51 protein-coding genes, 1 tRNA gene and 1 riboswitch (2 of these 53 cut by a window edge) are annotated in these 56,231 nt (G+C 66.5%); of the genes, 28 read left to right on the top strand and 24 right to left on the bottom strand.

The window, feature by feature from the left end:
• The 4 genes from BMY06_RS29660 to ribB form a co-directional block, all read left to right on the top strand.
• A protein-coding gene (locus BMY06_RS29660) for a VOC family protein (protein WP_074986762.1) crosses the window boundary here: on the top strand, positions 1-325 show its 3' portion. 71 nt of this gene lie to the left of the window's left edge; only the last 325 of its 396 coding nucleotides appear in the window; the start codon falls outside the window, past its left edge; its stop codon occupies positions 323-325.
• A gap of 82 nt (positions 326-407) precedes the next feature.
• The gene (locus tag BMY06_RS29655) at positions 408-1,598 is read left to right on the top strand and encodes an MFS transporter (RefSeq protein WP_065059333.1); all 1,191 of its coding nucleotides are present in this window, start codon (positions 408-410) and stop codon (positions 1,596-1,598) included.
• 176 nt (positions 1,599-1,774) lie between these two features.
• Positions 1,775-2,599: a helix-turn-helix domain-containing protein gene (locus BMY06_RS29650; protein ID WP_080180646.1), complete on the top strand. Its 825-nt coding sequence runs from the start codon at positions 1,775-1,777 to the stop codon at positions 2,597-2,599.
• A gap of 104 nt (positions 2,600-2,703) precedes the next feature.
• Positions 2,704-2,889: riboswitch (FMN riboswitch) on the top strand.
• A 174-nt stretch (positions 2,890-3,063) separates the two neighbouring features.
• Complete coding sequence (ribB, locus tag BMY06_RS29645; RefSeq protein WP_065059332.1) at positions 3,064-3,780, top strand: 3,4-dihydroxy-2-butanone-4-phosphate synthase; 717 nt, start codon at positions 3,064-3,066, stop codon at positions 3,778-3,780.
• 132 nt (positions 3,781-3,912) lie between these two features.
• Here the strand turns inward: ribB and BMY06_RS29640 are convergent, their stop codons facing one another.
• The gene (locus BMY06_RS29640; RefSeq protein ID WP_074986761.1) at positions 3,913-4,599 is read right to left on the bottom strand and encodes an HAD family hydrolase; all 687 of its coding nucleotides are present in this window, start codon (positions 4,597-4,599) and stop codon (positions 3,913-3,915) included.
• A 303-nt stretch (positions 4,600-4,902) separates the two neighbouring features.
• Here BMY06_RS29640 and BMY06_RS29635 point away from each other — a divergent pair, with 303 nt between their 5' ends.
• Complete coding sequence (locus BMY06_RS29635) at positions 4,903-5,280, top strand: hypothetical protein (RefSeq protein WP_065059330.1); 378 nt, start codon at positions 4,903-4,905, stop codon at positions 5,278-5,280.
• A 375-nt stretch (positions 5,281-5,655) separates the two neighbouring features.
• Here BMY06_RS29635 and BMY06_RS29630 read toward each other — a convergent pair whose 3' ends face one another.
• Entirely contained in the window at positions 5,656-5,853 is a 198-nt protein-coding gene (locus BMY06_RS29630) for a hypothetical protein (RefSeq protein WP_065059386.1), read from the bottom strand.
• Positions 5,854-6,764: 911 nt separating this feature from the next.
• Here BMY06_RS29630 and BMY06_RS29625 point away from each other — a divergent pair.
• Positions 6,765-7,598, top strand: a complete 834-nt coding sequence (locus tag BMY06_RS29625) for a ferritin-like domain-containing protein (protein WP_065059329.1) — start codon at positions 6,765-6,767, stop codon at positions 7,596-7,598.
• 107 nt (positions 7,599-7,705) lie between these two features.
• Here the strand turns inward: BMY06_RS29625 and BMY06_RS29620 are convergent, their stop codons facing one another.
• The 4 genes from BMY06_RS29620 to BMY06_RS29605 all read right to left on the bottom strand — a co-directional run bounded on the left by BMY06_RS29620 (position 7,706) and on the right by BMY06_RS29605 (position 12,434).
• Positions 7,706-9,301: a DEAD/DEAH box helicase gene (locus BMY06_RS29620; RefSeq protein ID WP_065059328.1), complete on the bottom strand. Its 1,596-nt coding sequence runs from the start codon at positions 9,299-9,301 to the stop codon at positions 7,706-7,708.
• 226 nt (positions 9,302-9,527) lie between these two features.
• A complete protein-coding gene (gene trhA, locus BMY06_RS29615) occupies positions 9,528-10,148 on the bottom strand; it encodes a PAQR family membrane homeostasis protein TrhA (RefSeq protein WP_074986760.1) in 621 nt (206 codons plus the stop codon).
• Positions 10,149-10,363: 215 nt separating this feature from the next.
• Positions 10,364-11,659, bottom strand: a complete 1,296-nt coding sequence (locus BMY06_RS29610; RefSeq protein ID WP_074986759.1) for a c-type cytochrome — start codon at positions 11,657-11,659, stop codon at positions 10,364-10,366.
• 19 nt (positions 11,660-11,678) lie between these two features.
• Positions 11,679-12,434 carry a c-type cytochrome gene (locus BMY06_RS29605; protein WP_065059326.1) on the bottom strand — a complete coding sequence of 252 codons (756 nt, stop codon included), beginning with the start codon at positions 12,432-12,434 and terminating at the stop codon, positions 11,679-11,681.
• 643 nt (positions 12,435-13,077) lie between these two features.
• Here BMY06_RS29605 and BMY06_RS29600 point away from each other — a divergent pair.
• Positions 13,078-14,004: a CopD family protein gene (locus BMY06_RS29600; protein WP_065059325.1), complete on the top strand. Its 927-nt coding sequence runs from the start codon at positions 13,078-13,080 to the stop codon at positions 14,002-14,004.
• 43 nt (positions 14,005-14,047) lie between these two features.
• Here BMY06_RS29600 and BMY06_RS29595 read toward each other — a convergent pair whose 3' ends face one another.
• Together BMY06_RS29595 and dgoD are read right to left on the bottom strand one after the other, a co-directional pair.
• Positions 14,048-14,347 carry a hypothetical protein gene (locus BMY06_RS29595; RefSeq protein ID WP_065059324.1) on the bottom strand — a complete coding sequence of 100 codons (300 nt, stop codon included), beginning with the start codon at positions 14,345-14,347 and terminating at the stop codon, positions 14,048-14,050.
• Positions 14,348-14,745: 398 nt separating this feature from the next.
• Positions 14,746-15,894, bottom strand: a complete 1,149-nt coding sequence (gene dgoD, locus BMY06_RS29590) for a galactonate dehydratase (RefSeq protein WP_065059323.1) — start codon at positions 15,892-15,894, stop codon at positions 14,746-14,748.
• Between the two features lie 138 nt (positions 15,895-16,032).
• Here dgoD and BMY06_RS29585 point away from each other — a divergent pair, with 138 nt between their 5' ends.
• Together BMY06_RS29585 and BMY06_RS29580 are read left to right on the top strand one after the other, a co-directional pair.
• Complete coding sequence (locus BMY06_RS29585) at positions 16,033-16,740, top strand: FadR/GntR family transcriptional regulator (RefSeq protein WP_074986758.1); 708 nt, start codon at positions 16,033-16,035, stop codon at positions 16,738-16,740.
• 137 nt (positions 16,741-16,877) lie between these two features.
• On the top strand, positions 16,878-17,888 hold the full coding sequence (locus BMY06_RS29580; protein WP_074986757.1) for a sensor domain-containing diguanylate cyclase: 1,011 nt from the start codon (positions 16,878-16,880) through the stop codon (positions 17,886-17,888).
• Positions 17,889-18,006: 118 nt separating this feature from the next.
• On the opposite strand, the gene BMY06_RS29575 is transcribed toward BMY06_RS29580, so the two are convergent.
• The 4 genes from BMY06_RS29575 to BMY06_RS29560 form a co-directional block, all read right to left on the bottom strand.
• A tRNA-Met gene (locus tag BMY06_RS29575) sits at positions 18,007-18,083 on the bottom strand.
• Positions 18,084-18,187: 104 nt separating this feature from the next.
• Entirely contained in the window at positions 18,188-19,846 is a 1,659-nt protein-coding gene (locus BMY06_RS29570; protein ID WP_065059320.1) for an MFS transporter, read from the bottom strand.
• A gap of 310 nt (positions 19,847-20,156) precedes the next feature.
• A complete protein-coding gene (locus tag BMY06_RS29565) occupies positions 20,157-21,809 on the bottom strand; it encodes a sensor histidine kinase (RefSeq protein WP_074986756.1) in 1,653 nt (550 codons plus the stop codon).
• Positions 21,810-21,821: 12 nt separating this feature from the next.
• Positions 21,822-22,583, bottom strand: a complete 762-nt coding sequence (locus BMY06_RS29560) for a response regulator transcription factor (RefSeq protein ID WP_074986755.1) — start codon at positions 22,581-22,583, stop codon at positions 21,822-21,824.
• Between the two features lie 237 nt (positions 22,584-22,820).
• Between BMY06_RS29560 and recA the strand changes: the two genes are divergently transcribed.
• From recA to BMY06_RS29520, 8 genes are all read left to right on the top strand, one after another.
• Entirely contained in the window at positions 22,821-23,897 is a 1,077-nt protein-coding gene (gene recA / locus BMY06_RS29555; RefSeq protein ID WP_065059317.1) for a recombinase RecA, read from the top strand.
• Between the two features lie 364 nt (positions 23,898-24,261).
• Positions 24,262-25,071 (top strand): recombination regulator RecX, encoded by an 810-nt coding sequence (gene recX, locus BMY06_RS39035; protein WP_074986798.1) that lies wholly within the window; start codon positions 24,262-24,264, stop codon positions 25,069-25,071.
• Between the two features lie 130 nt (positions 25,072-25,201).
• On the top strand, positions 25,202-25,894 hold the full coding sequence (locus tag BMY06_RS29545; RefSeq protein WP_065059316.1) for a DUF2889 domain-containing protein: 693 nt from the start codon (positions 25,202-25,204) through the stop codon (positions 25,892-25,894).
• Positions 25,895-25,945: 51 nt separating this feature from the next.
• Positions 25,946-27,112, top strand: coding sequence for an ADP-forming succinate--CoA ligase subunit beta (gene sucC, locus BMY06_RS29540; RefSeq protein ID WP_065059315.1), 1,167 nt, complete (start codon positions 25,946-25,948; stop codon positions 27,110-27,112).
• 94 nt (positions 27,113-27,206) lie between these two features.
• Positions 27,207-28,088, top strand: a complete 882-nt coding sequence (sucD, locus tag BMY06_RS29535) for a succinate--CoA ligase subunit alpha (protein WP_065059314.1) — start codon at positions 27,207-27,209, stop codon at positions 28,086-28,088.
• A gap of 179 nt (positions 28,089-28,267) precedes the next feature.
• Entirely contained in the window at positions 28,268-28,978 is a 711-nt protein-coding gene (locus tag BMY06_RS29530) for a TerC family protein (RefSeq protein ID WP_065059313.1), read from the top strand.
• A 341-nt stretch (positions 28,979-29,319) separates the two neighbouring features.
• Positions 29,320-29,886, top strand: a complete 567-nt coding sequence (locus tag BMY06_RS29525) for a pilin (protein ID WP_074986797.1) — start codon at positions 29,320-29,322, stop codon at positions 29,884-29,886.
• 216 nt (positions 29,887-30,102) lie between these two features.
• Complete coding sequence (locus BMY06_RS29520; protein ID WP_074986754.1) at positions 30,103-31,905, top strand: PglL family O-oligosaccharyltransferase; 1,803 nt, start codon at positions 30,103-30,105, stop codon at positions 31,903-31,905.
• A 64-nt stretch (positions 31,906-31,969) separates the two neighbouring features.
• On the opposite strand, the gene moaC is transcribed toward BMY06_RS29520, so the two are convergent.
• Positions 31,970-32,458: a cyclic pyranopterin monophosphate synthase MoaC gene (gene moaC, locus BMY06_RS29515; protein ID WP_074986753.1), complete on the bottom strand. Its 489-nt coding sequence runs from the start codon at positions 32,456-32,458 to the stop codon at positions 31,970-31,972.
• A gap of 311 nt (positions 32,459-32,769) precedes the next feature.
• Between moaC and BMY06_RS29510 the strand changes: the two genes are divergently transcribed.
• Complete coding sequence (locus BMY06_RS29510; protein ID WP_080180648.1) at positions 32,770-34,650, top strand: M48 family metalloprotease; 1,881 nt, start codon at positions 32,770-32,772, stop codon at positions 34,648-34,650.
• 10 nt (positions 34,651-34,660) lie between these two features.
• Here the strand turns inward: BMY06_RS29510 and BMY06_RS29505 are convergent, their stop codons facing one another.
• The 6 genes from BMY06_RS29505 to BMY06_RS39030 form a co-directional block, all read right to left on the bottom strand.
• Positions 34,661-35,293 carry a DUF2946 family protein gene (locus BMY06_RS29505; protein ID WP_074986752.1) on the bottom strand — a complete coding sequence of 211 codons (633 nt, stop codon included), beginning with the start codon at positions 35,291-35,293 and terminating at the stop codon, positions 34,661-34,663.
• Positions 35,286-36,359 (bottom strand): hydrolase, encoded by a 1,074-nt coding sequence (locus BMY06_RS29500; protein ID WP_074986751.1) that lies wholly within the window; start codon positions 36,357-36,359, stop codon positions 35,286-35,288. The genes BMY06_RS29505 and BMY06_RS29500 overlap by 8 nt, the downstream gene beginning before the upstream one ends.
• A 202-nt stretch (positions 36,360-36,561) precedes the next feature.
• Complete coding sequence (locus tag BMY06_RS29495) at positions 36,562-37,008, bottom strand: nuclear transport factor 2 family protein (protein ID WP_065059308.1); 447 nt, start codon at positions 37,006-37,008, stop codon at positions 36,562-36,564.
• A gap of 161 nt (positions 37,009-37,169) precedes the next feature.
• Positions 37,170-38,195, bottom strand: a complete 1,026-nt coding sequence (waaF, locus tag BMY06_RS29490; protein ID WP_074986750.1) for a lipopolysaccharide heptosyltransferase II — start codon at positions 38,193-38,195, stop codon at positions 37,170-37,172.
• A 333-nt stretch (positions 38,196-38,528) separates the two neighbouring features.
• Positions 38,529-38,723, bottom strand: a complete 195-nt coding sequence (locus BMY06_RS29480; RefSeq protein ID WP_065059306.1) for a zinc-finger domain-containing protein — start codon at positions 38,721-38,723, stop codon at positions 38,529-38,531.
• Between the two features lie 72 nt (positions 38,724-38,795).
• Positions 38,796-39,125, bottom strand: coding sequence for a hypothetical protein (locus tag BMY06_RS39030; RefSeq protein ID WP_143064443.1), 330 nt, complete (start codon positions 39,123-39,125; stop codon positions 38,796-38,798).
• 362 nt (positions 39,126-39,487) lie between these two features.
• Between BMY06_RS39030 and BMY06_RS29475 the strand changes: the two genes are divergently transcribed.
• Entirely contained in the window at positions 39,488-40,687 is a 1,200-nt protein-coding gene (locus tag BMY06_RS29475) for a phosphoglycerate kinase (protein WP_065059305.1), read from the top strand.
• Here BMY06_RS29475 and BMY06_RS29470 read toward each other — a convergent pair.
• A complete protein-coding gene (locus BMY06_RS29470; protein ID WP_080180649.1) occupies positions 40,684-41,127 on the bottom strand; it encodes a hypothetical protein in 444 nt (147 codons plus the stop codon). The two genes, BMY06_RS29475 and BMY06_RS29470, sit on opposite strands and share 4 nt — an antisense overlap.
• Between BMY06_RS29470 and pyk the strand changes: the two genes are divergently transcribed.
• The 7 genes from pyk (at position 41,126) to BMY06_RS29435 (ending at position 49,618) form a co-directional block, all read left to right on the top strand.
• Positions 41,126-42,562 carry a pyruvate kinase gene (gene pyk / locus BMY06_RS29465; RefSeq protein WP_065059303.1) on the top strand — a complete coding sequence of 479 codons (1,437 nt, stop codon included), beginning with the start codon at positions 41,126-41,128 and terminating at the stop codon, positions 42,560-42,562. The two genes, BMY06_RS29470 and pyk, sit on opposite strands and share 2 nt — an antisense overlap.
• A 456-nt stretch (positions 42,563-43,018) precedes the next feature.
• Positions 43,019-44,083 carry a class II fructose-bisphosphate aldolase gene (gene fba / locus BMY06_RS29460; protein WP_028217828.1) on the top strand — a complete coding sequence of 355 codons (1,065 nt, stop codon included), beginning with the start codon at positions 43,019-43,021 and terminating at the stop codon, positions 44,081-44,083.
• Between the two features lie 198 nt (positions 44,084-44,281).
• Positions 44,282-45,172 (top strand): phosphoribosylaminoimidazolesuccinocarboxamide synthase, encoded by an 891-nt coding sequence (locus BMY06_RS29455; RefSeq protein WP_065059302.1) that lies wholly within the window; start codon positions 44,282-44,284, stop codon positions 45,170-45,172.
• Positions 45,173-45,246: 74 nt separating this feature from the next.
• Positions 45,247-45,765 (top strand): 5-(carboxyamino)imidazole ribonucleotide mutase, encoded by a 519-nt coding sequence (gene purE, locus BMY06_RS29450; RefSeq protein ID WP_065059301.1) that lies wholly within the window; start codon positions 45,247-45,249, stop codon positions 45,763-45,765.
• Between the two features lie 195 nt (positions 45,766-45,960).
• Positions 45,961-47,178 carry a 5-(carboxyamino)imidazole ribonucleotide synthase gene (locus BMY06_RS29445; RefSeq protein ID WP_065059300.1) on the top strand — a complete coding sequence of 406 codons (1,218 nt, stop codon included), beginning with the start codon at positions 45,961-45,963 and terminating at the stop codon, positions 47,176-47,178.
• Between the two features lie 14 nt (positions 47,179-47,192).
• Positions 47,193-48,242, top strand: a complete 1,050-nt coding sequence (locus tag BMY06_RS29440) for an L-threonylcarbamoyladenylate synthase (protein WP_074986747.1) — start codon at positions 47,193-47,195, stop codon at positions 48,240-48,242.
• A 146-nt stretch (positions 48,243-48,388) separates the two neighbouring features.
• Positions 48,389-49,618 (top strand): Fic family protein, encoded by a 1,230-nt coding sequence (locus BMY06_RS29435; RefSeq protein ID WP_074986746.1) that lies wholly within the window; start codon positions 48,389-48,391, stop codon positions 49,616-49,618.
• 125 nt (positions 49,619-49,743) lie between these two features.
• On the opposite strand, the gene BMY06_RS29430 is transcribed toward BMY06_RS29435, so the two are convergent.
• From BMY06_RS29430 to BMY06_RS39025, 4 genes are all read right to left on the bottom strand, one after another.
• Complete coding sequence (locus BMY06_RS29430; RefSeq protein ID WP_065059298.1) at positions 49,744-50,997, bottom strand: SGNH/GDSL hydrolase family protein; 1,254 nt, start codon at positions 50,995-50,997, stop codon at positions 49,744-49,746.
• Positions 50,998-51,115: 118 nt separating this feature from the next.
• Positions 51,116-52,042, bottom strand: a complete 927-nt coding sequence (locus BMY06_RS29425) for a sterol desaturase family protein (RefSeq protein WP_065059297.1) — start codon at positions 52,040-52,042, stop codon at positions 51,116-51,118.
• Between the two features lie 486 nt (positions 52,043-52,528).
• Positions 52,529-54,355, bottom strand: coding sequence for a D-alanyl-D-alanine carboxypeptidase/D-alanyl-D-alanine endopeptidase (gene dacB / locus BMY06_RS29420; RefSeq protein ID WP_080180650.1), 1,827 nt, complete (start codon positions 54,353-54,355; stop codon positions 52,529-52,531).
• A gap of 101 nt (positions 54,356-54,456) precedes the next feature.
• Positions 54,457-54,759: a hypothetical protein gene (locus BMY06_RS39025; protein ID WP_124263254.1), complete on the bottom strand. Its 303-nt coding sequence runs from the start codon at positions 54,757-54,759 to the stop codon at positions 54,457-54,459.
• 88 nt (positions 54,760-54,847) lie between these two features.
• Here BMY06_RS39025 and BMY06_RS29415 point away from each other — a divergent pair, with 88 nt between their 5' ends.
• Both BMY06_RS29415 and BMY06_RS29410 read left to right on the top strand, forming a co-directional pair.
• Positions 54,848-55,510 (top strand): response regulator, encoded by a 663-nt coding sequence (locus tag BMY06_RS29415; RefSeq protein WP_065059295.1) that lies wholly within the window; start codon positions 54,848-54,850, stop codon positions 55,508-55,510.
• Between the two features lie 16 nt (positions 55,511-55,526).
• A protein-coding gene (locus BMY06_RS29410) for an ATP-binding protein (RefSeq protein WP_065059294.1) crosses the window boundary here: on the top strand, positions 55,527-56,231 show its 5' portion. 597 nt of this gene lie beyond the right edge of the window; only the first 705 of its 1,302 coding nucleotides appear in the window; its start codon is at positions 55,527-55,529; its stop codon lies off the right edge, out of view.

Below are 56,231 nucleotides of genomic sequence, written 5' to 3'. Positions count from 1 at the left end.
GGGGCTGGTGGACGGCCCGCGTCCGCCGTTTTCCGTCGGCGGCCACTGGCTCTATGCGCAAGGCCGCGCGGTGATCCATCTCGTCGAGGCGACCGTGCCTGCGACGCGCGCGTTGGCGGCTACGCGCACGGCGCCGCGTCTCGATCATTTCGCGCTGCGCGTCGCGCCCGGCGACGAATGGCGCGCGCTGCTCGCGCGGCTGCGCTCGCATGGCGTGCCGTACCAACTCGCCGACGTGCCGCTGAGCGGCGAGCGTCAGGCGTTCGTCGCGCTCGCGCCGGGCGTGGTGGTCGAGTTCGTGACGTCGGCGGACGACGCGGCCTGATCGACGACCTTCGCACTCCGACCTCTGCCCTGAAACGCGCACCAACACAACGCAACACCCTGGCTGTCCTCTGGAGATTTCGATGCCTATTCCCTTGCTCGCGCTGGCGATCAGCGCTTTTGCCATCGGCACCACCGAGTTCCTCATCATGGGCCTGTTGCCCGACGTCGCGCGCGATCTCGGCGTGACGATTCCCGCCGCGGGCCTGCTCGTCACCGGCTACGCGCTCGGCGTCGCGGTGGGCGCGCCGCTGCTCGCCGTGCTCACCAGCCGCATGCCGCGCAAGCTCGCGCTGCAATTGCTGATGGGCGTGTTCATCGTCGGCAACGTGATGTGCGCGGTCGCCGGCAACTACTCGCTGCTGATGGTCGCGCGCGTCGTGGCCTCGTTCGCGCACGGCTCGTTCTTCGGCATCGGCGCCGTGGTCGCGGCCTCGCTCGTGCCGCAGGAAAAGCGCGCCAGCGCCATCGCGATGATGTTCACGGGCCTCACGCTCGCGACCGTGCTCGGCGTGCCGTTCGGCACCGCGATCGGCCAGCAGTTCGGCTGGCGCGTGGCGTTCTGGATCGTCAGCGGCTTCGGCGTGATTTCGCTGCTCGGCGTGACCGCGCTGGTGCCGAATCTGCACGATCACGCGCCCGCCGGACTCGGCCACGAAGTGCGCGTGCTGCGCGATCCGCAGGTGTGGATCGCGCTCGGCATGACGGTGCTGGGCTTCGGCGGCGTGTTCGTCGTGTTCACCTACATCGCGCCGATTCTGGAGCAGGTGAGCGGTTTCTCGCCGCGCGGCGTGACGCTGATGCTCGTGCTGTTCGGCGTGGGGCTCACGCTCGGCAACATGCTCGGCGGCAAGCTCGCGGACCGTGCGCTGATGCCGTCGCTGATGGGCATCCTGATCGCGCTCGCCGTGGTCATGGCGATCTTCACGAAGACGAGCCACGCGGCGATTCCGGCGGCGATCACGGTATTCGTCTGGGGCATCGCGGCGTTCGCGACCGTGCCGCCGCTGCAAATGCGCGTGGTGGCGAAGGCCGCCGCCGCGCCGAATCTGGCCTCGACGCTGAATATCGGCGCGTTCAACGTGGGCAACGCAATGGGCGCGTGGCTCGGCGGCCTCGTCATCACGCGTGGTCTCGCGCTCGATGCGCTGCCGTGGGTGGCCGCCGCCGTCTCGATCGCGGCGCTCGCGCTGACCTGGCTGGCGGCGCGGCTCGACGCGCGCGAAACCGGCGGCGCGGCGGCGCGCGTGGCGGTGAGTCAGGACGCCTGCTGAACCCGCGTGGCGCACAGTCCGGGCATATCGCATACGCGCACAAGCATTCCCGAAAACGCGCTCTGCAATGCTGATATCAGTGTGAAGATAACTTCGTTGGGCGCGGCGGGACGCGATGCTAGTCTTGCCTCCATTCAAGCAATTGCGCCGGTTCGCGGCGCGTCTGGGAGGCTGCCATGCATTCACCGCTCGCGCTCGTGAGCCACGCGCAGGCCGATCGTCCGGCCGCACATCGCGGTACGACGCATCGCCGCGACGACGATCTCGCCGTCGACATCGACACTGTTTCGGATCACGAAGCGATTGTTCGCGGCGTCGACGAACGCTCTGCATTCGCCGTTGCGCCGCTTGCACAAGCGACAGCACAAACCGAGGCGCACGACAGCGCCGCCAACGCGTTCGATGCACTCGAACATCTCGTCGGCGTGAACCTCGCGCGGCTGCGCGCCGAGCGTCAACTCTCGCTCGATGCGCTGGCGCGTGCCTCGGGCGTGTCGCGCGCGATGCTCGCCCAGGTGGAGTCGGCGCGCAGCGTGCCGTCGATCAAGGTGCTCTGCAAGGTCGCGGCGGCGCTTAAGGTATCGGTGTCGGCGTTCCTGCGCCGTCATGCGGTGAACGGCTTCGAGCATCTGCCCGCCGAACGCGCGCCGCGCCGCGTAAGCGCCGACGGCCGTTATTCGGCTCGCGCGCTCTATCCCGAGGACGAGCCCGCCGCCGCCGAGTTTCACGAACTGCGCATCGCGCCGCTGCACACCGAGCCGGGCACGCGCCGCGCGCCGGGCACGACCGTCAACCTCGTGGTCAGCGAAGGCACGCTCGAAGTGAGCGTGCACGATCGCCGCCAGTTGCTCGCGACCGGCGACGCCATCGTGTTCGACGCCGACCAGCCGCACAGCCTGCGCAATCCGGGCGACACCGAGGCGCGCGTGTTCCGCGTGACGCGCAACGCCGAGACGCCGCCGCGCTGGGACGTGCCGCAAGCCGCGCCGCAGACGCTCTGAGATCGGTGCGCGCCCGGTGCGCGCATTTGTCCAGTGGGTCTTTGCCGCGCTGCACGATCGGGCGCGACGCGGTATGCTTCTTCCGCCGGTTCAACCGGTAATCAGTGCGTCTTCAGGGCGGGGTGCAATTCCCCACCGGCGGTATGCCGGCCGGGCCGAAAGGCCAGCCGGTGAGCCCGCGAGCGCCTGTGCGTGAGTCGCTGCAAGCTGTTTTCGTCTCGTGCGCAGGGTCAGCAGATCTGGTGCGAAGCCAGAGCCGACGGTCATAGTCCGGATGAGAGAAGATGTGCAGATGGTCATGTTTGCCCATCCGCCGCGGCGTAGCGCCTGCGTGCGCGTGGCGTCGTCCGGCCTTGAGCCGGGTGCCGCGCGCGGCGCTCGCGAGATGCCGCGTGCCGGGGATTCCTGTCTGTTTGCAATGCCCTGAAACGTTTTTCGCCCAACTCTTGCGAGGAGCGTTTCACATGTCCTTTACCCGCAATCTCCCGGTCGAGCAGCCGCTCGACGCCATCGCCGATCTTCCCTTGCTCGACACCGAGCCGGTGCCCCCGCGCATCGCCGCCGCGCTGCAGGCCATGCGCGAAGGCCGTCCCGTCGTCCTTCAGGACGATCACGACCGCGAGGACGAAGCCGATCTCGTCTGCGCCGCCGAGAACCTGACTAACGAAACGATGGCGCTGTTCATCCGCGAATGCAGCGGCATCGTCTGCCTGTGCCTCTCCGACGAGAAAGTGCGCGCGCTCGAACTGCCGCCGATGGTCGCGCGCAACGAGAGCCGCAACCGCACGGCCTTCACCGTCTCGATTGAGGCGCGCGAGGGCGTGAGCACGGGCGTGTCGGCCGCCGACCGCGTGACGACGATCCGCGCGGCCATCGCGGCCGGCGCGAAGCCCGCCGACATCGTGAGCCCCGGCCACGTGTTCCCGCTGCGCGCGCAGCCGGGCGGCGTGCTCGCGCGCCGCGGCCATACCGAAGGCACCGTCGACCTGGCGGCGCTCGCCGGTCTGGAGCCCGCCGGCGTGCTGTGCGAACTGATGAATCCGGACGGCACGATGGCGCGCGGCCAGCAGGTCGACGACTTCGCGAAGCTGCACAATTTGCCGATGCTGACGATCGCCGAGCTGGCGGCATTCCGCGCCTCGCTCGCCGAGGTGCGCGAACGCAGCGCCGAACTGGTGTAAGGCGCGTTCGAAACGTGAAGGTGCCGCAGGCCGCCTTTCCCGCGCGGCCCGCAATGAAAAACGGCGCGTGAGCCTTGTGGTTCACGCGCCGTTTTTTTATCGACGAAGCGAGCGGCAGTGCGCCAGGTTGGCTTACGACTGCACGTCGCCGAACTCGCCGCGCACGCCCGCTGCCACGAGCGCGGGCAACTCGTCCATGTGTTCCATGATGCGCGTGATGCCCAGCTCGCGCAGCACGTCGGCATAGCCCGACGGGATATGGCTCGCGCCCACGAACGCGATGGTCTTCATGCCCGCCGCGCGCGCGGCGTTCAGGCCCGAGAGGCTGTCCTCGACCACGAGGCAGCGCGCCGGCTCCACGCCGAGCGTTTTGGCCGCATGCAGATAGACATCCGGATAAGGCTTGGGCCGCGCGACCATCTCGGCGCTGAAGATGCGCTCGCCGAAGATCGTGGCGAGCCCGGCGCGGCGCACCGAGGCGTGCACGCGCGTGAGGCGGCTGTTCGACACCACGGCGGCGGGCAGCGCGATCTGGCGCAGCGCGTCGCGCACGCCGTTGATCGGGCTCACCGAATCGGCGATCGCGACTTCGCAGTTGTGGTCGATCGTCTCGAGAAAATGCTCGGGCAGCGTGAGGTTGAAGCGCTCGGCGACGTCGGCGAGAAAGCGCGAGGTCTGCTGGCCGAAGGCGGAGGCCACGGCGGCGCGGAAATCCACGCCGGGGAAGGTGCGGCTGAGCGTATCGAAGAGCACGTGGTCGGCGATGACTTCGCTGTCGACGAGCACGCCGTCGCAGTCGCAGATGAGATGGTCGATCATGCGTAAGACGAAAAAGCAGCCATGAAGGCTGTATGGGCGGACGAAAACACAGGGCGGCGCACGGTCGCGCGGAAGACGGACGCCACGCGCGCAAACCGGCAAGGCAGGACGTTGAAAGCCTCATGATACGTGCTTTTGCGTGCGCGGCCGGGGTTTCGCGTGCCGCTTGCCGCTGCGATGCCGTCCCGACTGCGCCGGCTTTCACGCGTCGATGCGACGTTGGCCGTACGGCCAGGGTGTGAGGCGCGCCGCGCGATGCGACAATGCGCGCTGGAACACTCAGTCGAACACGGGGAGAACGCAATGCGTGGACTTGCGATGATCGGTGCGGCGATGCTCGTCGCGGGATGTGCCAATTCGTCGGGCCTCGTCGGCGCGTGGAGCAGTCCGCCGCCCTTCGCCACGCTTCAGCAGATGTGCGGCGGCCAGGCGCCCGACTACGGCGCGGACACCCAGGCCGTCTATTCGGCGGTCTACGACGCCTATGTCGCCAACCGTCACGGCAAGCTGCCGCAGGAGCGCTTCTGCAGCTTCCAGGCGGGGCTCGCGCAGCAGTACACGGCGCATGGCGCAAGCGGCGACATGCAGTCGCGCAATCAGTGGGTGGCGTATCTCAACGACCAGCGCGCACAGGCGCTGAACTGGCGCGCCTCGGCCGACCCGACTTTGCGCGGCGGTTGAGCGCGCGCGGTTCGTCCGTAGGCGGGGTGGGGCCTGGTGCAGCGTAGTGGCCAGGCGTAGGGACGAGGCCTAATGACGAGGCGAAGCGCCAAGGCGAAGCGCCCAGGCGAAGCGCGAAAAAAATGGTCACGCGGGCATGAAGCGCGCGGGTCCGCGTGACCATGCACTGCAGGCGCGAACGTCTACAGCCGTGCGCCTGCATCGGGGATGGGCTCGACACCACGTTCTGGCGGACGATCCCGGCGTCCGCGCAGGTCGAGAAAAGGTCGGTCGTGGTCGTGTGGCGCGTGTCTGAGAGCGTGGTTGCGCGCGCCGGCGTGTCAGGCCGTTGCCGCGCGCAAGCCGCGCGGCGTCCGGTTCACGAAAACTTCTGGTTCACGAAAACCGTTTGATGGCGCGTAACGCCGAGTCGCCGATTTCGGTGAGTCGCCACCGCTGGAGGCCGGAGGCCAGGCGTTCCAGCTGGACGAGCTGTCGTTCGAGCAGGGCGTCCAGTTCTTCGCGTTCCATATCGAGCTGGTTGGGGGCGTCCTTCACTAGCAGCAGAGTGGCGAATTCATGCGGACTCAGCATCGTTCTCTCCATGTTGCCGCATCAGAGGTCGACGTTCGCGGCCCCTCGTTGGGCAGCGCGGCGACAGTCATGCGGTGGGCGTGAGCGAAAGCCTGCGGCGGTGCGGTCGGTGATCGGCTGGACGGTTGGCGGTCCGTTCGCGTCTGCCTGGAAACAGTGTTCGCGAACGTCGGGAGACGTCGCCCAGGCAACTCAAACAGCATCCAGCCCGGACGCGGCGCCGGGGAACTGGAGTGTAGTCAACGCCTTTGCGTTGTACAAACCACATGCCGAAAATATTCCCTTTGACATTCGCTGTCTGCGGCGGCGGTCGAGCCGCGCCCGGGAATCCGCGAAATCACTTGAAGTTCATGGCGCGTCGCGCAATGCGTGGTGACTCACAGGGCAAGTCGGGGTCGATTTACCTCCGAGCCCGTTCACCGATTCACCGCGCATTGCTTGCGCATCTTTCTCATTCACGCACGACTTGCGCGCCGTCAATGTGACGACCTGGAGGATTTCTTCGGTTTGCGTCAGGTGCCGCGTGTAAGCCTTCACTTCGCGAAGCTTCCGATTATTTGTGGTCCTGTCGCGTACCGCTGTCAGGCCCGTGGCTTGCACCTTCGGGGCTATCGAGGCAGCGCAGTGCGTAGCGTGCGCCCGGCGTTTGGCTGGCGGCACGGAGTATTGCTGCGTAACAAAATCTGCGCTACGACAGGCTTACAAGTCGACTCTTCCCGGAACTGGCGCTTGCGGGACCGGTCTGTGCTCTCAGACTGCAGCTTCCAGAAACAACGGCTAATATGAATTAGATATGGCTGGTACCTTTCACCACGCGGCGAAAGCGCCAATCCAGGGCACCGGCGTGCAGTCGCGCCGGGACCGGGCGCGAAGCGCCGCGCGAGCAGATACCGCTTTCGGAGTACGACACAATGCGTAACGACAGTGAGCCTGGCCACGTGATGCCCTGGCGCATCGAAGACATCGATCTCACGCGGATCGACCGCAAGCTCGCGGCTGCCAACGAAGATCTGCTGCTGCTGCTGTGTGCGGCATCGTTCATCGAGAGCGGCTCGGACCTCTACACGAGCAATCTGAGCGTGTTTTTCAATGGCGACCCGGAAGTGTCCGCGTGGCTCAACAACGAATGGGAACACGAGGAGCTTCAGCACGGCCGCGCGCTGAAGACCTACATCAATTACGTCTGGCCCGAGTTCGACTGGGACACGGCGTTCAACAACTTCTTCGAGGAATACTCGAAGACCTGCTCGTTCGAGGAATTCGAAAAGACGCGTGCGCTCGAAATGGTCGCGCGCTGCGTCGTCGAAACGGGCACGGCCACCTTGTATCGCGCGATCGGCGAATGTTCGACCGAGCCCGTGCTCAAGGAAATCACCGACAACATCCGTTCGGACGAAGTGCGCCACTACAAGCACTTTTTCCGCTACTTCAAGAAGTACAACCAGGTCGAGGGGCATGGCCGCCTCGCGGTGCTCGGCGCGCTCATGCGTCGCGTGATGGAGATCAAGAACGAGGACTCGGAGATCGCGCTGCGTCACGTGTTCGCGATTCGCTATCCTGATCGCGTGAAGGATTCGGCGTACAACCGTGAACTCACGGCGCGCGTGAACAAGCTCGTGCGCCACAATCTGTCCGCCGACATGTGCGTGAAGATGCTGCTCAAGCCGCTCGACATTCCCGCGAAGATCCAGCCAAGCGTGCTGTATCCGCTCGCGAAGATCACCCAGCACGTGTTCTTCCGCTAAGCGCCGGCGGTCGAGCCGCACAAAAGAAAAGGCCCGCTGCAAAGCGGGCCTTTTTCATGGCGTAGCGCCGCGCCGCGCGGCGAGGCGCCGCGGGCTGGCGGACCGGCTTAGCGGTCGCCGCGCTGGCCGTCGCGACGCGAGCTGCCACCCGGACGGCCGCCGAGCAGGGCGCCTGGATTCGATTGCGGCTTGCGCTGCGTACGGCCGAGCGCGCTTTCATGCGACACGCCGCGCTGGCTTTCGCGACGCGTATGTTCGCCGCGCGCGCCTTGTGCGCCGTGATTCGTCGCCGCTTGCTGCTTCACCGGCTTGGCCGTGCGGATGCCGTTCTGCGCGGGCTTGGCCGGGCGTTGTTCGCCGCGGTTGCCGCCGTTGTTTCCACCAGCGTTCGCACGGCCTTCACCACGGCCTTCACCGCGATTACCGCCGTCACGCTGGCCGCCGCGCGGCGCACCGCCGTTCGACGCACCGCGTCCCTGACCTTGCTGGCTCTGACCTTGCCCCTGACGCTGGCCACGGCCTTGCTGCTGGCCACGGCGCTGGATCGGCTCGGGCTTGGCATTCGGATCCGGCTCGAAGCCCGGAATGACTTCCTGCGGCACCGCGCGCTTGATGAGCTTCTCGATGTCCTTGAGCAACTGGTGTTCGTCGACGCAGACGAGCGACACCGCTTCGCCCGTCGCGCCCGCGCGGCCCGTGCGGCCGATACGGTGCACGTAATCCTCGGGCACGTTCGGCAGATCGTAGTTGACCACGTGCGGCAGCTGATCGATGTCGATGCCGCGCGCCGCGATGTCGGTGGCCACGAGCACCTGCAGCGTGCCGTCCTTGAATTCGGAGAGCGCGCGCGTGCGGGCCGACTGGCTCTTGTTGCCGTGGATCGCGAGCGCGCTGATGCCGTCCTTCGTGAGCTGTTCCGCGAGGCGGTTCGCGCCGTGCTTGGTGCGCGTGAACACGAGCACCTGGAACCAGTTGTGCTGGCGGATCAGGTGCGTGAGCAGGTCGCGCTTGCGGTCGCGATCGACCGGATACACCTTCTGCGCGACCGTTTCCGCCGTGGTGTTGCGGCGCGCGACTTCGATCAGCGCGGGCGAGTCGAGCAGGCTGTCCGCGAGCGCCTTGATTTCGTCGGCGAAAGTGGCCGAAAAGAGCAGGTTCTGGCGCTTCGGCGGCAGCTTCGCGAGCACGCGCTTGATGTCGTGGATGAAGCCCATGTCGAGCATGCGGTCGGCTTCGTCGAGCACGAGAATCTCGAGCTGCGAGAGGTCGATGGTCTTCTGCTGCATGTGATCGAGCAGACGGCCAGGCGTCGCGACCACGATATCGACGCCACGCTTGAGCGCGTCGATCTGCGGATTGATGCCCACGCCGCCGAACATCACGGTCGACTTGAGCTTCAGATACTTGCCGTAGGCGCGCACGCTTTCTTCCACCTGCGCCGCGAGCTCGCGCGTGGGCGTGAGGATCAGCGCGCGCACGACGCGCTTGCCGCCCGCGGCGGCCGGCATGTCGGTCAGGCGTTGCAGGATCGGCAGCGTGAAGCCGGCGGTCTTGCCCGTGCCGGTCTGCGCACCTGCGAGCAGGTCGCCGCCGCCGAGCACGGCGGGGATCGCTTGCGACTGGATGGGCGTGGGCGTGGTGTAGCCCAGTTCGTTGACAGCGCGGACCAGCGGTTCGGACAAGCCGAGAGAATCGAAAGACATAAATACCTGTTGTATTGCAGTATCGCGAGCGGAGGGGCGCTGCCGGTGACGGCGCGCCGCGCAAGGCTGAGCGCGGGTGCTCGCGTGTATTCGGACGGCACGCCAGTGCGCGCGCCGCTTGTCGACGGTTCTTGCAGACCCGTCGGCTGGCATAAAGTTGCATCGCACGGCAGCGGACACTGCGGCCGCCACGCGACGATTTCGTGGAGATTCCCGGTGGGATGCGTCAGGCGACGTAGCCCGCGACGCTCACGAATTGACAGACGCTCCCGGCGAGCACGAACAGATGCCAGATTCCATGTCCGTGCCGGATGCGCTCGTCGTTGATGAAAAAATAGATGCCGACGCTGTAGATGATGCCGCCGGCCAGCAGCCAGGCGGTGCCCGCGGCGGGCAGCGCGCCGAGGAGCGGCTTGACCGCGACCAGCGCGAGCCAGCCCATCACCACGTACAGCACCATCGACAGCATGCGGGTGCGGCGCCCGAGCGTGAGCTCCTGCACGATGCCGAGCGCGGCGAGCCCCCAGCTTACGCCAAAGAGCGACCAGCCCCACGGCCCGCGCAGCGTGACAAGCGTGAACGGAGTATAGCTGCCCGCGATCAGCAGATAGATCGCGGCGTGGTCGCACTTTTGCAGCACGGCTTTCAGGCGCGGTCCGCGCACGCCGTGATACAGCGTGGAGATCGTGTAGAGCGCGCACAACATCGCGCCGTACACAGCGAAACTCACGACCTTGTATGCGTCGTGATCGAGCGCCCCGAGCGTTACGAGCGATACCAGCCCCGCAATCGACAACATCGCGCCCACCAGGTGAGTAATGCTGTTCAAACGCTCACCAGCGTGCATGACGACCACTCCTTGTTCTTCTTGCCCTGCGTGTTTGCTTCAAAACCAGCTTCAAAACCATCAGTTCGACAGCGAATTCGACAGCGTGCGGCTCGCGCCGCGCGGCCTCGTGCCGCAATCAACGCGCGGCGCGCGGCCAAATAGCGAAGGGCGCAGCCGGCGGCGTTTTGCCGGCTGCGCCCTTGTCAGGCAAACGCCACTATAACAAACGTGGCTCAGTCGAGCGGTGCGGAGCGCAGATCTGACACCTGTTGCGGCGAGACCGGCGTGCCCTTGTTCCCCCACGACATGCGGATGAAGGTCACGACCGCCGCCACTTCCTGGTTGGACAGCGCCTGGGCGAACGGCGGCATGCCGTACGGGCGCGGATTGCCCTGCGTGCTGGGCGGATAGCCGCCGTTGAGCACCATCCGGATCGGATTCACCGCCGATTTCATCTGGATCGACTGGTTGTTCGCGAGCGGCGGGAAGTTCGGCGGCATGCCGAGGCCGTTCTCCGCATGGCACTTCGCACACTGGTCATGGTAGATCTTCTGACCTTGCTGCAAGAGTTCGCCGCCGAACGCTTCGGAGGTTTCCATCTGCATGGTCTCGGGCGCTTCCTTGCGCTGCGGGATGGTCTTCAGATAGGTCGCCATCGCCTTGATGTCGTCGTCGGAGACGTATTGCAGGCTGTTGTGGATCACGTCCGCCATCGGCCCGAACACGGCGCCGCGCTCCGAGACGCCGGTTTTCAGCAGACTGGCGATGTCCTTGATCTCCCAGTCGCCGAGACCGCCTTCGCTCGACGTGAGCGAGGGCGCGTACCAGTTCTGCAGCGGAATCAGCCCGCCCGCGAACGCCGACGAATTGACCGGCGCGCCCATCATGTTGATCGACGTGTGGCACATGCCGCAGTGGCCGAGTCCTTCGACCAGATACGCGCCGCGATTCCATTCGACCGATTTGGTCGGATCGGGCTTGTACTCGCCCTCGCGGAAGAACAGCGTGCGCCAGCCGATCAGCAGGTTGCGGTTGTTGAACGGGAATTTCAGCTCATGCGGACGGCTCGGCACGTGTACCGGCGGCACCGAGCGCAGATAGGCGTAGATCGCGTCCGAATCCGCGCGCGTGACCTTGGTGTAGCTCGTGAACGGGAAGGCCGGGTAGAGCAGGCTGCCGTCTTTCGAGCGGCCCGTGTGCATGGCGCGGTAGAAGTCGTCGCTGCTCCACTTGCCGATGCCGTACTGGTCGTCGGGCGTGATGTTCGGTGTGTAGAGCGTGCCGAAGGGCGTGGCCATCGGCAGGCCGCCCGCGAAGGTCTTGCCGCCGCGCACGGTGTGACAGGCGACGCAGTCGCCAGCGCGGGACAGATACTCGCCCTTCTTGATGAGCTCGGACTGGTCGGCGGGCGTGGCCGCCTGCGCCGAGGCGCTGTGCAGATAGGTGTTGCCGGTCCACAGCACGGGCACCAGCGCCGCGACGGCGGCGAGCATGACTGCGGACAGAGCGAACAGGGACTTGCGGTTCATAGGGCTGTCTCCCGGCGCCTTATTGCGGTTCGCTGCCGCATGCGAGCGGCGTCTTCAACGAGCCAGCCGCGGCCGGCACGGGATTTTGCGGCGCGTTCTGCGTGGCAAGCCAGGCCGCGACGGCGTTCACGTCGTCGTCGGTGAGACGCGTGGCGATCTCGTGCATGCAGTCGGGCGCCTTGGCGTGACGCGAGCCCGAACGCCAGGCGCCGATCTGCGCGCTGATGTAGTCCGCATGCAGCCCGACGAGGCCGGGAATGGCCGGCTCCATGCCGGTCAGCTTCGCACCGTGGCAGGCCGCGCAGGCGGGCACCTGGCGCGCCGGGTCGCCCCGCAGGACGATCGCCTGGCCGCGCGCGAGCGTGCTGTCGCTGACCGTGGCTTTCGCGGGCGGCGGGTAGGGCGGCCGCTGCTGCGAGAAGTACGTGGCGATCTCGTGCAGGTAATCGTCGGAGAGATAGGTGACCAGATAATTCATCGGAGGGTACTTGCGGCGACCCTCGCGAAAATTCATCAACTGGTTGTAGAGGTACTCTGCCGGTTTGCCGGCGAGACGCGGGAAGTAGTCGTTGTCGGTGCCCTGACCGTGCGAGCCGTGGCACGCGGTGCAGCCCTGCACGCGCGATTCGATCGTGTCGGGGGCTTTGGGTTGCGGGGTCTGGGCGGAAGCGGCGCTGAAGATTCCGGACGTGCCGAACAGCAATGCAGCCAGGAGCGGCGCGGCGAGCGGAATGAGCGGTCGGACGAGACGTCTTGGGGACACGCGTGACTCCATTCTTTATCGTGGACCTGCCAGGCTTCGAGCGACCCGGCTTCCAGGTTGCGCGCGATAAAAGCAGACGACCCGTGCGCGCTGCGGCGACGCAGCCGATTCTAGCATCGCCTCGACAGTGACTTTTTGCCACATGCGCTCCGGGCCGCCAACGCGGGCTTGCCCGGAGACGCACAGTGACCCGGCCCGTATCCGATCTCCAGGATTGCGGCCGAAGGTCGCGGCGTCGCCGGTTATGATTCTGCACCCGTTAGCCGATTCGTGACTCGGGATTGACCCTGCTTGACCTCGCTTCCATGCCATCCGCATGGCGATTTGACGAAGCGCAGGGAGTGGCTGCGCGCCGCATGCAAGATCCGGTATTGAACCGAACGGCGTCGCGGCTATCGAAGCAGGCTCCTTTCCGGAAAGTCGCGCCGCATCGCGTGCGCGCTTGTCCGGGGCGCGCAAACGTCGCCACCGCCGGTTTCAATCCTGTTTCGAACGCTCACCGCAGCTTCGTAGTTTCGTCGCTGTTTTGTTGCCGTTTTGTTGTTGTTTCCTTGCCACTCGTCTCGATGACTCCAATTGCACTTACCCCGCCGATGCAACCGCCGTCCCCGTCCCCGCGTGCCGGAACTTCCGACTGTCTGGAGGGCGCGCGCCGATGAAAGCTGACTGGCTCTGGATCGGGCAGGTCGCGATGGCCGCCCTGGTGAATCTCGCCTACGCCTTTGCGCTCGGCTCGACGCTCTACGGCGCGTGGCTGGAGAAGGACGCCCGCAGCGCGATCGCGCCCGCAAGGCCCGCGTGGCTGCGCGCGCAGCGTTCGTTGCGCGCGGGCTCGCTGGTGCTCGTGATCGCGCTCGTCATGTGGCTGCTCTACGAGAGCGCGTCGATCAGCGGCGCGACCTTGCCCGCGTCGTTCGGCGTGGTGCCCACGGTGCTTTCGCAGACGCACGTGGGCCATGCGTGGTCGGTGGCGTTCGGCGGCGCGCTCGTCGTGCTGCTCGCCGCGTTCGCGGGCGCGAGCCCGCTGCGCGACGGCGTGCTGTGGCTCGCGCTGATCGCCGTCGCCGCGGGCCGCGCGGGTCTCGGTCACGCCGCCGATGCGGGCTTCGCCTCGGCCGCGCTCGGCCTGAACACGCTGCACGTGCTGAGCGCGAGCGCATGGAGCGGCATCGTGATGGCGGGCGGTCTCGCGGTGTTGCCGGCGCTGGGTGCGTCGACGGCGCGCGGCGTGCTGATCCGCACGGCGGGCCAGCTCTCGAACGTCGCGCTGTTCGCGGTGGGACTCGTGCTCGCGACCGGCGTGTTCAACACGCTGCGCGGTACCGGCGGCTCGCTCGATGCGCTCACGGGCAGCGAGTGGGGCCGCGTGCTATTGGCCAAGCTCGCGCTGGTCGCGCTCGCACTCGCGCTCGGCGCCGTCAACCGCGTGATGGTGATGCCGGAACTGCGCCGCGCGGCGTCGACGGGCGCGGCGCGCCGCTTCGTCAATGTGCTGCATCTCGAAGCGCTGGTGATGATGGCCATCCTCGTGATCGCGGCCGTGCTCGGTCATAGCGTGCCGGGCTACGTGTTGCAGGGCTGAAACACGCCGCGCTTACGCGCGTGATCGCGCTGATTCGTAACCCTTATTCGTAACCGAGCCGATGACTGAGAATCGGCGAGAAGAACAGGGCGATCGCGCAACCGATTGCCTTGCCTTCGAGTTCCGCGAGCGCGAGCACCGATGACGGATGCGCGATCAGATCGAACAGTTGCGGCGCGCACCAGAGCACCGCGAGCCCGATAAAGCTCTGCTCGACCATGAGAATGCGCCAGCCGCGCGTGCAGGCGACGGCGGCGGCGATCACGCGCGTCAGGCCGAAAGTGACGAGCGCGCCTACGGCGGCCTGCTCTCGGATCAGGTAGTCGGGCAGCATCGCGTCCATGTGTATCCCCGTATCGTTCGATTTGTCGTACAGGGGATTCAGCAAGGAGCAGGCCAATGCGAGTCGGTATTGCGCCTGGTGCGCCGCGCGCCGCGAACGCGATGCCGGCGATACGATGTTTTTGCCTTGCGCGCCAAGGCTTTAGCGACACACGCGAACACGCGCGCTATGTGCGAAAACGACGAACGCCGCGACCGCCCGAAGGCGAGACGCGGCGTTGCGGGCCCAAACCGGGCTGAAACGTTACGGCGCTGAAACGTGGTGCGCGAAACACGTCACGTAACGCAGGTGACGCGCGCTGGGCGTATCGCGGATGCAAGCTCCGCGATACGCGCACTCATCGACGATCAGCCTCGATTGCCGACATGATCGCGCCGCGATCTGTGCGCCAGCACACATCACCACTCGGCGACGCTGCCATCCTCGTGACGCCACACCGGATTGCGCCAGCGATGACCGACCTTCGCCATCTCGCGCACCTTCTCCTCGTTCACTTCGATGCCCAGACCCGGACCTTGCGGAATCGACACGAAGCCGTCTTCGTACTTGAAGACTTCCGGATTCTTGATGTAGTCGAGCAGGTCGTTGCCCTGGTTGTAGTGAATGCCGAGGCTCTGTTCCTGGATGAACGCGTTGTAGCTCACCGCGTCGATCTGCAGACAGGTGGCGAGCGCAATCGGACCGAGCGGGCAGTGCAGCGCGAGCGCCACGTCATAGGCTTCCGCCATCGACGCGATCTTGCGGCATTCGGTGATCCCGCCCGCGTGCGAAGCGTCGGGCTGAATGATGTCGACGTAACCGCCCGCGAGAATGTGCTTGAAATCCCAGCGCGAGTAGAGACGCTCGCCGAGCGCGATCGGCGTGCTCGTCTGGTTGACGATGTCGCGCAGCGCCTCGACGTTCTCCGAGAGCACGGGCTCTTCGATGAACATCAGCTTGAACGGATCGAGTTCCTTCGCGAGCACCTTCGCCATCGGCTTGTGCACGCGGCCGTGGAAGTCCACGCCGATGCCGACGTTCGGGCCCACGGCCTCGCGCACGGCCGCGACGTTGTTGATCACGCCTTGCACCTTGTCGAAGGTGTCGATGATCTGGAGTTCTTCCGAGCCGTTCATCTTCACGGCCTTGAAGCCGCGATCGACCACGGCGCGCGCGTTGTTCGCGACGTCGCTCGGACGGTCGCCGCCGATCCACGAATAGACCTTGATCTTGTCGCGCACCTGGCCGCCGAGCAGCGCGTGCACCGGCACGCCATGATGCTTGCCCTTGATGTCCCAGAGCGCCTGGTCGACGCCCGCGATCGCGCTCATCGTGATCGGACCGCCGCGGTAGAAGCCCGCGCGATACATCACCTGCCAGTGGTCTTCGATCAGCAGCGGGTCCTTGCCGATCAGATAGTCGGACAGTTCTTCGACGGCGGCGGCAACCGTGTGCGCGCGGCCTTCGACGACGGGCTCGCCCCAGCCGATGATGCCTTCGTCCGTTTCGATCTTGAGGAAGAGCCAGCGGGGCGGCACGACGAAGGTTTCGAGCTTGGTGATTTTCATGCGGTGTCTCCAGAACGGTTCGATGGGCGCACGGCGCGAGCGGCGGGCCCGGCGCGTCTCGGAGCACATGCTACTGCAAAATTCGCGTTTAAGTGCTATTAATAGTATTATTTTGCATCGGTTCCCATTATCTGGGCGATCGCCCCCCGCGAATACAAGGAGAACGTCATTCAGCGCGATCTGCACGGCACCGTCGCCTTCGAACTTGGCAGCGCGATCCTGCGCGGCGACTACGCGCCCGGCACGACGCTGCCGCGCGAAGCGGACCTGATGGAGCGCTTCGACGTGAGCCGCACGGTGCTGCGCGAAGCGCTGCGCACGCTCACCTCGAAAGGACTCGTGGAATCGCGGCCGAAGGTCGGCACGCGCGTGCGCTCGCGCGAAGCGTGGAACCTGCTCGACGCCGACGTGCTCGACTGGTACGCACGCGTCGCGCCGCCGCTCGCGTTCGCGCTCAAGCTGCAGGAAATGCGCGAGATGATCGAGCCTTACGCCGCGCAGCTCGCGGCGGGCGCGCACGACGACGTCTCGTTCGCCGATCTCGCCGACGCCCACGCCGCGATGACCGACGCGCGCAACGTCGACGAATGGGTGCGCGCCGATCTGCGCTTTCACCTGGCCGTGCTCGCCGCCTGCCGCAACGAACTGCTGGTGCCGCTCGGCACGCTGATCGAGCGCACGCTCGAAGGGCAGTTGCGCGTGAACGCCAAGCGCGCCGATGTGTTCAACGCGGCGCTGCCGGACCACACGAAAGTGTTCGACGCGATCGCGCGACGCGACGCCAGCACGGCGCGCGAAGCGATGGCCGCGCTGCTGCGTGTGACGCGCGAGCGGATCGAGGGTTGAGACGCGCGGCGTCGGGCCCGAAACGGCGTGTAAAAAGACAACGCTGAAAGCAGGGACGCGAGTTTGCTATGCTTGCGCGTCCTGCCCGTGGCGCGCCGATCTGCGCGAAAAGGGCTCTTACGCAAACGTTTGACGCCATGAAAAACGACCTCGGCGGCCCTCGGCTCGACAACGCCACGCTCCTCGAAATCATCCGCGCGCAATCCGACATCGCGAGACTCGGCCTCGACCTCGGCGGCGTGATGGCATTCGTCGCCGAACGCACCGAACATCTGACCGGCGCGCAGGGCGCGGCCGTCGAACTCGCCGAAGGCGGCGAGATGGTCTATCGCGCGGCGTCGGGCAGTGTGGCCGGCATGCTCGGCTTGCGCCTCGCGCGCGAATCGAGCCTCTCCGGGCTGTGCGTGAGCAGCGGCGAAATCCTGCGCTGCGACGACTCCGAAGCCGATCCGCGCGTGGACCGCGAAGCGTGCCGCCGCGTCGGCCTGCGCTCGATGATCGTCACGCCGCTCAAGCATCTCGATGCGACCGTGGGCGTGCTGAAGGTGGTGGCGCCCGAAGTCGGCGCCTTCGACGACGACGACATCGAAACGCTCTCGCTGATGTCCGGCCTGATCGCGGCCGCGATGTTCCACGCCGCGCGCCACGAAACGAGCGAACTCTATCTGCGTGCGACGCACGACGCGCTCACCGGCCTGCCGAACCGCGCGCTGTTCTACGACCGTCTGCGTCAGTCGGTCGATCTCGCGGTGCGTTCGGAAGGCGGACTGGGCGTGCTCAATCTCGACATGGACGGCCTCAAGCCGATCAACGACCGCTACGGCCATCGCGCGGGCGACGCGGCGATCAGGGAAACGGCGGCGCGCATCGCGAGCAACAGCCGCCGCGTGGATACGGCCGCGCGCGTGGGCGGCGACGAATTCGCGATGATTCTGCCGGGCATCGATGGCCGCAGCGACGCGGAAGTGTATTCGCGGCGGATTCGCGAGAAGGTCGGCGAGCCGTTCGAATTCGAAGGGCAGACGATCGAACTGGGCGTGAGCGTGGGCGTGGCGGTGCTGCCGGAAGACGGCGTGGAAATGACACGGCTGCTCGATCGCGCGGATCAGGCGATGTACGTGGCGAAGCGGGGGAAGGGCGCGGAGTGAGGGACTGGGCTTCGCGCTGAGGAAGTTGCGGCGCGAAGTCTGTAAAAGCGGCGGCGAGATAAACGCGGCGCGCAAATAGAAAAAGCCGCTGACCTTGTGGGTCAGCGGCTTTCGCATTTGGTGGCGAATCAGGGATTCGAACCCCGGACCTGCGGATTATGATTCCGTCGCTCTAACCGGCTGAGCTAATTCGCCTAAGAAGAAAGATTATGCGGGCGGCCCTGAGGTCTGTCAAGCGCTATCTTCAACTTTTTTCGAGACCGCCGGGCCGGGGCTAAATCGACCGGATCGACACAGAATCAATCCTGCGAGTAGATATCCGAGTCCTTCGTCTCCTTCACGAACAGCATGCCGATCACGAAGGTCGCCAGCGCGATGATGATCGGATACCAGAGGCCCGAGTAGATATCGCCTCGCGCCGCCACGATCGCGAACGCCGTTGCGGGCAGGAAGCCGCCGAACCAGCCATTGCCGATGTGATAGGGCAGCGACATCGACGTATAGCGGATGCGCGTCGGGAACATCTCCACCAGCATCGCCGCAATCGGCCCGTACACCATCGTCACGAAGATCACGAGGATGGTCAGGATCACCACGCTCATCGGCCAGTTGAGTTGCGCCGGGTCGGCCTTGAGCGGATAGCCCGCACTCTTCAATGCGCCCGAGAGCGTCTTGTCGAACGCCGCGCCGGCCTCCTTCGCGCCAGGCGCCTTGCCGTCGAAAGTGTCGATGGTCGTGTCGCCCACCTTGATCTGCGCGAGCGTGCCCGCCGGTGCGGCCACGTTCGAGTAGTTCAGGCCGGCCTTCGAGAGCGCGCTCTTGGCGATGTCACACGAACTCGTGAACTTCGAGGTGCCGACCGGGTTGAACTGGAACGAGCACTCGTCGGGGTTCGCGATCACGACGATCGGCGCGCGCGCCGTGGCCGCTTCGAGCGCGGGGTTCGCGTAGTGCGTGAGCGCCTTGAAGAGCGGGAAATAGGTCAGCGCGGCGATCAGGCAGCCGGCCATGATGATCGGCTTGCGGCCGATCTTGTCCGACAGCGAGCCGAAGAACAGGAAGAACGGCGTGCCGATCAGCAGCGCCAGCGCGATCAGGATGTTGGCGCTCGCGCCGTCGACCTTGAGCGTCTGCGTGAGGAAGAACAGCGCGTAGAACTGGCCCGTGTACCAGACCACGGCCTGGCCCGCCGTCACGCCGATCAGCGCGAGGATCACGACCTTGAGGTTCTTCCACTGGCCGAACGCTTCCGAGAGCGGCGCCTTCGAGATCTTGCCTTCGGCCTTGATGCGCTTGAACGCCGGCGATTCGTCGAGTTGCAGACGGATCCAGACCGAGACCGCGAGCAGCAGGATCGACGCGACGAACGGCACGCGCCAGGCCCAGGCGCCGAACGCTTCCTCGCCCACGGCGGTACGCACGCCGAGGATCACGAGCAGCGAGAGGAACAGGCCGAGCGTGGCGGTCGTCTGGATCCAGGCAGTGTAGAAGCCGCGGCGTCCGGGCGGCGCGTGTTCGGCGACGTAGGTCGCCGCGCCGCCGTACTCGCCGCCGAGCGCGAGGCCCTGCAACAGACGCATGAGGATGAAGATCACCGGCGCCGCAATGCCGATCGACGCATAGCCTGGCAGGAAGCCGACCACGAAAGTCGACAGACCCATGATGACGATGGTGACGAGGAACGTGTGCTTGCGGCCGACGAGGTCGCCCAGACGCCCGAAGACGATCGCGCCGAACGGACGCACGGCGAAGCCCGCCGCGAAGCCGAGCAGCGTGAAGATGAAGCCCGCCGTGGGGTTCACGCCCGAGAAGAAGCTTTTGCTGATGAAGGCCGCGAGCGAGCCGGCCAGATAGAAGTCGTACCACTCGAACACGGTGCCGAGGGACGACGCGAAGATCACGCGTTTTTCGTCCTTGGTCATCGGCGCGTGCGAGACTTGTCCGCCAACGGTTGCCATAGATGTCTCCAGTATTGATATGCGTGTGGGGCCGCCCCGCAGACGCGGGCGCGGTGGTCCTGCGATGCATTATTCGAACGGAAACTTACGGGGTTCTGACGAGGGAGCGGGCTGTGCGAGTGGGCTGATCTGGTGGGCGTGGTGTGATAACGTCGCCCAAGATCGTCCAATTTTGATTCAACGTAACGCTAAATTCGTCAAATCGATTTTCCGTGCGTGCTCTCGCCGCGTGCCGCTAAGGGAAAGTCCCAGCCAGCCTGACGCCCAGGATTTCACCTGATGCCGTCAGTTTCGGCGTCGTAATCGACGTTCAGACCGCGCCGCGCATCGCGAGCGTCACACGCACGAGCGTCCCCGCGAGGCGCGGCGAGTCCTGATAGACGTTGTCGCCGATAGTGAGCGCGCCGCCGTGCATCGTCACGATTTCACGCACGATCGCGAGGCCGAGGCCGCTGCCGTCGCCGTCGCGCCCGAGGATGCGATAGAAGCGCTCGAGTACGCGCTCGCGCTCGGCCGCCGGAATGCCGATGCCGGTGTCCTCCACCTCCAGATGCACGGCGCGCGCCGCCGGTTCGGGCCGCACGCGCACGGTGATGCGCCCGCCCGCGGGCGTGTAGCGGATCGCGTTGTCGATCAGGTTCGAGAGCATTTCGCGCAGCATCACCGGATTGCCGTCGACGAGCACGGGTGCTTGATCCGCGGCGATGTCCGCTTCGCTGTCCTGTGTGCCGGGGTCCGTTTCGCGCTCATCCGCGCCGGGATTGTCGGGGCCTTCGTAGCCCAGATCCATGCGCTTGGCGAGCGCGGGCTGCACCCAGTCGCGCACCGCGAGCCGCGCCGCCTCGGCGATATCGACGGGCTGGAAAATCTGCCCCGTCATGCGGTTTTCGGCGCGCGCGAGCGCGAGCAACTGCGTGACGAGCCGCGCGGCGTGCTCCGAACTCGTCGCGATCTGTTCGAGCGAGCGATGCACCTCGGCGGGCGCCTCGTGGCGCAGCGCGAGTTCGGCTTGCGTGCGCAGGCCCGCGAGCGGCGTTTTCATCTGATGCGCGGCGTCGGCGATAAAGCGCTTTTGCAGCTGCATGTTCTGTTCGAGGCGCGTGAGCAGGTCGTTGAACGAGGTCACGAGCGGCTCGATTTCGGGCGGCGCGCGGCGTGCTTCGAGCGGCGAAAGATCGTCGGGACGGCGCGTGCGCATGTTCGACTGCAGCGCGTGCAGCGGCGCGAGGCCGCGCGAGAGCCCGAACCAGACCAGCAGGATCGCGAGCGGCAGAATCACGAACTGCGGCAGGATCACGCCCTTGATGATGTCGTTGGCGAGCGCCCGGCGCTTGTCGAGCGTTTCGGCGACCTGAACCAGCACGGGCTGCCCGCCGCTCAGATGCGCGGGTTCGACCGTCGTATAGGCGACGCGGATGTCGATGCCGTGCAGCGTGTCGTCGCGGAACTCGACGAGGCCGGGCGGCGGCCGGTCGTCGTCGTGCGGCAGCGGCATCTCGCGGTCGCCGGCGACGAGTTCGCCGCGCGTGCCGAGCACCTGGTAATAGACGCTGTCGACGTTATCGGCGCGCAGGAAGTCGCGCGTGGAGTCGGGCAGCGAGAGTTCGGCGACGCCGTTGACCGGATGGATCTGGCGCGCAAGCACGTAGGCGTCGGTTTCGAGCGCGCGGTCGAACGGCCCGTTGGCGATCGATTTCGCGACCAGATACGTCACCGCGATGCTCATCGGCCAGAGCAGCAGCAGCGGCGCGAGCATCCAGTCGAGAATCTCGCCGAACAGGGAGCGCGGACGCTTGTCGACGGCGTCGGCGGCTTCGGCTTCGTCGGGCGGGGCGAACGGATTGGCGTAGCGGGCGTCGCGCGCGGCGTCGTCGAGCGTGTCGTCGTTGGCGGCGGCCGTCGAGCGTGGCGAGGCGTCCGGCGGCGTGCCGTCGGTGGACGCGGAGCGCGCGGGCCCGGCCATGATGGCGCCCGCTTACTTGTAGTAGTGGCTGGCGGGCATCGCGGGCGCCGCCGTCGATGCGCCGGCCGTACTGGCTGCGTTCGCCGCGCCCGCGTCCTTCGCGCCGTTCGCTTCTTTCTCGAGGCAGTAGCCGAGGCCGCGCACCGTCACGATGCGCACGCCGCCCGCTTCGAGCTTCTTGCGCAGGCGGTGCACGTAGACCTCGATCGCGTTGTTGCTCACTTCCTCGCCCCATTCGCACAGGTGATCGACGAGCTGTTCCTTCGAGACGAGCCGCCCGAGCCGTTGCAGCAGCACTTCGAGCACGCCGAGTTCGCGCGCCGACAGATCGAGCACCTGCTCGTTGATGCGCGCGACGCGCCCGACCTGATCGAAGGCGAGCGCGCCGTGGCGCACGACGGTCGGGCCGCCGCCCGCGCCGCGCCGCGTGAGCGCGCGCACGCGCGCTTCGAGCTCGTTGAGCGCGAAGGGCTTGGCCATGTAGTCGTCGGCGCCGAGGTCGAGTCCTTTGACGCGTTCATCGACGCTGTCGGCGGCCGTGAGGATCAGGACGGGGAGGTTGGAATTGCGCGCGCGCAAACGGCGCAGCACTTCGAGGCCCGTCATTCTGGGCAGGCCGAGGTCGAGGATCAGCAGGTCGAACGACTGCATCGACAAGGCCGTATCGGCGTCCACGCCGGTCGGCACGTGATCGACGGCATAGCCCGATTGGCGGAGTGATCGGACCAGACCATCCGCGAGTATGCTGTCGTCTTCGGCAATGAGAATTCGCATGATGCGCCTGCGTCGAGTCAGGCATCGCCGCGCCTGTGCCATCTCGCACGAGGGGCGGGCGGCGCGCGGCGGTCTCCTGGTCAATTTGCGGTTCAGGCGGGCGCGTACGAAAAAGCGTGCGAAAACGCGCTTGCCAAAACCACTGTTTTTTTATACAGTGTCTGCGTTCATGCGTGTGTGTGCAAAAGCACGCCCGCATCGTCACGAGACGCCGTTCATCATAGCAAAGGACGATTCATGGAAGATAGCAAGAAAGGCTCGGCTGGGCTGACTGCTGAAAAGGGCAAGGCGCTGGCCGCCGCGCTCGCGCAGATCGAAAAGCAGTTCGGCAAAGGGTCGATCATGCGACTCGGCGACGGCGATGCGGTCGAAAACATTCAGGTGGTGTCCACCGGCTCGCTCGGTCTCGACATCGCGCTCGGCGTCGGCGGCCTGCCGCGCGGCCGTGTGGTCGAAATCTACGGTCCGGAATCGTCGGGTAAGACCACGCTCACGCTGCAGGTGATCGCAGAGCTGCAAAAGCTCGGCGGCACGGCGGCGTTCATCGACGCGGAACACGCGCTCGACGTTCAGTACGCCGCGAAGCTCGGCGTGAACGTGCCGGAACTGCTCATCTCGCAGCCGGACACGGGCGAACAGGCGCTCGAAATCACCGACGCGCTGGTGCGCTCGGGCTCGATCGACATGATCGTCATCGACTCGGTCGCGGCACTCGTGCCGAAGGCTGAAATCGAAGGCGAAATGGGCGACTCGCTGCCGGGTCTGCAGGCACGTCTGATGTCGCAGGCGCTGCGCAAGCTCACCGGCACGATCAAGAAGACGAACTGCATGGTGATCTTCATTAACCAGATTCGTATGAAGATCGGCGTGATGTTCGGCAATCCGGAAACCACCACCGGTGGTAACGCGCTGAAGTTCTACTCGTCGGTGCGTCTGGACATTCGCCGTATCGGTTCGATCAAGAAGAACGACGAAGTCATTGGCAGCGAAACGCGCGTGAAGGTCGTCAAGAACAAGGTCTCGCCGCCGTTCCGCGAAGCCGTGTTCGACATTCTCTACGGCGAAGGCATCTCGCGTCAGGGCGAAATCATCGACCTGGGCGTGCAGGCCAAGATCGTCGACAAGGCAGGTGCGTGGTACAGCTATAACGGCGAACGCATTGGTCAGGGCAAGGACAACGCACGCGAATTCCTGCGCGAAAACGCAGACATCGCCCGCGAGATTGAAAACCGCATCCGCGAATCGCTTGGCGTGAACGCCATGCCGGACGGTGTTGCCGACACAGGCGAAGTCGAAATCGCAGACGAAGAATAAGTTCTGAATCGGGCCCGCGAAGGGTGGCACGACTGTGATGCGCAAGCGCGGGTTCGCCTCGGCGCCGTCTGAGGCCGCGAAGGCTTCGTCCTCGACTTCGAGCGAGGCGGAGCATCTGCGTGAAGCCAGCGGTGGTGCGCGGGGCGCGAATCGGCGCTCCCTTTCCGCGTCCGGGTCTGCTTCTGGGTCTGCGTCCGGATCCGCCCCTGATCATTCCGGCGAGTCCGCCCGCGTTTCATCTGGTACTACCTCGCAAAGCCGCGACGCCCATTCGGGCGATCGCGGCTTTGTGCATTCCGAGCCTCAGCTTTTGTCCCATTCTTCCACGCCCGATCTCGACGACGAAGGCGGCGCGGTGTTCGAAGTGCCGTTCGAGGCATTTTTCGACGCGCCCGTCGATGCCGGCAGCGCTAACGCTTCCTCGTCGCCATCGTCTGAACCGACCGCTGTGCGCCGCGCCTCCGCACCCGAATCCGCATCTGACTCCCTATTGGATTCCGAACCGCGCCGCGCGCTGCGCGCAGCCAGGCAGTCGTTCGCTCGTCCCGCCGTCCGCCGCGACGAAGTCGACGAGCGCGAATCGTTCGACGCGCACGACAGGGCGCGCGCGGTAGAAAAAGCGCTCGAAGACGGCGGTGACGGCTACGAGCGCACGTCCACGATGCGCGCCGCACGCAAGGCCAACGCCGCCGCCAACAGTCGCCAGCGCCCCGAGCGCTCGCTCAAGGGCCGCGCGCTCGGCTACCTTTCGCGTCGCGAGTACAGCCGGGCGGAACTCTCGCGCAAGCTCATGGCGTACACCGACAACGCCGATGAACTAGAGGCACTCCTCGACACGCTCGAACGCGACGGCTGGCTCTCCGACGCGCGCTTCGCCGAAAGCGTCGTTTATCGCCGGGCCTCGCGGGTCGGCGCGGGACGCATCGTCAGCGAACTCAAACGTCATGCGGTGGGCGAGGAACTCATCGAGGAAGTGAGCACGCAGTTGCGCGAGACGGAACTTGTGCGCGCCCGCGCCGTCTGGAAGAAGAAGTACGGCCAGTTGCCCGAGACGCCCGCCGAGCGCGCGCGTCAGGCGCGTTTTCTCGCCGCGCGCGGTTTTTCGATGTCGATCATCGGCAAAATTCTCAAAGGCATTGAAGACAGCTTCGAGGACGGCTTCGACGGCGATTAGCCGGAAAATTGAACCGCCTGGCTCAAAAATAGCTTGATATCCGGGGCGCATGGGGCGGGCGAGATCGCTGCTGTCTCAAATACCCGGTATGCTAAACTCGAGAAGTTTTCCAATCCGGTCTTACCAACGCATGCCGCTTCCCCCGCCAGCGCCCCGTCAGTTGCGTCATCAGCGCGCGATCAGGGCGGTCGCCTATGAGCGCGAGGACGGTCTGTGGGACATCGACGCGTGTCTGACGGATCATAAGTCACGCGACGTGCCGCTTGCATCCGGTGTCCGGCCCAACGGTTTGCCGATCCATGAACTCTGGCTCCGCATCACGATCGATCGCAAGCTCAATGTCGTCGACGCTCACGCGTCGTCCGACTGGGTGCCTTACGACGGTCAGTGCCAGAACGCCAATCCCGCCTATCGGGCCCTTATCGGGCTCAACCTCCTCCAGAACTTCCGCCGCGAAGCGGGCCGGCTCCTCGCCGGCACGGCTGGCTGCACGCATCTCACCGAAATGTTGGGCGTGTTGCCGACGGCCGCTATCCAGGCGTTTGTCGGAGCAGTGTGGGATTCTTCTAACGGTTCTCCGGGCGAAGCGTCCGGACCGGAATTCGGCAAGACCGCCGACGGCGAAGCCGCCGGCGAACAACCGCCTTTCCAGCTCGGCCGCTGCCACGCGCTGCGGTTCGACGGTGAAGCGGTCAAGCAGTTTTATCCGCGCTGGTATGGACACGTGCCGCGTTCGAAAGAGCGCGGCGCGGATGTCGCCAGCGTGCGCGAAGACCTGGGCCCGGGCCGAGAGGGCAAGGCCGACGCCGTCGCGCATGAATAACAACAGCGGAAACGAAGTTCACTCCAACTCTCAGACTGAAGGGAATCACGCATGAAGATTCACGAGTACCAGGGTAAGGAAATCCTCCGGAAGTTCGGCGTCGCGGTACCGCGCGGCACGCCGGTTTTCTCGGTGGATGACGCGGTCAAGGCCGCTGAAGAGCTGGGCGGTCCGGTGTGGGTCGTCAAGGCTCAGATTCACGCGGGCGGCCGCGGCAAGGGCGGCGGCGTGAAGGTTGCCAAGACGCTGGATCAAGTGCGCGAATACGCGAGCCAGATCCTCGGCATGCAACTGGTCACGCACCAGACCGGTCCGGAAGGCCAGAAGGTCAACCGTCTGCTGATCGAAGAAGGCGCCGACATCAAGCAGGAACTGTATGTCAGCCTCGTCGTCGATCGCGTCTCGCAGAAGATCGTGCTGATGGGTTCGAGCGAAGGCGGCATGGACATCGAGGAAGTGGCCGAGAAGCATCCGGAGCTCATCCACAAGGTCATCGTCGATCCGAACACGGGCCTGCTCGATGCACAAGCCGACGACCTCGCCGCGAAGATCGGCGTGCCGGCTGCGTCGATTCCGCAAGCTCGCGTGATCCTGCAAGGCCTGTACAAGGCATTCTGGGAAACCGACGCGTCGCTGGCCGAAATCAACCCGCTGAACGTGTCGAGCAACGGCACGGTCACCGCACTCGACGCCAAGTTCAACTTCGATTCGAACGCGCTCTTCCGTCATCCGGAAATCGTCGCTTACCGCGACCTGGACGAAGAAGATCCGGCTGAAATCGAAGCGTCGAAGTTCGACCTCGCCTACATCTCGCTCGACGGCAACATCGGCTGTCTGGTGAACGGCGCGGGCCTCGCGATGGCCACGATGGACACGATCAAGCTGTTCGGCGGCGAACCGGCGAACTTCCTCGACGTGGGCGGCGGCGCGACGACCGAGAAGGTCACGGAAGCGTTCAAGCTCATGCTGACGAATCCGGGCCTGAAGGCGATCCTCGTGAACATCTTCGGCGGCATCATGCGCTGCGACGTGATCGCGGAAGGCGTGATCGCTGCATCGAAGGCCGTTGACCTGAAGGTGCCGCTCGTCGTGCGCATGAAGGGCACGAACGAGGACCTCGGCAAGAAGATGCTGGCCGACTCGGGCCTGCCGATCATCTCGGCGGACAGCATGGAAGAGGCCGCGCAGAAGGTTGTCGCGGCTGCCGAAGGCAAGTAATTTTCACCGGATACGAATGGCGTGCGTGCCGGCGCGAATTCCGCATCCGTGCGGAAGACGCGACGCATCGCGCCAAGCGAACAGAGGTCAATACATGTCGATTCTGATTAACAAAGACACCAAGGTCATCACGCAGGGCATCACCGGCAAGACCGGTCAGTTCCACACCCGTGCCTGCCGTGAATACGCCAACGGCCGCGAAGCATTTGTCGCGGGCGTGAACCCGAAGAAGGCCGGCGAAGACTTCGAAGGCATTCCCATCTACGCGAACGTGCGCGATGCGAAGGAAGCCACGGGCGCGACCGTGTCGGTCATTTACGTGCCGCCCGCGGGCGCAGCCGCAGCGATCTGGGAAGCCGTCGAGGCCGACCTCGATCTCGCGATCTGCATCACGGAAGGCATTCCCGTGCGCGACATGATCGAAGTGAAGGACCGTATGCGCCGCGAAGGCCGCAAGACGCTGCTCCTCGGCCCGAACTGCCCCGGCACGATCACGCCGGACGAGCTGAAGATCGGCATCATGCCGGGTCACATCCACCGCAAGGGCCGCATCGGCGTCGTGTCGCGTTCGGGCACGCTGACGTACGAAGCGGTTGCGCAGCTGACGGCACTCGGCCTCGGCCAGTCGTCGGCAGTCGGTATTGGCGGCGACCCGATCAACGGTCTGAAGCACATCGACGTCATGAAGATGTTCAACGACGATCCGGATACGGACGCCGTGATCATGATCGGCGAAATCGGCGGTCCGGACGAAGCCACGGCAGCCGAGTGGATCAAGGGCAACATGAAGAAGCCGGTCGTCGGCTTCATCGCGGGTGTCACGGCGCCCCCGGGCAAGCGCATGGGCCACGCCGGCGCGCTGATCTCGGGCGGTGCGGATACGGCCGAAGCGAAGCTGGAAATCATGGACGCGTGCGGCATCAAGGTCACGCGCAACCCGTCGGAAATGGGCCGTCTGCTGAAGTCGGTGCTGTAATTTGCAGATAACGCGGCGTCGTGCGCATCACGTATGCGCGGGGCGCTGGCGTTTTTTGCTATGCTTGCGGAATCCTTTCACGAGGTTTCCGAACAGAAGCGAGGGAGCCAGTCATGGCTGCCTCGCTTTTTTATTTGGCGTGCGTCTTTGCGGCGCGCGCAGCTTAACTTCCCGCATTCATGCTCGAGTTCTTCACGACGCTCCACTGGGGCGCTGTCATCCAGATCATCGTCATCGACATTCTGCTCGGTGGCGACAACGCCGTCGTGATCGCGCTGGCGTGCCGCGATCTGCCCGCGCAGCAGCGTCTGCGCGGCATTCTTTGGGGCACCGTCGGCGCGATCGCGCTGCGCGTCGTGCTGATCGCCTTCGCGGTCGTGCTGCTCAACGTGCCGCTGCTCAAGTTTACGGGCGGCCTGCTGCTGCTGTGGATCGGCGTGCGCCTGCTCGCGCCGTCGCATCTCGAACATGCCGACGTGAAGCCCTCCGACAAGCTGCTCGGCGCGATCAAGACCATCATCGTCGCCGATGCGGTGATGAGCCTCGACAACGTCGTGGCCATCGCGGGCGCGGCCGAAGCCGCCGATCCGCGTCATCGCATCGCGCTAGTGGTGTTCGGGCTGATGGTCAGCATTCCGCTGATCGTCTGGGGCAGCCAGCTCGTGCTCAAACTGCTCGACCGCTATCCGGTGATCGTCACGCTGGGCGCGGCGCTGCTCGGCTGGATCGCGGGCGGGCTGATCGTCAACGATCCGGCCGGCGACCGCTGGCCGCTGCTCGATACGCCGCTCGCCGAATACGGCATGTGCGTGGCGGGCGCGGTGTTCGTGGTGGTGCTCGGCCATGTGCTCAGGCGTCGCAACGCGCGGCGCGCGCAGGGCTCGCATTGAGAATGGGGCGAAGGCGTGCGCTGCGTCCGTCGGCTGATGCTGGCAACCGCCGCTGACATTCAGCGCTGACATCACTCGCTGACAGCGCGCACCGACAGCGCCGCGCCTAAGCCATCTGGCCGACTGCCCCGCGCGAGGTCTCGCCGATACGATCGAAACGCCTGTTCACCCTCTGGTGGCGGGCGTTTCCCGTTTCAGGAGCCCTGACGATGATCGTTTCCCTGCTTGCCTCGACGGCCTTCGCGCGCAACGCGCTGGCCACCCGCCCATTCGCGCCATTCATGCCGATCACGCCCATCACGCCCATCACGCCGATCACGCCCATCACGCCCATCACGCCCATCACGCCCATCACGCGGCTCGCGTGCCTCATCCGCTTCGTACGCACCTGCGCCGCGCGCGGTTTCACGCTCATCGAACTGATGATCGTGCTCGCGATCGTCGGCGTGATCGCGGCGTATGCGATTCCCGCCTATCAGGACTATCTCGCACGCAGCCGCGTGGGCGAGGGCCTCGCGCTCGCGGCCGCGGCGCGCCTCGCGGTGGCGGAGAACGCCGCGAGCGGCAACGCCTTCGACGCCGGTTATACGGCGCCGCCGGGCACGCGCAACGTGACTTCGGTGCTGGTGGACGAGGCAACCGGGCAGATCACCGTGAGCTTCACCACGCGCATCGCACCCGACGGCAGCAACACGCTCGTGCTCGTGCCTTCGGTGCCCGACAACGCGGAAGCGCCCACGGCGCGCGTGGCGCTCGCGCAAGGCACCGTGCAGGGCGGCACGCTCACGTGGGAATGTTTCGCGGGCGGCAAGACGGCTTCGTCGCTCGGTGAGCCGGGCGCGGGGCCGGCGCCGTCTGAAGCGGCCACGCTGCCAGGCAAGCTCGCACCGCCCGAATGCCGCGCATGAGACTTGCGCCGGTGAGGCGCCGGTGCGAGCGAAAAACGTGAGCGGGCAACCGTGCCTGCGGGCATGAATCGACCTTGCCTGCGACTTTGCTTGCAACTTTACTTGTGACTCCGCGTGCGAACCCGCACGCACGCGGGCGGCATTTGCTTCGACGCCGCCCGCACAGGGAGGGAAAAGTTTTGTATAGTGCGCCGGTTGCTGACGCCCCCGATCCCCATGCCTTCTCCATTTGCGCGCTACCTTACGTTCGTCTTGCTGGCTCTCGCGTTGACGCTGCCTTATGCGGTCGTCAACCACACCTATCCGATCCCGACGTTCTATGCCGAATTCACCGCGCTGGCGCTCTACCTGCTGGTAGGCGCGGGCGTCTGGCTGCTGGTGCGCTCCGCGCGGCCGGCCGTCGACTTCGCCGTGCCCATGGTGGCGCTGGTGCCGCTCGGCTTCGGCTTGCTGCTCGCCGTGCAGACCGCGGTGCTGCACCTCGCGCAACCGTCGATGAACTGGCTCGGCGTCGGCTATCTGCTCGCGGCCTTCATGGCCACGCTCGCGGGCTACAGCATCACGCGCGTTGGCCTTGCGCGCACGGCGGTGGTGTGGGGTTCCTGGGCGCTCGTGATCGGCGGCCTGTTCTCGGTGTTCTGCCAGGTCATCCAGTTGCTGCATCTGGAAACCAAGGTCACGCCGCTTGTCGTCGCCTATAACGTGCAGTTCCAGCGTCGGCCGTTCGGCAACATGGCGCAGGCCAATCACCTCGCCACCTATATTTCCTTCGCGATGGCCGCGGCGCTCTATCTCGTGCAGACGCGTCGTCTGAACGTGCTGCTGTGGGGCGTGCTCTCGGCGATCTACGCAGGCGGTCTCGCGCTCACCGTGTCGCGTGGACCGTGGCTGCAGATGGCGGTGATCGTGGTGGCGGGGCTCTGGATGGCGTTGTCGGCGTCGCGCGGCGTGCGTGGCGAAGACGGCTCGGCGAGCCTGAAGGGCGGCGCGCGCGCGTGGCTCGTGCCGGTCGTGCTGGCGGTGATCTTCGTCGGCATGAACGCGTTCGTGCGCTGGGCCAACGTGCACTATCAGCTGCAACTCGACCAGTCGGCCGCCGACCGCATGAAGGACGCGAGCCAGATCGCGCCGCGTCTCGCGCTGTGGCACTACGGCCTCGCGATGTTCAAGGCGCATCCGCTGCTGGGCGTGGGCTGGGGCGATTTCCCGATCCACCAGTTCGAACTCGCCCGCACGCTGGGCGGCGTCGAGATCGCCAATAACTCGCACGACATCTTCATTGACCTGCTTGCGAAGACCGGCGTGGTGGGCTGCGGGATCGTCGTGATCGGGCTGCTGGCGTGGTTCGTGCGCTCGCTGCTCGCGCCGCATACGCCCGAGCGCATTTTCGGCTTCATGCTGATCGGCGCGCTCGTCATGCATGCGCTCGTCGAATATCCGCAGCAGTACATGTTCTTCCTGCTGCCCGCGATGTTCGTGTTCGGTCTGTTCGAAACGAAGCGGCTGCGTGCCGTGCCGCCGCCGGTCGTGATGGGTGTGTATACGGTGATCGTGTTCGGCGGCATTGCGTCGCTGTGGCCGGTGATGCGCGATTACAACCGCTCCGAAGTGCTTTACTACGGCTCGCACCCGGCGCAGCAATACGCCGATGAACCGTCGCACCTGTTCAGCGCGTGGGGCGATTACGGCATGGCCACGCTCATGCCGATGAACGCCGCCGATCTGCCCGCGAAGCTCGCGGCGCATCAGCGTGCGATCGCGCTGTTGCCGGGCGAGACGGTGCTGCGCCGCTATGCGGTGTTGCAGGCGCTCGACGGCAATACGGAAGGTGCGTTCGACACGGTGGAGCGGCTGAAGATTTTCGCGCAGGAACTGCACGACTGGCCGACGCAACTGGCCGCGCTCTACAGTCTCTGCGAAAACGAACCCACGCTCGATGGCTTCAAGGCGGCGCTGCTGAAGAAGTACGGCAAGCCGCCGGCGTTCGCGACAGAGGACGACGACGATTCGGACGATTAAGCGATTCGTCCGGTAGTGGAAGAGAAAAGCGGCGGACTTGGGTTCGCCGCTTTTTTTTCGTCGATCAGCGGGCGAGCGGCTGAGCGACCCAATCCCCCGACTTCCCCCCATGCTTTTCGAGCACGCGCACATCGGTGATCGTCATGCCGCGGTCGACGGCCTTGCACATGTCATAAACCGTCAGCAGCCCGACCTGCACGGCGGTCAGCGCTTCCATCTCGACTCCGGTGCGGCCGAAGGTTTCGACCTGCGCCGTGCAGTGCACGCCAGGCAGCGATTCATCAAGCGCGAAGTCGACCTTGACGCGCGTGATCGCGAGCGGATGGCACAGCGGGATCAGATCGGCGGTGCGCTTCGCGCCCTGGATCGCGGCGATGCGCGCGACGCCGATCACGTCGCCTTTTTTGGCGTTGCCGTCGCGCACGAGCGCGAACGTCGCGGGCAGCATGCGGATCGTGCCGCTCGCCACGGCGATGCGTTGGGTCTCGGCTTTGCTGCCGACGTCGACCATGTGGGCGTCGCCTGCGGCGTCGAAATGCGTGAGTTCGGACATGGTGGGCTCCTGGCTGCATGACGCCGGCGACGCGTGCCGGCGCGGCTGGCCAATAACGTGCGCGCAAGACCGGCGCGCAAAACGTGCGATGAAGAAGGGCGCTTATCTTAGCAGCGCGGGCGCGGCACGATGCGCCATGCCGTGCTTTGATGCGCGTGGACGTGCCCGCGTCATCGCGGCCGCGAGGGCGGAATCGCGTGCCGGGCCGGGCTACAATCGGCGCGTGGCTGGCTGACTGTCACGCCAGCGTCCGCTTTGCACGCCTGCTTTGCGACCCTGCTTTGCGACCCTGCTTTGCGACCTTCAGATCGATGCCCCTGAAACGGCTCCTGGCTGTCTGGCTGTGCGTCTCGCTCGCGGTTCCGCCGCAGGCGTCGGCGTCGGGCGCGCAAGCGTCGTCGACAGGCGGCTCGCCGCCCGCCGCGGTGCTCGATCTGCGTGCGGCCGACATCGCGCGCTCCACAGTGTCCACCACCGCGCCCGCATCCGCATCCGCTTCCAGCGCCACCTCCGCCGCACGCCCCACGACCAACCTGACGCTCGCGCCCAACGCGCCGGCGCTCGTCAGCGGCCCGCTCGACGACGCGGGCGACGTCGCCTTACCCGCCTCGATTGCACAGGGCGTCTTCGGCACCTACGGCGGTGCGCAGTCGCGTTTCGGCGAAGTCGGCTCGACGCATCCGTCGGGCCCCGGCGTCTACGGCAGTTCGAGTGTGCGCCCGCCCGCCTGGGTCCCGCAACTGCCCGATCTCGGCGATGGTTCGGGCGGCGCGCTCACGCCGCAAGCCGAACGGCGCGTGGGCGTGCGCGTCATGCGCGATATCCGTCGCGATCCCGACTACATCGGCGACTGGCTCGTGCTCGATTATCTGAACGCGGTGGCGGAGCGGCTTGCGGCATCGGCGTCGGCGCAATTCATCGGCGGTTATCGGCCCGACTTCGAGATCTTCGCGATGCGCGATTACCAGATCAACGCGTTTTCACTGCCGGGCGGTTTCATCGGCGTGAACTCGGGCTTGATCATCGCGACGCAGACCGAATCCGAGCTGGCCTCGGTGCTCGGTCACGAGATGGGCCACGTGCTGCAGCGGCACATCGCGCGCATGCTCACGCAGAGCGAGCACAGCGGTTACGCGGCGCTCGCGGGCGTGCTGCTCGGCATTCTCGCGGGCGTGCTCGCGCATAGCGGCGACCTCGGCAGCGCGATCGCGCTCGGCGGCGAAGCCTATGCCGTCGACAGCCAGTTGCGCTTCTCGCGCGCAGCCGAGCACGAGGCGGACCGCGTCGGCTTCCAGTTGCTCGGCGGCGCGGGCTACGACACGTGGGGCATGGTGGCGTTCTTCGAGCGGCTCGAACGCGCGTCGATGAGCGAGGCGGGCGTGCCCGCCTATGCGCGTACGCATCCGCTGACTGGCGAGCGCATCGCCGACATGGAGGACCGCGCGCGCCGCGCGCCTTACCGGCAGCCGCGTCAGGCGCCCGAGTACGGTTTCGTGCGGGCGCGCGTGCGGGTGTTGCAGGACCGCTCGCGTCACGAATATCTCGATGAGATCGCGCGTCTGCGTGCCGAAATCGACGACCGCACGGCGCTCAACGTGGCCGCGAACTGGTACGGGATCGCCGTCGCGCAGACGCTGCTCGAAAGCTACGACGATGCGGCGCAGTCGCTTGCCACGGCGCGCGCGGCGTTCGTGCGCTTCGAGGCCGCCGAGGGCAACGATCGCGGCAAGCCGCGCAGCTCGCCGAGTCTCGACGTGCTCGCCGCCGAGATCGCGCGCCGCGCGGGCCGCACCGACGAGGCCATCCGCCTCGCGCAGGCCGCGCACACGGCGTGGCCCGCGTCACACGCGGCGACCGACGGCTTGCTGCAGGCGCTGATCGCGTCTCGGCGCTTCCAGGACGCGCAGACGCTCGCGCGCGCCGAGACGCAGAGCGAGCCGCGTCAGGCCGCCTGGTGGCAGTACCTCGCGCAGGCGAGCGCGGGCAGCGGCGATGCGTTGACCCAACGGCGCGCGCTGGCCGAGAAGTTCGCGCTGGACGGCGCGTGGCCGTCGGCGATCCGGCAGTTGAAGGAGGCGCGCGACATGAAGTCGGTCGGCTTCTACGATCTGTCGACGATCGACGCGCGCCTGCACGACTTCGAGGCGCGCTACAAGGAGGAGCGCGCGGAGGAGAAGGACAGCAAGATCTGAACGCGCGCGCCTATTGGGCGGCGCGGGCGGCTTGTTCCGCGTGCTCGGGACTCGGGACGAAGGCGAAACGCGACGGCACGTCTACGCGCGCGATGGCTTGCAGCGGCAGCGCGGCGTCGGCGCGCCAGTGGAAGGTGCCGCTCTGGCCGTCGTCGGCGAGCGTGGCGTGTTCGGCGAACAGGCCGAGATCGTGATCGTGTAGCAGCGCCACGCGTGCCACGCCGCCGTGGAGGTTCGCATCGGCGGCATCGGCGAACAGCACGCTGCCGTTTTCGTCGATGAACGCCGCCACGGGCGTGAACGCGTGACCGGTGTGGTCGGTGAGCGCGAGCGTGCCGTTCGCATCGGGAACGGCCGAGTCGGGAACGCTCGCGAGACGCACCACCCACGGCGCGTATTCCTGCTCGACGTAGACGCATTGCGGGCCGTTCTGGAAGAACCACTGGCCCTGGTCGTCGCGCTCGTAATTGCGGTTGATGAAGGCAATCAGCGCTTCGTGGCGGATCGGCGTGCCGGGCGCGCCGGCGGCCTGGTCGGCTTCGTCGCGCAGACGCCAGTGGCCGCGCGCATCGAGGCGCAGCCAGCCGGTGCAACTGGGAACGTTGGGCCAGCGCGCGAGCGCCTGTTTGACGATGTCATCCATGAGCGTGGGACGCCGCGCGCGACGCCGGCAGATACGGTGAAAGATAACCGGTCACGCGTTGCGCGAGCCACTGGCTGCGGCCCGGGAACGGGCCCGTCATGAAGCCGACATGGCCGCCGCGTTCGGGCTGGTCGAGCTCGACGGCGTCGCTGACTTCGTGGCGCGCGGGCAGCACGTGGCCGGGCAGGAACGGGTCGTTGCGCGCGTTCAGCAGGAGCGTCGGCACGGTGATTTCGCCGAGCTTCGGACGCACCGTCGCCTGGGTCCAGTAGTCGTGCGCGTCGCGAAAGCCGTGCAGCGGCGCGGTGACCACGCCGTCGAATTCGTACATGTTGCGGCAGGCGAGCAGGGCGTCGGCGTCGAACAGGCCCGGAAACTGGTCGAGCTTCTGGAGCGCCTTCACCTTGAGCGTCTTGAGGAAGCTGCGCGTGTAGATCATGCCGAAGCCGCTCGCGAGCATCTTGCCGCCCGCATGCACGTCGAGCGGCGCGGAAATCGCGGCGGCGGCGCGGACGATGCGCGCGTCCTCGCGCTGTTGCGCTAGCCAGTGCAACAGCACGTTGCCGCCGAGCGAGACGCCCGCCGCGACGAGCGGTCCGGCGTGGCGCGCGGCGAGGCGGCGCAGCACCCAGTCGACTTCGGCGGCGTCGGCGAGATGGTAGAAGCGCGGCAGCAGGTTCATCGGCCCGCTGCAGCTGCGAAAGTGCGGAATCACGGCGTGCCAGCCGTGCGCGTGTGCCTCGGCCGCGAGCGCGCGCGCGTAGTGCGAGCCGGAGCCGCCTTCGAGGCCGTGGAACAGGACGAAAAGGGGGGCGTGCGCGCCGGCGCTGGCGGGGGCATCGACCCAGTCGAGTTCGATGAAGTCGCCGTCGGGCGTATCCCAGCGCTCTCGCCGGTAGGCCGGCGTGGGCAGGCGCGAGAACAGCGCGGGAACGATGGTTTCGATATGGGGGCCCGCAAGCCAGAACGGCGCGCGGTAACTCGAGGGGAGCATGCCGTTCAGGGCCGTGACGGCCGCATTGCTGGCCGCGTCGTAGTTCGCCGCTTCATCGCCGGTGGTGCTCATGGCCTTCCCCTTCTTTCGACTGCTGCTTTCTTTTGCCGCTTTTGTCCGCTCTTTTTCGCTCTTTTTCGCTTATCGGGGCCGCTTGTTTGGCCTCAATGCCGGTCGACGCCGGTTGTCGTTCGAGCGCGCCCGAACTCGCGCGAGACTGCATGCTGCTCGCCCGTTTCACGGCACCCGCGCGACCCGGCCTCGCCGGATCGGCTCAGTGCAGTGCGCCCTGACCGTGGCGCAGTTTCGCGGAGAACTGGCTCGCGGCGTCGTCGGGCATCCGGCTCGCGTGAATGTGCGCGATGCGCCACTCGCCGCGTTCATGCACCATCACATAGGTCGTGAACACCATCGCCGGGATCGCGTTCGGATCGACCGGACGATGCGCTTCCACGATCGCGTAGACCACGGTGCCGAGGCTGTCGTAGACGCGGATGTCGAGCGGTTCGATCGACACCGGCGCGGCTTCCAGCTCCGCCGCGAGGCCCGCGCGGATGTCCGGCAGACCGTGCAGATGCGCGCCCTCGGCGGTAATGCAACTCACGAACTCCTCGTCGATCCACAGGCCCATCAACGCGTCGATGTTGACCTCGGCGACAGCCTGGTAGTAGGCGTTGAGCGTGTCAGCGGCGGCTTCGAAGATGTGGGCAAAACGTGGCATGGCTCGTTGATCTGATGCGCTTCACGCGCGGGTTGGCGTTGGCTTCGACGCGCCGCGCGCACCGGCGCAATACCTGAATTGGGCGCGCCGGCGGGGCGCGGCGTCGGTGGCGTGCCGCACACACGCGGCGCGTTGCGCCCGAGGCGAACGCGGCGCGGGGTTCAGCGCTGGGCGACCAGCATGCCGCGCAAATCGTCGAAGACCTGTTCGGGGCTCAGTTCGCGCAGGCAGTTCAGATGCCCGAGCGGACACTCGCGCGCAAAGCAGGGGCTGCAATCGAGATGCAGCCATTGTACCTTTGCGAGCTCGGACAAGGGCGGCGTGTGGCGCGGATCCGTCGAACCGTAGATCGCCACCAGCGGGCGGCGCAGCGCGGCGGCCACGTGCATCAGACCCGAATCGTTGGTGACGACGGCGCTGGCGCGCGAGATCAGCGCGCAGGCTTCGCCGAGCGCCGTCTGGCCGCACAGATTGCGGACATTCGGCGCCTGGTCGGCGATCGCCTGTGCGAGCGGCGAGTCCTTGGGCGAGCCGAGCGCGATGATCTGCGTGTACGGGAACGACTGGCCGACCATGCGCGCGAGCGCCGCGAAATGCTCGGGCGGCCAGCGCTTGGCGGGGCCGTATTCCGCGCCGGGGCAGAACACCAGCAGCGGCACGCGCGTATCCAGATTGAAACGCGCGGAAACCCGCGAGGCTTCGTTCGGATCCGATTCCAGGCGCGGCAGCGGCAGATCGTCGGGCGGATTCGCGCCGGGCGCGTAAGCGAGCGCCGCGTAGTGCTTGACCATCGGCGGGCGCGTGTCCTTGGGCGGATTCGCGTGGCGCACGTTCAGGAAGCCGTAGCGGCTCTCGCCCGTGTAGCCGATGCGCAGCGGAATGTTCGCGAGCCACGGGATCAGCGAGGACTTGAGCGAATTCGGCAGCACGTAGGCGACGTCGTAGCGCTCCGCGCGCAGATCGCCCGCGAGCTGCCAGCGGCGCAGCATCTGGAGCTTGCCGTGGGCGAGGTCGGTGGCGTAGACGTCGCGGATCTCGGGCATACGCTCGAGTACGGGCGCAACCCAGGTAGGCGCAAGCGCATCGATCTGAATGCGCGGGTGCAGTTTTACGAGCCGCGAAAACAGCGGCTGCGCCATCAGTGCGTCACCGATCCAGTTCGGTGCGATTACCAGCGCGCGGCGCATCGGGAGTCAGAGTCCGGAAATTACAAAGGCTGCGAGCGCGGGCCGTGCCGATCGAAACCGGCAAACGGGCCAGGCGCGCGTAGCGCGGTTAAAAAAACGACGCGTCGAGCGCGTCGATGAGTGTGAACGCCGGCGCCGCTGCGGCGCCCGGTGAAATCGGGGCGCGGCGCGGTCCGGCGTCATTGTGCGATAAGACGGGGCTGGCGGCGAGCGGCGTCCGAAGGTTGGGGCGCGTGGCGAAAAACCGCGAGGAATCCCAAACGTCGGCCGCGTGCGTCGAGGTCCGGGTCAAGACCTGGGCGACGCGACCCGCGCCGCCGCCATGCGCGGGCCTCAGTGGCCGTGCACGACCTCGCCTTCCTTCAGCTTGTAGCGCGTGCTGCAATACGGGCACTTCGCTTCGCCGTGCGTCACGTCGATGAAGACACGCGGATGGTTGCTCCAGCGCGGCATCGACGGATTCGGGCAATAGGCCGGCAGGTCCTTGGCTTTCAGCTCGACCAGCGGCATTTCCTTGAGTTCGCTCATGAGGATAATTCTCTGTGTAGCAGTGGGGGCGCGGCTTCGTGGGATCTGGCGCGACAGCGTTAGACCTTCGCGTCAGACCTTCGCGAACCCGTGCACGTAATTCTCGTTCTTGCCGGACACCCCGTTCAAGCGTGCCGAATAGCGCTTGCCGCTCGCCGATCGCGGGAAGCCCGAACCCTGTTTGCGCGCCAGCGTGATGATCGCGTCGCACATCGTGCTCCGCGCGCGAAGCCGGCGGGTGGCAAAGAGATTTATTTTAACGTCATTTAACGCCCGCCAGCGCGCCCGCTGGCGCTTGCGACGGGCTTTCGGCGTGATTTCGACCCGTTTTCGACCCGTTTTCGGCCCGTACCCAGCTTGTGCAGGCCACGATTCGCACGAAGAATCCGCGAAAAAAATCATCCGGTGGACATGTGAGCGCGGATGTTGCGGCGCAGCATCCGCCGATGCCCCGCGTGCTCTGCCGATGCGCCGGGCCGTCCGTCGCGGCGGCGCGCTCAGCGTTCTCCCAAATACGGGAGATTCGCCGATGCACGCCCGGATCGTCCTGGCTATCGGCTAAAATACCGATCTCGCAATTCGATGCCGGCTCGTGCCGAGCGCCGAGCAAGCGACCCGCGGCGGCGCCTGGAGACGGCAGCCGCGCGGATCCCGCGCCGCGCCCGTCGCGCCTTAGCCGCCCTGGCTGCCCGAAGCCCCGCTTCGACGGCCCGCGGACCTGCATCGTCTTGTCACCGCCTTCCCACCATCAAGATGACATGTCCATGAACAAGGTTCTGCGTCTTTCCGATCTGATCTCCGAAGGCAAGCTCAAGGGCAAGCGGGTGTTCATCCGCGCCGACCTGAACGTGCCGCAGGACGACCACGGCAACATCACCGAAGACACCCGCGTGCGCGCCTCCGTGCCGGCCATCAAGGCCGCGCTGGATGCGGGCGCCGCTGTCATGGTCACGTCCCATCTGGGCCGCCCGACCGAAGGCGAATTCAAGCCCGAAGACTCGCTCGCGCCAGTCGCGAAGCGTCTGGCCGAACTGCTCGGCCGCGACGTGCCGCTGGTCGCGAACTGGGTGGAAAACGGCGTGAACGTCGAGCCGGGCAACGTCGTGCTGCTCGAAAACTGCCGCGTCAACAAGGGCGAGAAGAAGAATTCCGACGAGCTGTCGCAAAAGATGGCGAAGCTCTGCGACATCTACGTGAACGACGCGTTCGGCACCGCGCACCGCGCCGAAGCCACCACCTACGGCATCGCGAAGTACGCGGGCATCGCCTGCGCAGGCCCGCTGCTGGCCGCCGAACTCGACGCGCTCGGCAAGGCGCTCGGCGCGCCCAAGCGCCCGCTGGTGGCGATCGTCGCCGGTTCGAAGGTCTCGACCAAGCTCACCATCCTCAAGTCGCTGGCCGAAAAGGTCGATCAGCTGATCGTCGGCGGCGGCATCGCCAACACGTTCATGCTGGCCGCCGGCCTGAAGATCGGCAAGTCGCTCGCGGAAGTCGATCTCGTCGACGACGCCAAGGCGATCATCGACGCGGCGCGCGCCCGTGGCGCTTCGGTGCCGATCCCGACCGACGTCGTGACCGCCAAGGCGTTCTCGCCGACGGCCAAGGCCGAAACGAAGAACGTCGCGGATGTCGCCGACGACGACATGATCCTCGACATCGGCCCGGTCACGGCCAACGCGCTCGCCGCGCAGCTCGCGCAGGCCGGCACGATCGTCTGGAACGGCCCGGTCGGCGTGTTCGAGTTCGACCAGTTCGGCAACGGCACGAAGACGCTCGCGGACGCGATCGCCAGCTCGGGCGCGTTCTCGATCGCCGGCGGCGGCGACACGCTCGCGGCCATCGCGAAGTACAACATCGCCGACAAGGTCAGCTACATCTCGACCGGCGGCGGCGCTTTCCTGGAGTTCCTGGAAGGCAAGAAGCTGCCGGCGGTGGAAGTGCTCGAAACCCGGGCGGCTGGCTAAATGGCGCCGCGCGCCCCGGCCGGGAAGGCCGCCAACAAGCTTCCTCGTGCCAACGCGCAGAAGCCGCGCGTCGCAACCGGGGCCGCCGCCAGACAGAAACCGACGAAAGCGGGGGGCACGCCCCTCGCCAGCACGGTGCGGGCGGGCGCGACGCCCGCAACCGATGCCGCTCTCGAACCGTCGTCAGCGCCGACCGCTGAATCGCGCGCGACGCCGGTGAGCGAACCGACTCCCCCCGCCGGACGCACAGCCACGTCCGCCGGGAAAATGAACATGAATCGCGCCGCCACCGTCCCTGCGACGGCAGCGGCGTCGTCAAAGAAAGCGACGCCGGCTTCGACCGGTGCGCGTCCCGGCATGCCCGCCCTCGCGGCGCAGCCGGCCAGCTCTTCTCGCAGCAACGGTTTTTCCAGCGATCCTTTCCAGACGAGGAGACTCATGCATCGCGCCACCAAGATTGTCGCCACCATCGGTCCGGCTTCCAGCACGCCGGACGTCCTGCTGAAAATGATCCATGCGGGATTGGACGTGGTGCGCCTCAACTTCTCGCACGGCACCGCCGACGACCACCGTCAGCGTGCCGAAACCGTGCGGGAGTGCGCCCGTCAGGCCGGCCGTGAAGTCGCGATCATGGCCGATCTGCAAGGCCCGAAGATCCGCGTCGGCAAGTTCGAGAACGGCAAGACGACGCTCGAGCCGGGTCAGCCCTTCATCCTCGACGCCGAGTGCGAACTCGGTAACGACGAGCGCGTCGGTCTCGATTACAAAGACCTGCCGCGCGACCTGAAGCCGGGCGACGTGCTGCTGCTCAACGACGGCCTGATCGTGCTCGACGTCGCGCGTGTGATCGGCAGCGAGATCCACACGATCGTGAAGGTCGGCGGCGACCTGTCGAACAACAAGGGCATCAACCGCCAGGGCGGCGGCCTCACGGCGCCCGCGCTGACGGCGAAAGACATGGAAGATATCCGCACGGCGATGTCGCTGGCGGTGGATTTCGTCGCCGTGTCGTTCCCGAAGAACGCCACCGACATGGAAATGGCACGCCAGCTCGCGAATATCGCGGGCGCGCCCTACGGCGTGAAGCCGAAGATGATCGCGAAGATCGAGCGCGCGGAAGCCATTCCGGCGCTGCAGGAGATTCTCGATTCGTCGGACGGCATCATGGTCGCGCGCGGCGACCTGGCCGTGGAAGTCGGCAACGCCGCGGTGCCGGCGCTGCAAAAGCGCATGATCCGCATGGCGCGCGAGTCGAATAAGCTCGTGATCACGGCCACGCAGATGATGGAGTCGATGATCCACGCGCCGGTGCCCACGCGCGCCGAAGTCTCGGACGTCGCCAACGCCGTGCTCGACGGCACGGATGCGGTGATGCTCTCGGCCGAATCGGCGGCGGGCAAGTATCCGGTGCAGACCATCGAAACCATGGCCGCGATCTGCGTGGAAGCCGAGAAGTCCGAGCACAGCGAGCTCGACAAGGATTTCCTCGACCGCACCTTCACGCGCATCGACCAGTCGATCGCCATGGGCGCGCTGTTCACGGCCTACCATCTGGGCGCGAAGGCGATTGTCGCGCTCACGGAGTCGGGCTCGACGGCGCTGTGGATGTCGCGTCACTGGACCCACGTGCCGATCTTCGCGCTCACGCCGCGCGTGGGCAGCGAGCGCGCGATGTCGCTGTACCGTAACGTCACGCCGCTGCATCTGGACACCAGCAGCGACCGCGACACGGCGCTCCAGCAAGCGATCGAAGTGGTCGTGAGCAAGGGCTACGCGGCGCGCGGCGACATGGTCGTGCTGACGGTCGGCGAGCCGATGGGTCAGCCGGGCGGCACGAACACGTTGAAGATCGTGCGCGTCGGCGACGTGCTGTAAATCCGCCGCCATTTTTTTCGCTTTATTTTCGGGATTGCGCGGTTTCCATCGGTTTTTCACCGATGCCGCGCCGTTCCCGAGGCGCGAAAAATAAAAAATTGCACAGGCGCCGACTGGTATCACATTGGTATCAGATCGGCGTTAGATAGGTGCTGGATAAGCGCTAAATCGCAGCAAAATCCCCGCATTTTCCCCGAAATTGCAGTCTGCGCGCCGGTGAGGCGGCGCGCGGGCTGTCAATTCTTTTTGCATCTTCTCGCCGATCTGACGTTCCGATACGCCAATTTCATGCCAGTTACGCGATCGGCGCGGGAATTGCAGTGTCTTCGCGATAAAATCACGGCATTGAGCCCGCGTCGCGACACGCGGGGCGGCGGCTGCCAGGCCGCCCACGACCGGCTGCGCAAGACGGCCGGCGGCACGAAGCAATTCGTTTCAAATCAAAGGAGTAGGACAATGCCTCTCGTTTCAATGCGTCAATTGCTCGACCACGCGGCCGAGCACGGCTACGGTTTGCCGGCGTTCAACGTGAACAACCTGGAGCAGGTCCAGGCGATCATGGAAGCGGCAAGCCAGGTCGGTTCGCCGGTGATCATGCAAGCCTCGGCGGGCGCACGCAAATACGCGGGCGAGCCGTTTCTGCGTCATCTGATCGAAGCTGCGGTCGAGTCGTATCCGCATATTCCGGTCGTGATGCACCAGGATCACGGCCAGTCGCCGGCGGTCTGCATGGCAGCCATCCGCAGCGGCTTCACCAGCGTGATGATGGACGGCTCGCTCGAAGCCGACGGCAAGACGGTTGCATCGTACGAATACAACGTCGATGTGTCGCGTAAAGTCGTGGAAATGGCGCACTCGATCGGCGTCACGGTGGAAGCGGAACTGGGCGTGCTCGGTTCGCTGGAAACCATGAAGGGCGACAAGGAAGACGGTCACGGCGCCGAAGGCACCATGACGCGCGAGCAGCTCCTGACCGATCCGGAGCAGGCCGCCGACTTCGTGAAGCTCACGCAGTGCGATGCGCTGGCGATCGCCATCGGCACCTCGCACGGCGCGTACAAGTTCTCCAAGAAGCCCACGGGCGACATCCTGTCGATCCAGCGCATCAAGGAAATTCACGCACGCATTCCGAACACGCACCTCGTGATGCACGGTTCGTCGTCGGTGCCGCAGGAACTGCTGGCCGAGATCCGCGAATTCGGCGGCGACATGAAGGAAACGTACGGCGTGCCGGTGGAGGAGATCCAGGAAGGCATTCGTCACGGCGTGCGCAAGATCAACATCGACACCGACCTGCGTCTGGCGATCACGGGCGCGATCCGTCGCTATATGTACGAAAATCCGTCGAAGTTCGACCCGCGCGACTACCTGAAGCCGGCTCGCGAAGCCGCGAAGAAGGTCTGCGTGGACCGCTTCCTCGCGTTCGGCTGCGAAGGCCAGGCCGGCAAGATCAAGCCGGTCTCGCTCGACAAGATCGCCGAGAAGTACAAGTCGGGCGAACTCGCGCAGATCGTCCGCTAAGCGGTGGTCGCGCCAGGCGCGCCGGCTGGCCCGGAACGCGCCTGCAGCGAGTTGAAACGTCGCCGTTTCCGCCAGTTTCGGGGGAACGGCGATGAGCTTTTTAGCGGTTTTTGGTTTACCCTCGCATTACTTTCCGGATTCCGGCCGTCCGCGCCGGTCCCGCTTCCGTTTCGATTGTTCTTTTAGCGAATCACGACGATGTCTACCCTCTACGAATCCACGCTCCGCTCGCTGCCGCTTCTGGGCCGCGGCAAGGTCCGCGACAACTACGCCGTGGGCGACGACAAGTTGCTGATCGTCACCACCGACCGTCTGTCGGCGTTCGACGTCATCATGGGCGAGCCGATTCCGCGCAAGGGCGAGGTGCTCAACCAGATGGCCGACTTCTGGTTCGAGAAGCTCAAGCACGTCGTGCCGAACCACCTCACGGGCGTCGCGCCCGAAACCGTGGTGGCCGCCGACGAAGTCGAGCAGGTCAAGGGCCGCGCCGTGGTGGTGAAGCGTCTCGAACCGATCCTCGTCGAAGCCGTGGTGCGCGGTTATCTGGCCGGCAGCGGCTGGAAGGACTATCAGGCAACGGGCGCCGTGTGCGGCGTCGAACTGCCGCCGGGCCTGCAAAACGCGCAGAAGCTGCCCGAGCCGATCTTCACGCCGGCCGCGAAGGCCGAAATGGGCCATCACGACGAGAACATCACGTACGACGAGATGGAGCGCCGCATCGGCACCGAACTCTCGCGCACGATCAAGGAAATCTCGATCAAGCTGTACAAGGAAGCCGCCGATTACGCGGCCACGCGCGGCATCATCATCGCCGACACCAAGTTCGAATTCGGTCTGGACACCAACGGCCAGCTGTTCCTGATGGACGAGGCGCTCACCGCCGACTCGTCGCGTTTCTGGCCCGCCGACCAGTACCAGGTGGGCTCGAACCCGCCGTCGTTCGACAAGCAGTTCGTGCGCGACTGGCTCGAAACCCAGGACTGGGCGAAAGAGCCGCCGGCGCCGAAGCTGCCCGAAGAAGTCATCGAAAAGACCTCGGCCAAGTATCAGGAAGCGCTCGAGCGCCTGACCGGCCAGAAGCTGGCCTGAAAAGCGGATGGTGTAGGCGACTGGCGGTCGGAAAAGGCCGCCATCGCAGTGAATAGAAGGAAAAAGGAAGCACAATGAGCGAAGTTCAGACGGCTCACCAGCATGCGGCGCCCCTCGTCGGCGTGTTGATGGGCTCCAGCTCCGACTGGGAAACGATGAAGCACGCGGTCGCGATCCTGCAGGAGTTCGGCGTGGCGTACGAGGCCAAGGTCGTCTCGGCGCACCGCATGCCCGACGAGATGTTCGAGTACGCAGAGAAAGCGCGCGAGCGCGGCCTGCGCGCGATCATCGCGGGCGCGGGCGGCGCGGCGCATCTGCCGGGCATGCTGGCGGCCAAGACCACGGTGCCCGTGCTCGGCGTGCCGGCGGTCAGCAAGTATCTGAAGGGCGTGGACTCGCTCCATTCGATCGTGCAGATGCCCAAGGGCGTGCCGGTCGCGACCTTCGCCATCGGCGAAGCGGGCGCGGCCAATGCGGCGCTGTTCGCCGTCTCGATGCTGAGCGTGACCGATCCGGAATACGCGAACAAGCTCGCGGCGTTCCGCGTGCGCCAGAACGAAGCGGCGCATGCGATGGTGCTGCCGGCGCTCTAAGCGTGGTGCGTTAAGCGCCAGTTTGGCGACGATCGATGTCACTTGCTGTTGTTTCGAGTTGAGTTGACCCATCGGACGCCGCCTGAAGCGACACCGTCGAAGGCCGGCACCGCGTCCTGCCTTCGACGTTAAACCCCGGTCTGGACCGCGCGACGTATCCCCACGCGCCGCGGCCAGCCGCGACCGACCACGAAGATGACTCCTGACAATTCTCCGGTTTCACCGATCCTGCCCGGCGCCTGGCTGGGCATGGTGGGTGGCGGCCAGCTTGGCCGCATGTTCTGCTTTGCCGCTCAGGCGATGGGCTATCGCGTTGCCGTGCTCGACCCGGACGCGACCAGTCCCGCAGGCGCGGTCGCCGACCGCCATATCTGCGCGGCCTACGACGACGAAGCCGCACTGACCGAACTCGCGCGCCTGTGCGCGGCCATCTCGACCGAGTTCGAGAACGTGCCCGCCGCGAGCCTCGACGCGCTCGCCAAATCGACCTTCGTGAGCCCGGCCGGACGTTGCGTGGCCGTCGCGCAGGACCGCATCGCCGAGAAGCGCTTTATCGCGGCGTCGGGCGTGCCGGTCGCGCCGCACGTGGTGATCGAATCGTCGCAGGCGCTCGCCGCGCTCGACGACGCCACGATCGCCGCCGTGCTGCCCGGCATCCTGAAAACCGCGCGCATGGGTTACGACGGCAAGGGCCAGATCCGCGTGACGAACGCCGACGAAGTGCGCGAGGCGCATGCATCGCTCGGCGGCGTGCCGTGCGTGCTGGAAAAGCGCCTGCCGCTCAAGTTCGAAGTCAGCGCGCTGATCGCGCGCGGCGCGAACGGCGCGGCCGTGGTCTATCCGCTCGCGCAGAACACGCACCGCAATGGCGTGCTGTCGCATACGATCGTGCCCGCGCCGGACGCGAGCGAAGCGCTCGTCAAGCAGGCGCAGCAGGCGGCGTTGCAGATCGCGGCGAAGCTCGGCTATGTGGGCGTGCTGTGCGTGGAGTTTTTCATCCTCGAAGACGGTTCGCTGGTCGCCAATGAAATGGCGCCGCGTCCGCACAACTCGGGCCACTACACGACCGATGCCTGTGCGACGAGCCAGTTCGAGCAGCAGGTGCGCGCTATGACTGGCATGCCGCTCGGCGACACGCGCCAGCACTCGCCGGCCGTGATGCTCAACATTCTCGGCGATGTGTGGTTCCCGGCCGGCGCCGGCGAGGCGAAGGCGCAGAAGGGCGCCGCGCCCGTCACGCCGCCGTGGGACCAGGTCGCGGCGATGCCTGCCGCGCGTCTGCATCTGTACGGCAAGGAAGACGCGCGCCCGGGCCGCAAGATGGGCCACGTGAACTTCACCGCGCCGACGCTCGACGAAGCCCGCACGGCCGCACGCGACTGCGCGCGTCTGCTGCATATCGTCACGAGCTGAGGACGCCGCGCATCATGTCCGAACAGCCGCATTCCGCCGCTTCATCCGTGGCTTCGCCGTTGACCGACGCCGACATCGAGCACGCCGCCGCGCTGCTCGATGCGGACGAACTGGTCGCGTTTCCGACCGAGACCGTCTACGGCCTCGGCGGCGACGCGGCGAGCCCGGAAGCCGTCGCGCGTATTTACGCCGCGAAGGGGCGTCCCGCCAACCATCCGGTGATCGTGCATCTGCCGCCGGGCGGCGATCCGCAGTACTGGGCCGCCGAGTGGCCGGAAGACGCGCAAAAGCTCGTCGACGCCTTCTGGCCGGGTCCGCTCACGCTGATCGTCAAGCGTCACGCACGCATTCCCGACGCGGTGAGCGGCGGTCAGGATTCGGTAGGGCTGCGCTGCCCGTCGCATCCGGTCGCGCAGAAGCTGCTGGCGGCGTTTTCGGCGCGGCGCGGCGGGCATGGCGGCGTCGCGGCGCCGTCCGCGAACCGCTTCGGCCACGTGAGCCCGACCACGGCGCAGCACGTACGCGACGAGTTCGGCGCGACGGTGCATGTGCTCGACGGCGGCGCGTGCGACGTGGGCATCGAATCGACAATTCTCGATTTGTCGCGTGGCTTCCCGGCGCTGCTGCGTCCTGGCCATGTGAGCCCGCACGATATCGCGCGCGTGCTCGGCGAGGCGCCGCGTCTGCCCGATGGTTCGGATGCCACGGTGCCGCGCGCGTCGGGCACGCTCAAGGCGCATTACGCGCCGCGCACGCCGCTGGCGCTGCAGCCGTTCGAGGCGCTCGAGCCGCAGCTCGCCGCCGCGCGCGACGCGGGCGAGACGGTGGCGCTGGTGGCGCGTGCCTCGCGCGCGGGTGCGTGGGCGCAGGCGGCCAACGTGCATTTCGTGGCCGCGCCGGAAGAACCGCAGGCTTATGCGCGCGAGCTGTATGGCTTGCTGCGCGCGCTCGATCGGGCGAATGTCTCGCGCATTCTCATCGAGAAGCTGCCGGAGACAATCGAATGGATCGCCGTGAACGACCGGCTCGGCCGCGCGGCGGCGGCGTTCGAAGCGCAGGAGTAGGGCGGGGCGGGGGCGCAGGCGGTCGCGGAATTAGTCGCCACGACAGTCGCCATGGTTGTGCTATCTCATTGTGGTTAAAGGATTTCTGCGGATAGAATACATCTCTGATAGTCGCCACGACACGCGCCACGTCACCGCTTCGTCTCATGCATCCGACCGCCAGCCGCTACGCCTACGACCAGCCTCACCAGATGCAGCCGCTTATGCCCGGCGAGCATCGGCTCGACGCGTTACGCCCGCGCGCGGCGCAAGTCATCGCTGAATCGGCGGGACTCGCGGCGCAGGGCATGCCCCGGTTGCGTGCCTTGCTGCGCGAGGCGCTGCGGCCGATGAATTCGTACTACACCAACAAGATCGAAGGGCAGCATACCGAGCCGTTGCTGATCGAGCAGGCGATGCAACGCGACTTTTCCAGCAAGCCGGATGAGGCGCGGCGGCAGCGCATTGCGCTGGCGCATATCGAAACCGAGCGCTGGAGCGAGGCGGCATGGCCACACTTCGATTCCGCGCGCCACTTCGCGCCGGACACGATCCGCGCGATCCATCGCCATCTGCACGCGCAGCTTCACCCTGACGATCTTCAGCAAAAGGACGACGAAGACCGCCTGATCGCCGTCGATCCGGGAGAGTGGCGTAATCAGGGCGTTCAGGTCGGACGCCATATCCCGCCCGATCCCGCCGCGATTCCCGCCTTTATGGGCGCGTGGCAAGCCGGATATCAATACGCGCGCGCCGGTGAAACGGCGTTGATCGCTTTGGGCGCCGCGCATCATCGTTTAACCTGGATTCACCCTTTTCTCGACGGTAACGGCCGGGTTGCGCGGCTGCATACCCATGTTGGGCTCGCCGGGCTTGGCTTGACGCATGGCTTGTGGTCGCCGATGCGCGGTTTTGCGCGCTCGCAGCCGCAGTATTACGCCGCGCTCGTCGAAGCCGATCAGCCGCGCAAGGGCGATCTCGATGGACGCGGCAATCTCAGCGAGGCTGGTCTTGTGCAGTTCATCGACTACTTTCTCGATATCTGTCTCGATCAGATCGCATTCATGCGCGGCATGCTCGATCTCGGCGCGTTCGAAATGCGGCTCGCGCAGATGCTCGCGGCCCTCGCGCAGTCCGCCGACACGCGCTTCCTTCGCGCGGAAGCCGCCATGCCGCTCGCCATGCTCGGAACGGTCGATTCCATCGATCGCGCGCGTTTCAAGGCGATGACCGGCCTCGCGCCGCGCACGGCCGATCGCTTGCTGGCTGAACTGCTCAAGATCGGGATCGTGGATTCGCCCACGCCGCGCGGTCCGCTCGAACTGGCTTTGCCGCTCTCGCTTTTTCGCTGGCTGTTTCCGCGTTTGTGGCCCGAGGCGGAGGCTACCGGCACGTAGGCGCTCATCGCGGCTTACGCCGATCCAAACAAAAAGCCCGGCCTTTCCAGGCCGGGCTTTTTTTCGCCCTTACGCAACGCAGCGCAACACAGCGCAGCGCAGCGCAACAGCGCTGGGCCGCAAGCTTACTTCCCGAGCCCCGAAGCCGCGATCGTCTGCTCGACGTACTGCGCGAACAGCGCGTGCGTGTGCGTGCTCGGGTGGACCGTGTCGGCGAACACGTAGGTCTGGTCCGCGTTCGCCACCGTGTAGCTCTGCGGCGAGCAGAACAGCGACGACTGGAACTGCGCGCCGTATTCCGCGGCCGTCATGCCGTTTTGCAGCACTTGCGGATACTTCTGCGCGTAGGCGGTGGCGTTCTGCGCCATCAGCGTCAGGTTACAGGCCGTGCCGGTGTTGGTGACCGTGAAGCCGTTCGCCTGGGCGTTCGGCAGCACGACGGTGTCGAGCCACGTGAACGCATCGGCGAGAATCACCGCCTTCGAGCTGATGGCCGAGGCGAGCGCCGTTTCGACGATGCCGTTGTAGGCCGCCGTGATGCCGGTCAGCAGCGCGGCCGCGCCGGCCGACTGCGCATTCGCCGCTACGCCGAGCGGCGTCTGGCCGATATCGGGCACGGTCATGAAGACGACGTGCTTGCCGCCCGCCTGCAGAATGGTCTGCACCTGCGTGGCCATTGCCACGGCCGCCTGGTAGACCTGCGCGTTGTTCTGCTTCAGGTAGCCGGCGATGAACTGCACCTGGCCCGCCTGCGTGTTCGGCAGCGTGCCGGCCGCCACGAGCGCCGGGAAATCGGTTTGCAGCGCCGCGCCGAGCGCCTGCAGGTTCGCCGTCGTCGCGTACTGGAAGATGTCGTTCGCGCCGCCGTTGATCAGCACGAGCTGGCCGTCGTTGAAGCTCTTGTAGGCGCTCAGGTAATTGCTGACCTGGGTCTCGACCGGCACGGTGGTCGCCGCCGCGTTGTTCGGCGCCCAGCCTTCGCCTTCGGGGAAGGCCGCGCTGACGTCCGAGCCGCCCTGCGCGTAGCCCATGCCGCCCGTGGCGGTGAGCGCGAGGCCGAAGCCGCCTTCGTAGGCCGGCGTGATGGTGCCGCCGTAGTATTCCGCGATCTTCTGCACCCAGATCTCGCCAGGGTTCGTCGTGAACTTGCCGCCGCCGAAGCCCGGCAGGATTTGCGGCGAGTAGGTGCCGACGTCGGAGAGGCTGTCGCCGAACGACACGACCTGCAGTTTCACGCCGCCCGCCGGCGTTGTGCTGGCGCTGCTGTTGTTGTCGCCACTGCCGCCGCCGCACGCGGCGAGGAGGGCGAAAGCGGCGCTCGCGAGAGCGATCTGGGAGGCGCGCAGCAGCGTACGGTGTCTCGTTCCTTGGTGCTTCATATTCACTTCATCTCCTCGGTGTGTGGCTTGATGGCCACTGCTTCAATGCAAACTGCCGGTGCGGATCTGGCTTGTGTACTTCGTTCCCCGTTCTCTGGCCGACAGCCTACGCAATCTCCTAAGGTTCGCGCGACCCGCACTCACCCCTGGTGTTGTTTTCCGTCACGGCCGCCTGCGAGGCCTGCGGCGCAAGCGCGAGGTCGTGGCGCGCGCACCAATCGGGCGGCGCGAACAGCGCAGCAAGCCGCGTGCGCCAGTCCGGCATGCGCGCGCAGTCGCGCGCCATCGCGATCCATTCGTGAAAGCTCGCCTTCAGCGGGTTGTAGGTATCGAGCGGCTTGACGATGCCGTACACGGGCGGTTCGAGCGCATCTTCTTCGACGTAGCTGCCGAACAGACGGTCCCAGATCGCCAGCACGCCGGCGTAATTGCGGTCGATGTAACGTTCGTTGCGCGCGTGATGGACGCGGTGCATCGACGGCGTGTTGAACACGTATTCGAGCCAGCCGAGCTTGCCGATCGCCTGCGTATGCACGAAGAACTGAAACGCGAGATTGACGAGCACGATGCCGACGATCTGCATCGGCGTGAAGCCGATCACGGCGAGCGGAATCCAGAACAGCCACATGCCCGCGACGGGATACATCAGGCTCTGACGGAAGGCGGTGGAAAGATTGAGGCGTCCCGACGAATGATGGACGACGTGCGCGGCCCACAGCCAGCGCACGCGATGGCTCGCGCGGTGAAACACGTAGTAGAGCAGGTCCTGGGCGACGAACAGCGCGAGCCAGGCGCGCCAGCCGGGCTGCCAGTCTGTCAGACGCCCGTGGCGCCAGACCCAGGCGTAAACGGGAATCGCGACGAGCCACGCGAGCTTGTCTGCGCCCTGGTGCATGAGCGCGAGCGCGGCGTTGCAGAGCGTGTCGGGCCAGCTGTAGAGGGCCGTGTCGGGGCGCGTGCGGGCGAGATGCCAGGCTTCCCAGCCGATGCAGGCGAGAAATACGGGCGCGAGCGCGAGCAGCAGCCATTGCGCGTCGAACTGCACGAACGTCGTCCTCCTCGTCCCGTGTGCGGCGCTGGCGCCGCGTTGTTGTGTGTCTCGTCTCCAGAGCGCCGTCGCGTGCCCTTCCCGGTGCAAGAGGGCGTGCGCGCGGCTGCCGGTGCGCGATGCATACGCTGACGCGCTACCGGACTTTGCCCGTCAGAGTACACGTCCGCGACGCGCGACGCTCGGGGCTTTGCTAGAGGAAATCTTCGAGGCGGCCCGCCGGGCGAGCCTTGCGCGGCGTGCGATGCGGGGAGGTGGCGCGCCGGATCGGCATGCGCGGGGGGCGCTTGGGGCGAGGGTGAAACGCGGCAAAAGCGGCCGGGCGGCGCGCGTTCGCGGAGGCGGATGCGAGCGCACAGAAGCCGTGCCCATAAACGCGCCAGAAACGAGCCAGAAACGCGCCAGAAACGCGCGAGCCCAGGCGCTCAGCACAGCGGACGAAACGTCATGACGACGTGCCGTCCGCGTGTGCGAGTGTCACGCTCAATGCGCGGCGTGATGCTTCTTCGTGGCCTTGCCGGACGCCTTGGCCGACGTCTTCGCAGGCGCCTTCGCCGAGGCTTTGGGCGACGCCTTTTCCGATGCTTTTTCCGGCGCCTTTTCCGCCGGCTTGCGGCCGACCGATTCGCTGATCCGCTCGACTCTCACGCCGTGGCCCGCGCGCGACGCCTTCGACGCCTTGCGCGGATGCGGATCGACATACACCGGATGCTCCTCGGGCATGCCCTTGTAGACCCATTCGAGCAGCGCATCGTGAGCGGCGCGCGCGCCTTCCGCGCGCGGATCGTTGATCAGGCTCACGACGATCCAGCTCGAACCGTTCTCGGCGGCCACGTAGCCCGCGATCGCGCGCACGTCGCGCAGCGTGCCGGTCTTGATGTGCGCGTTGCCGCCCACGCCCGCGTTGGTCAGGCGGTTGCGCATCGTGCCGTCCACGCCCGCGACCGGCAGCGAGTCGATAAAGACCTGCGCGACCGGGCTCGCGTTGGCCGTCTGCAGCAGGTTCGCGAGCGAGAGCGCGCTGATGTGCTCTTCGCGCGACAGGCCGCAGCCGTTGTCGAGCACGAGTTCGGGCATCGCAAGGCCGTTGCGGTGCAGGAAGTTCGTCACCGCCGACGCGGCCTTCGCCGTGGTTGAAGGCGGCTTGCCCTCGACCGCGCCGAGCGTGAGGAACAGATTGCGCGCCATCACGTTGTTGCTGAACTTGTTGATGTCGTGCACGACGTCGCCGAGCGGCGGGCTCTGGTGCACGGCCACGAGGCGCGCGCGCGGCGGCACGACGCCTTCGTGCGTCGCGCCCGAGAAGCTGCCGCCCGCCTGTTGCCAGAGCGCGAGGAAGCCGTCGGCGAAGAACGTCGAGTGATCGACGGGCGCGGCCATGTTGAGCGTGCGCGCGCCGCAGCGCATCGCGTAGTTGCCGTCGAAGCTGGCGGTGACGACGCCGTTCGCGCCGGGCGTGACCTGCGGGCTCGGCAGCATGCCGCGGCACGCGCCGGGGCGCTCCTGAATCTGGTTGTCGATCTGCCATTGCGCGACCGGCGGCACCACGTCGATCGAGACGCCTTCGCGCGACGGCGAGAACGTGAACGACACCGACTTGAACGCGTACATCAGCGGATCGGGGCCGACGTTATAGGGCGCGCTGTCGTCGCCGTCGAACGAGGGCAGGTCGCGCGTGGACGGATCGAACTCGCTCTTGTCGAGCACGAGCGCGCCTTCGATGCGCGTGATGCCCGACGCGCGGATCTTCTGCACGAGGTCGATCAGTTCTTCGGGCACGAGTTTCGGATCGCCGGTGCCCTTGATGTAGAGATTGCCGTGCAGCGTGCCGCTCGCATCGACTTCGCCGTCGGTGTAGGCCGAGGTCTTCCAGCGGTAGTCGGCGCCGAGCATCGCGAGGCCGCTCCAGGTGGTGACGAGCTTCATCGTCGAGGCGGGCATCATCGGCTGGCCGGCGTTGACGGCCACGCTCGGCGAGCGGTCGCCGACTTTTTCGATCACCACGCTCATCGACGAAAGCGGCACGTGCGCGCGTTCGAGCCCCGTCATGACCGAAGGCGGCAGCACGGTGCTGACGTTGACGGTCGGCGTGCGGCCCTCGGTCGGTTGCGCGTAGGCGGCGGGCGCGGCGCAGAACGCGGCGCTCAGCGCGGCGCAGACGAGCGTGAGAGAGAGCGTGCGGCCGGCGGTGCGGGCGCGCGCGCGTGCAGGCGTGCCTGCGGAGGCGAGGCTGGCGGCTTGACGCGACGGCAGGCGCCAGAAGCGGCGAAGGGAGCGAAGAGGGCGCGGGGACGACGAAACGGGCGGCATGAAATGCGTTGGCGAGTGCGGGCAGTGGCGGGCAGTGCAGGGCCGCGCGCGCGGCGAGCGCCTTCGAGGGCGGCTTCGCCGGTTTGCGCGCGGACGCGGATTCAGGGGCGCGAAGCGGTGGCGATGCGCGCGGCCGTCGCGCGGGCTTCGCGCTCGGGCGCAAAGCCGGCTGAACGGCGCATCAGCATCGCGGCGCCGCGCGCCGCAAAAGCGCCCATTGTAAAGACCTCGTGCGGTGCGCGCGCATCATCGGCGACAAAAGTGATGAAAGCAGGGGCGAAAGGCGCAATAAAAACGCGATACGGACGCATGTCATCGAGAAGTAATGACGAAGCAGGCGAGATGCAAGCAGATCGCGCGTACGAATCTTTGAGCGCACAGGGCGAACCATTCGCACGCCACATCGGCGTGGTGCTGTCGGCGCCGCGCTAGAATGCACCATCGTTATCCTGCAACGCGGCGCCACGCGCGCCGCTTCGTTATTTCACTACGATGCGCATACTGCTAGTCGAAGATGACCGCATGATCGCCGAAGGCGTGCGCAAGGCGCTGCGCGGCGAGGGCTTTGCGGTCGATTGGGTCGAGGACGGCGAAGCCGCGCTCTCGGCCGCGAGTGGCGAAAGCTACGACCTGATGCTGCTCGATCTCGGGCTGCCCAAGCGCGATGGCCTCGACGTGCTGCGCACGCTGCGTGCGCGCGGCACGGCGCTGCCGGTGCTGATCCTCACGGCGCGCGACGCCATCGCCGACCGCGTGAAAGGGCTCGACGCCGGCGCCGACGATTACCTCATCAAGCCCTTCGATCTCGACGAACTCGGCGCGCGCATGCGTGCGCTGATCCGCCGCCAGTCGGGCCGCAGCGAATCCACCATCCGTCACGGCTCGATCACGCTCGATCCGGCCTCGCACCAGGTCACGCAGGACGGCACGCCCGTGGCGCTGTCGGCGCGCGAATTCGCGCTCCTCGAAGCGCTGCTCGCGCGGCCCGGCGCGGTGCTCTCGAAAAGCCAGCTCGAAGAGAAGATGTACGGCTGGGGCGAGGAAATCGGCAGCAACACGGTCGAGGTCTACATCCACGCGCTGCGCAAGAAGCTCGGCGCCGATCTCATCCGCAACGTGCGCGGCCTCGGCTACATGATCGCGAAAGACGCGTGAGGACGAACGCGCACCAATGAGTTCGATTCGACGACAACTGCTGTTCTGGCTGCTCGCGATCGTGGTCGCGGGCGTGAGCCTCGCGGGCTGGCTGATCTACCGCCAGGCGCTCGCGGAAGCCAACGAACTGTTCGATTACCAGCTTCAGGAAATCGCTTCGGCGCTGCCGTCCGAGCCCTTCAACGAGATTCTGTCATCGCGCGATACCGGCACCGAAGGCATCGTCCTGCAGATCTGGAATCGCAACGGCGTGCTGATGTACTACTCGCATCCGCGCGCGCCGCTCGCGCCGCGCGCGGAGCTCGGCTTCTCGACTGAAAAGACCGATCGCGGCGACTGGCGCGTGTACGGCGCGATCGTCGGCGACAACGTCGTGCAGCTCGCGCAGCCGGTGTCGGTGCGCAACCGGCTCGCGGCGAACGTCGCGCTACGCACGCTCTGGCCGCTGATCGTGCTGCTGCCGTTTCTCGGTCTCGCCGTGTGGATGGTGGTGGGGCGCGGCCTCAAGCCGCTGTCGCGCGTCGCGCGCGCGCTCGACACGCGGCATCCCGAGGCGCTCGATCCGCTGCCCGAGGAGCGTCTGCCGCGCGAAGTGATGCCGCTCGTGCATGCGCTCAACGCGCTGCTCGAACGGCTCGCGCACGCGCTCGACACGCAGAAGGCCTTCGTCGCCGATGCCGCGCACGAACTGCGCACGCCGCTCGCGGCGGTGCAGATTCAG

This window comes from Paraburkholderia tropica, from assembly GCF_900109265.1.
In the GTDB taxonomy this organism is placed as follows: Bacteria; Pseudomonadota; Gammaproteobacteria; order Burkholderiales; family Burkholderiaceae; genus Paraburkholderia; species Paraburkholderia tropica.
The sequence above is the reverse complement of the archived record's forward strand: the minus strand, read 5'-3'. Positions and strand labels throughout refer to the sequence as shown.

Excerpts from the sequence above, each read along its gene's own strand:
- BMY06_RS29655 (WP_065059333.1), top strand. The coding sequence starts at position 408 with ATGCCTATTCCCTTGCTCGCGCTGGCGATCAGCGCTTTTGCCATCGGC.
- BMY06_RS29650 (WP_080180646.1), top strand. The coding sequence starts at position 1,775 with ATGCATTCACCGCTCGCGCTCGTGAGCCACGCGCAGGCCGATCGTCCG.
- ribB (WP_065059332.1), top strand. The coding sequence starts at position 3,064 with ATGTCCTTTACCCGCAATCTCCCGGTCGAGCAGCCGCTCGACGCCATC.
- BMY06_RS29640 (WP_074986761.1), bottom strand. The coding sequence starts at position 4,599 with ATGATCGACCATCTCATCTGCGACTGCGACGGCGTGCTCGTCGACAGC.
- BMY06_RS29635 (WP_065059330.1), top strand. The coding sequence starts at position 4,903 with ATGCGTGGACTTGCGATGATCGGTGCGGCGATGCTCGTCGCGGGATGT.
- BMY06_RS29630 (WP_065059386.1), bottom strand. The coding sequence starts at position 5,853 with ATGCTGAGTCCGCATGAATTCGCCACTCTGCTGCTAGTGAAGGACGCC.
- BMY06_RS29625 (WP_065059329.1), top strand. The coding sequence starts at position 6,765 with ATGCGTAACGACAGTGAGCCTGGCCACGTGATGCCCTGGCGCATCGAA.
- BMY06_RS29620 (WP_065059328.1), bottom strand. The coding sequence starts at position 9,301 with ATGTCTTTCGATTCTCTCGGCTTGTCCGAACCGCTGGTCCGCGCTGTC.
- trhA (WP_074986760.1), bottom strand. The coding sequence starts at position 10,148 with ATGCACGCTGGTGAGCGTTTGAACAGCATTACTCACCTGGTGGGCGCG.
- BMY06_RS29610 (WP_074986759.1), bottom strand. The coding sequence starts at position 11,659 with ATGAACCGCAAGTCCCTGTTCGCTCTGTCCGCAGTCATGCTCGCCGCC.
- BMY06_RS29605 (WP_065059326.1), bottom strand. The coding sequence starts at position 12,434 with ATGGAGTCACGCGTGTCCCCAAGACGTCTCGTCCGACCGCTCATTCCG.
- BMY06_RS29600 (WP_065059325.1), top strand. The coding sequence starts at position 13,078 with ATGAAAGCTGACTGGCTCTGGATCGGGCAGGTCGCGATGGCCGCCCTG.
- BMY06_RS29595 (WP_065059324.1), bottom strand. The coding sequence starts at position 14,347 with ATGGACGCGATGCTGCCCGACTACCTGATCCGAGAGCAGGCCGCCGTA.
- dgoD (WP_065059323.1), bottom strand. The coding sequence starts at position 15,894 with ATGAAAATCACCAAGCTCGAAACCTTCGTCGTGCCGCCCCGCTGGCTC.
- BMY06_RS29580 (WP_074986757.1), top strand. The coding sequence starts at position 16,878 with ATGAAAAACGACCTCGGCGGCCCTCGGCTCGACAACGCCACGCTCCTC.
- BMY06_RS29570 (WP_065059320.1), bottom strand. The coding sequence starts at position 19,846 with ATGGCAACCGTTGGCGGACAAGTCTCGCACGCGCCGATGACCAAGGAC.
- BMY06_RS29565 (WP_074986756.1), bottom strand. The coding sequence starts at position 21,809 with ATGGCCGGGCCCGCGCGCTCCGCGTCCACCGACGGCACGCCGCCGGAC.
- BMY06_RS29560 (WP_074986755.1), bottom strand. The coding sequence starts at position 22,583 with ATGCGAATTCTCATTGCCGAAGACGACAGCATACTCGCGGATGGTCTG.
- recA (WP_065059317.1), top strand. The coding sequence starts at position 22,821 with ATGGAAGATAGCAAGAAAGGCTCGGCTGGGCTGACTGCTGAAAAGGGC.
- BMY06_RS29545 (WP_065059316.1), top strand. The coding sequence starts at position 25,202 with ATGCCGCTTCCCCCGCCAGCGCCCCGTCAGTTGCGTCATCAGCGCGCG.
- sucC (WP_065059315.1), top strand. The coding sequence starts at position 25,946 with ATGAAGATTCACGAGTACCAGGGTAAGGAAATCCTCCGGAAGTTCGGC.
- sucD (WP_065059314.1), top strand. The coding sequence starts at position 27,207 with ATGTCGATTCTGATTAACAAAGACACCAAGGTCATCACGCAGGGCATC.
- BMY06_RS29530 (WP_065059313.1), top strand. The coding sequence starts at position 28,268 with ATGCTCGAGTTCTTCACGACGCTCCACTGGGGCGCTGTCATCCAGATC.
- BMY06_RS29520 (WP_074986754.1), top strand. The coding sequence starts at position 30,103 with ATGCCTTCTCCATTTGCGCGCTACCTTACGTTCGTCTTGCTGGCTCTC.
- moaC (WP_074986753.1), bottom strand. The coding sequence starts at position 32,458 with ATGTCCGAACTCACGCATTTCGACGCCGCAGGCGACGCCCACATGGTC.
- BMY06_RS29510 (WP_080180648.1), top strand. The coding sequence starts at position 32,770 with ATGCCCCTGAAACGGCTCCTGGCTGTCTGGCTGTGCGTCTCGCTCGCG.
- BMY06_RS29505 (WP_074986752.1), bottom strand. The coding sequence starts at position 35,293 with ATGGATGACATCGTCAAACAGGCGCTCGCGCGCTGGCCCAACGTTCCC.
- BMY06_RS29500 (WP_074986751.1), bottom strand. The coding sequence starts at position 36,359 with ATGAGCACCACCGGCGATGAAGCGGCGAACTACGACGCGGCCAGCAAT.
- BMY06_RS29495 (WP_065059308.1), bottom strand. The coding sequence starts at position 37,008 with ATGCCACGTTTTGCCCACATCTTCGAAGCCGCCGCTGACACGCTCAAC.
- waaF (WP_074986750.1), bottom strand. The coding sequence starts at position 38,195 with ATGCGCCGCGCGCTGGTAATCGCACCGAACTGGATCGGTGACGCACTG.
- BMY06_RS29480 (WP_065059306.1), bottom strand. The coding sequence starts at position 38,723 with ATGAGCGAACTCAAGGAAATGCCGCTGGTCGAGCTGAAAGCCAAGGAC.
- BMY06_RS39030 (WP_143064443.1), bottom strand. The coding sequence starts at position 39,125 with ATGATTTTTTTCGCGGATTCTTCGTGCGAATCGTGGCCTGCACAAGCT.
- BMY06_RS29475 (WP_065059305.1), top strand. The coding sequence starts at position 39,488 with ATGAACAAGGTTCTGCGTCTTTCCGATCTGATCTCCGAAGGCAAGCTC.
- pyk (WP_065059303.1), top strand. The coding sequence starts at position 41,126 with ATGCATCGCGCCACCAAGATTGTCGCCACCATCGGTCCGGCTTCCAGC.
- BMY06_RS29470 (WP_080180649.1), bottom strand. The coding sequence starts at position 41,127 with ATGAGTCTCCTCGTCTGGAAAGGATCGCTGGAAAAACCGTTGCTGCGA.
- fba (WP_028217828.1), top strand. The coding sequence starts at position 43,019 with ATGCCTCTCGTTTCAATGCGTCAATTGCTCGACCACGCGGCCGAGCAC.
- BMY06_RS29455 (WP_065059302.1), top strand. The coding sequence starts at position 44,282 with ATGTCTACCCTCTACGAATCCACGCTCCGCTCGCTGCCGCTTCTGGGC.
- purE (WP_065059301.1), top strand. The coding sequence starts at position 45,247 with ATGAGCGAAGTTCAGACGGCTCACCAGCATGCGGCGCCCCTCGTCGGC.
- BMY06_RS29445 (WP_065059300.1), top strand. The coding sequence starts at position 45,961 with ATGACTCCTGACAATTCTCCGGTTTCACCGATCCTGCCCGGCGCCTGG.
- BMY06_RS29440 (WP_074986747.1), top strand. The coding sequence starts at position 47,193 with ATGTCCGAACAGCCGCATTCCGCCGCTTCATCCGTGGCTTCGCCGTTG.
- BMY06_RS29435 (WP_074986746.1), top strand. The coding sequence starts at position 48,389 with ATGCATCCGACCGCCAGCCGCTACGCCTACGACCAGCCTCACCAGATG.
- BMY06_RS29430 (WP_065059298.1), bottom strand. The coding sequence starts at position 50,997 with ATGAAGCACCAAGGAACGAGACACCGTACGCTGCTGCGCGCCTCCCAG.
- dacB (WP_080180650.1), bottom strand. The coding sequence starts at position 54,355 with ATGCCGCCCGTTTCGTCGTCCCCGCGCCCTCTTCGCTCCCTTCGCCGC.
- BMY06_RS39025 (WP_124263254.1), bottom strand. The coding sequence starts at position 54,759 with ATGTGGCGTGCGAATGGTTCGCCCTGTGCGCTCAAAGATTCGTACGCG.
- BMY06_RS29415 (WP_065059295.1), top strand. The coding sequence starts at position 54,848 with ATGCGCATACTGCTAGTCGAAGATGACCGCATGATCGCCGAAGGCGTG.